The organism is Marinomonas sp. 5E14-1 (genome assembly GCF_039939215.1).
Lineage (GTDB): Bacteria > Pseudomonadota > Gammaproteobacteria > Pseudomonadales > Marinomonadaceae > Marinomonas.
Map to the genome: position 1 here is coordinate 1 of NZ_JBDXMW010000010.1, position 57,671 is coordinate 57,671.

Genomic DNA, 57,671 nt, shown 5'->3' on the forward strand with positions numbered 1-57,671 from the left:
GACAATACATTTAATAAGATGGAGCGGGAAACGAGGCTCGAACTCGCGACCCCAACCTTGGCAAGGTTGTGCTCTACCACTGAGCTATTCCCGCAACAATAATACTTCTTACACTAAACCTTCTCATTCAGAGAAAAGTAGGTAAACTAACAGCCAACCGTATGAAATGATGGCGTCCCATAGGGGGTTCGAACCCCTGTTACCGCCGTGAAAGGGCGGTGTCCTAGGCCTCTAGACGAATGGGACAACGTAACAATCTTGCTGTGTAAGCGGGTGCGTATATTACTGTTACTCATCATAAAATCAATAGTTTTTTTTATTAATTTAAGCAACTTAGAAGAAAAGTCGCTTTTAAAATCAATTGGATTGGAGCTTGTATGCTGAACAAACAACTTTTTTTAACCTTATCTCTTTCTGCTCTTTTATTGGCTGGGTGCTCCACAACACATTACATAAGCATTAACCCACAACCAGAAATAAATACAAACACCCTTTCTAATGACCGAGTGATCAACGTCTCCACCAGCACAAAATTAGCTACAACTGTTGGCTCTATAAAAACAGGTCTAAATGAACGTGCAGATATATATGCAAACAATGATGTTGCTGCAAGCGTAAAAGAAAGCATCCTTAAAGGCTTACGTGATTTAGGCTTTACTCCAGATCAAGGTGTAACACCTGCTGCTGATTTACAAATCGAAATTACCAAAATGAGCTACACAACAAAAGTGGAAGCGCTAAAAACCATTGCTACTTTAGATTTTGAGCTAAAAGCAACCCTAGCAGCCAAAGGTCAAACTTATAAAGCAAATTATGGCTCTCAAAAGGTCAGAGAATACGGCACCATGCCATATCAACAAGCAATAGAAGACGATATGAATGACCTTGCCAGCCAAACCGTTAGTCGTCTTCTAAGTGATCCGAACATCATTGCCTTACTAAAATAAGCTTCACACCTAAAATGCCTCTTCATGTATTGGACGTGAAGAGGCATTATTGTAACTTACACAGTCACTTCCAACAGACTTAGACTCAGTGAACACAACTTATTCTGCTTAAATTTAATAAGGATTAAATGGTGCAAATTCTTAAATCAAACAAACTTGCCAATATTTGTTACGAAATCCGAGGACCTGTTTTAAAAGAAGCCATGCGAATGGAAGATGAAGGTCAACGTATTTTAAAGCTCAACATTGGCAACCCAGCGCCATTTGGTTTTGAAGCTCCTGATGAAATACTTGTAGATGTCATTCGCAATCTACCAACATCACAAGGTTACTGCGATTCAAAAGGATTATTCTCAGCTAGAAAAGCAGTTATGCAAAAATACCAAGCACTGGGGGTCAAATCTGTCGATGTAAACAATGTCTGGATGGGGAATGGCGTCAGTGAACTTATTGTTATGGCGATGCAAGGTTTACTTAATGATGGCGACGAAATCCTTATCCCTGCTCCTGACTACCCTTTATGGACTGCTGCCGCAACTTTGTCTGGCGGCTATGTGAAACATTACCTGTGTGATGAAGGCGCAGGCTGGCAGCCAGATATCAATGACATTCGTGCAAAGATTTCCAATAAAACCAAAGCTATTGTCATTATCAACCCGAACAACCCTACTGGCGCGGTCTATGAAAAAGAAGTTTTAGAGTCCATTGTTAATTTGGCTGAAGAGCACAACCTACTGATCTTCTCCGATGAAATATATGACAAAATACTTTATGACGGCGCACAGCATATTCCAACAGCTACACTCACCGAAGGTCGAGCACCTTGTGTGACATTTGGTGGATTATCTAAAGTGTATAGGACGGCTGGCTTTCGTTCTGGTTGGATGGCCATCACGGGCGATCTAAGTGGTATCCAAGATTATATTGAGGGCTTAGATATTCTAAGCTCAATGCGACTTTGCGCGAACGTTCCGGCCCAGCATGCCGTGCAAACTGCTCTTGGTGGTTATCAAAGCATTAATGAACTTATCGTTCCTGGTGGCCGCTTCTATGAACAACGTAAAGTAGCATGGGAAGCTCTAGATGCTATTCCTGGTGTCCAGTGCCACAAACCAGAGGGCGCTCTCTACCTGTTTCCTCGGCTTGATCCAAAAGTCTATCAAATACAAAACGACATGGATCTGGTATTACAATTCCTACAGGAAGAAAAAGTACTTATTGTACAAGGCACAGGGTTTAACTGGCCGACACCTGATCACGTACGATTTGTCTTTCTTCCTCATACTGAAGAATTAGTTCCCGCCATGGAGCGCTTTGATGCATTTTTAGGCAGATTAAGGAAGCGTTAAACCTAGCGCTCTCACCTCTTGAAATAATCCAATAAAGCCCTACTATGCTCCTTAACAGTTTATTAAGGAGCATAGCTATGCGCATCATTCTGTTTTTACTGACAAACTTAGCCATCATGGTGGTGGCAGGCATTGTATTAAGTCTTTTAGGTATTAACGGCTATATGACCAGCAACGGTCTAGACTTCACGTCTTTATTGATTTTTTGCGGTGTATTTGGTTTTGCTGGGAGCTTTGTTTCTCTTCTTATTTCTAAGTTTATGGCAAAAAAAGGCTCTGGCGCTGTGGTTATCGAACAGCCACGAAACCATAAAGAGGTTTGGCTGCTTGATACGGTGAAAGAACTTTCAGACAAAGTAAACATTAAAATGCCTGAAGTCGCTATTTTTCCTTCCCATGACGCAAATGCTTTTGCGACAGGCTGGAATAAAAACGCAGCACTTGTGGCGGTTTCTAGCGGTATGATGGATCGTTTCTCACCAGATGAGATTAAAGCTGTTCTTGGTCACGAGATTGGTCACGTAGCAAACGGCGACATGATTACCTTGTCCTTAATCCAAGGTGTGGTAAACACTTTTGTTATGTTTTTTGCTCGTATAGCAGCTTATGCGGTAGATCAATTTCTACGTAAAGACGACAATGAAGGCTCTGTAGGCTGGGGGTATTATATTGCCACGTTTGTTTTCGAGATCGTCTTCGGCATTCTTGCCTCAATGATTGTCATGTGGTTTTCTCGTTACCGTGAATTTAGGGCAGATGAAGCCGGAGCAAGACTGGCAGGCAAAGGCGCAATGATTGCGGCCTTAGCGCGTCTACAACAAGAGCATGAACAAACACACATGCCAGACTCAATGCTAGCTTTTGGTATCCGTCGTGGCAAAGCACCAACATTAGGTGAGCTATTTTCTAGCCACCCACCAATTGAAGATAGAATCAAAGCTCTACAAGCTTTGTAATAGATTCACTATAAAAAAACAAAAAACGCCAATATTAGCAGTGATATTGGCGTTTTTTTGTTTAAAGGAGTTATAGGCGATTAGAGCTACTTGGTTTTGCTTCGGATGTTTTCCAAAATATATGCCGTTAAAGGAATACCAGCTTCTTTCCCTATATCTAAGAAACGAATGCCATACACATAAAAGTATTCCACTCCCATGCGTGCCAAGAAATCATTATCAACCATACTAGCTTGAACTTGTTCAAGCATCTGTATTTCTTGAGAACGTATTTCACACTCAACCTTCAAAATATGACTGTAAGGGCCAACCTTCATATTGCACGCCAAGCTCATAGTTTGGTTAACCGCACCAAAATCTTCTTTAGAAACTAATTTTGCCCCACCAAGACTTAAATCTACAAGAATGGCGGATGATGCTTCTTTTATGGAGGTTTTTGCTTTATTTGGTTCTACGTTGGAGATAAGGCGCGTTTCAACCCTTGCCGTCTGGCGAACTTCGGAAGTTTCAACATAACTTGGGTAAGCCACATGAATATGAGCAGCAGGCTCAAGATAACTTTTTGCGATTTTACTAGCAAAAGCACAAACATGGGTGCTTAGCATTAGCCTGATATTCACTATCTGACTCTCTCGGACGAGAATGTTTTTGCCATTTGTTCTAGGGCAAGACAATATCAATGAGCTTCCAGGGATGTTGCCAAGAACTTTTACCGTATAGCGCCCAGGTGGTGATATGAACTCTATTTGTACATTTGTCCCTATTGGTACCTCTAGCTCACCTAGATCAACCTGCATTACTCCAGCCATGCACCTACCTTAAATTCTTTATTAATTGTTAATTACAAAACCGGCCGAACCCAAAAGGCTGAGTACATCATTGCTGTCATGCTTAACAGAACAAGTATTGAACTCGTCTCTTTCTACATAACACTTTCGCAACCAATCAAATACGTCTTTTTCTTTCGCTTCTCTGTATTTAAAGCGCAATCTAGCATCGTCTCTCGCCACATCATATACAGCGTGCATGCTGCGAGCCAACACCTCTTCATCTATATAACCTGTAGCTATTTCAAGGGAAGCACACAAACCCGAACTAATAGCATCAATCTCATTGATATCAGTGACTACACCTAAATGCTCGCATAAAGCTTTATACACCATCCAAGAGCCTTTCTCACGGCCTTGTTTACTGTAGCCAGCAATATGTGGTGTCGCAATATCAACAAGAGACACAAGCTTTTGATTAATATTGGGCTCATCTTGCCATACATCTAGTATTAGATTTAAGTCGCCACCCAAACGCCCATGAAGCTTGAATAAAGCAGATTCGTCAATCACACCGCCTCGTCCCGCAGAAATAATGGTTACGCCTGCATTTAGAGAATTTAGCTCTGCTTCGCCCAACATGCCTTGAGTTGGATGGGAGCCACTTTTTGTAAGCGGCGCATGTAAAGAAACAACATCACAAGCTAATACACCTTTTAAAGAAGTAAAATTAATATCGCTATCTTTCTCTTCTTTAAATGGATCATAAACGCATACTTGGCAGCCCATGGCTGCGAATCGGCTATAAACTTTTTTGCCTACATTGCCATAACCAATGACACCGATTTTCTTACCCAACCAATTAAGCTTTTTCGACAAGTGCAAATAACCTAAACTACTAAAAACATAATCCGCAACCGCTTCCGCATTACACCCCGGAGCATTACTGAAGGCAATCCCTGCTTCTTGCAAGTAATCCAAGTCGATATGGTCAACACCAATGGTGGCACTCCCTACAAACCGCACTCGACTGCCTTCCAGCAGATTTTTAGTGACCTTGGTAACAGACCGTACTAACAATACATCAACATCTTTAACTTGCTCACGAGTTAATGTACGACCATTAACCAATTCAACATCACCTAAGCGCGAAAATAAAAGCGCAGCATTAGGCATGTTCTCATCTACAATAATATTCATATTGTTGTTTTAAAAACTCATCAAAAATCGCATCAGGATAACGCTGAGACAATAAATACATTGAAAATGAGCGAGCTCGCTGCGGTAAGCTAGAAGTCAAATAACGCTCAACCTGCGCCATAACAGCATACTCAAAATGCTGTGCGTCATAATCTGGCAAAGATAAGTTATCAACACTGACTCTAAAATGCAGCCCTAAAATCCAATGAAAAATACACTCAATGGCCTGAGGTTTCACTTCTACACTTTCAAACTCTTTTTGAGACAAAAGATCCCGAGTATCCGGATTGTACCAATATCCGTAATCCTCTAACAGCCTTCTCTCGTGGCCAGCAATGCACCAATGACTTATTTCATGCAAAGCACTGGAAACATAATCGTTACGAAAATAAATAACAGCGGGAACATTGGATTTTGCTGGAACATAAAGTGGCTCATCCGCCCCACCAACAAGACATGTATTAAAACTTGAAAGGAAATAGGCATCAAAGGCCTCTACAAGCTGTTTTGCACTTGCCAATGAAAGACTCCAAAAGGAGATGATTATCACATAAGAAATAAAAATACGCTATGTGAAGAAAGCTTACATAACGTATTTTTATGATTTAGATTTAAATGCAAGAAGAAGCAAACTTCCTACACTTAAAAACGGAAGAATGTTAACCGCGGAAGTATCTTGATGGAACAAAAGGCATAGGTACTTGCTTCAAAGGAATTCTTTTACCACGCACACTGGCAAACAAAGGTTTCTCATTGCTTAGACTTTCAGTAGACACTGAAGCCATTACGATTGGCTGGGATAAGGTTGGTGAAAAACCACCGCTTGTTACAACTCCCTGTACTTCGCCCTCTGAATCGATAATTTCGACACCTTCACGAACAGGCGCTCGACCTTCCACCAAATAACCGACACGCTTCTTCTTAGGCTTGTCAGTAAATTGCGGCAAAATAACATCGGCGCCAGGAAAACCACCTGCACGCTCACCACCTAAACGACGAACTTTTTGAATTGCCCAAGTAAGCGACGCTTCGATCGGCGTCGTATTGGTATCAATATCGTGGCCATACAAACACAAACCCGCTTCAAGTCTTAATGAGTCACGAGCACCAAGACCAATCCACTCAACTTCTTCAAAAGCGAGTAAAGCCTTAGCAAAATCATTTGCTTTATCATTAGGAACAGACACTTCATAACCGTCTTCACCTGTGTAGCCAGAACAGCTCACCCAAATTTCAACACCTTGCCAATCAAACTTAAGGCTTTGCATGAATATCATTGTGGCGGCATCAGGAATGAGGCGAGAAAAAGCATCGCGGGCTTTTGGCCCCTGAATTGCCAACAATGCTCTGTCTTCAATTACTTCAATATCGCATTCACCTAAAGACGATTTTAAATAGCTAATGTCTTGTTCTTTGCAAGCAGCGTTCACCACCATAAAAACATCATCACCCCAGTTAGCAAACATAAGGTCATCGGTTATGCCCCCCTCCGCAGTTGTGAACATACCGTAGCGTTGCATACCAACAGGCAAATCTAAAACATCAACGGGCAAAATCTGCTCAAGTGCAGTTTTAACGTTTTCACTCTTTAAAATTACTTGTCCCATGTGAGACACGTCAAATAGACCAGCATTTTCACGAACCCATAAATGTTCTTTCATTACGCCCAAAGGATACTGAACAGGCATTTCATAACCAGCGAATTCAACCATTCTTGCACCAGAATCAAGGTGCTGATCATACAAGGCAGTACGTTTCATAGAAAAAACCTTAAATTAAATATTGATAGTGTTTGTTTCCGATTGGAAACAGAGTATCTAAAAACAAACTAACATAACAAGTATCCGAGCCCAGTTTAATAAAGAAAACAATAAAAATACGGCAAAACGCAAGAAAAACTGATCGAATGGTTAAGTATTTTCATTGAAAAACTTAGCAATTCGATACGAAGCGCTGTTTCCAATTGGAAACTTTTTTATTATGATAACCACAAAATGACGCAAACCAGACAATGACTGACGCTCGTGGAAAGATGATCTTTTTTCATCGCCTTAGACTGCCATAGTGTTATTATATGCACGACTCATTGTCTTTTGGGCATACATGTTTATTTAAGAGGAATTTTCCATGGCCAACACCGAAGCCTTTTTCAGTCAAACCCTAGCTGAACGAGATCCAGAGCTTTTCGCGACAATTGTTGAAGAGCAAGAACGTCAAGAAACTGGTATTGAATTAATCGCATCTGAAAACATTACCTCTAAAGCGGTTTTAGAAGCGCAAGGTTCTGTACTTACTAATAAGTACGCTGAAGGCTACCCAAACCGTCGTTACTACGGTGGTTGTGAAGCAGTTGATGTAACTGAGCAGCTTGCTATCGATCGTGCTAAGCAGCTTTTTAACTGTGAATTTGCGAACGTTCAACCACACTCTGGCGCTCAAGCAAATGGTGCCGTTATGCTTGCATTGCTTCAGCCAGGTGACACTATCCTTGGTATGTCTTTAGATGCCGGTGGTCACTTAACTCACGGTGCGCCACCAGCACAATCGGGTAAATGGTTCAACGCAGTACAATACCAAGTAAACCCAGAAACACTATTGATCGATTACGATGCCATTGAGGCACAAGCACTAGAGTGCAAGCCAAAAATGATCATCGCTGGTGGTTCTGCTATTCCTCGTGTTATCGATTTCAAACGTTTCCGTGAAATCGCTGACAAAGTTGGTGCTTACCTTTTTGTTGATATGGCTCACATCGCCGGTCTTGTTGCCACTGGTGCGCATCCGTCTCCTTTACCATACGCACACATTGTTACAACAACGACACACAAAACATTGCGCGGCCCTCGTGGCGGTATGATTCTTTCCAACGATCTAGATCTTGGTAAGAAAATTAACTCTGCGGTTTTCCCAGGCTACCAAGGCGGCCCGTTGATGCACGTTATCGCTGGTAAAGCCGTGGCTTTCAGTGAAGCGCTTAAACCTGAGTTCAAAGTTTACATTGACCAAGTTGTTGCTAATGCAAAAGCTTTGGCTGCTGTTATGATCGAACGTGGCTGCGACATCGTTACTGGCGGAACAGACAACCATTTGATGTTGGTTGACCTACGTCCAAAAGGTTTGAAAGGTAACGTAGTGGATAAAGCACTAGAACGTGCTGGTATCACTTGTAACAAAAACGGCATCCCGTTTGATACTGAAAAACCAATGATCACATCTGGTATTCGCATCGGTACACCTGCTGCAACTTCTCGTGGCTTTGGTGTTGAAGAATTCGAGAAAGTAGGTCATCTAATCAGTGATGTTCTAGATGGTTTAGTTGCTATGCCAGACGGCAACCCTGAAGTTGAAGCTCGCGTACTTGCAGAAGTAAAAGAGCTTTGCGCACGCTTCCCACTTTACCGCTAAAATTGCATAGCCAAGAGTTTTCACTCTTGGCTATTTTTTATAAGAGGCAGGAATCTAATGAGCACTATCCCAGAAAACCTAAAATACGCTGACTCTCATGAATGGGTATTAGACAACGGTGACGGCACAGTAACAATTGGCATCACTGATCATGCACAAGACTTACTTGGCGACGTAGTTTATGTTGAGCTACCAGAAGTTGGTGCAGAAGTAACAGTAAAAGAACAATTTTCTCTTGTTGAATCCGTTAAAGCCGCTTCTGATATTTACGCACCAGTAAATGGTGAAATAATTGAAGTAAATGAAGCGCTTGATGATGCTCCTGAGCTAATCAACGAATCTCCTTTTGAAGGAGCATGGATTGCCAAAGTTAAGCTGAGCGATAGCGCTGATCTTGACAAATTGCTTGACGCAACAGGCTACACCGACTCAATCGAATAGTATCTCTGTATGCTCTTTTGACCTTTTCGTAAAAGAGCATACCTTCCCCGTTTTTTATATAGCTTCTTAAATAGGTAAAACTATGACTTCGTGCATTCGCGATTTGTTAAACAACGACGAATTTATGGCTCGACATATTGGCCCAGGCGCTGCAGAGCAAGAAAAAATGCTCGCCACCATAGGACGCAGTTCACTTTCTGAATTAATAGACAAAACTGTCCCTCAAGCCATTCGTCAAGCAAATCTAGATTTATCTGCAGAACCCGTTAGTGAAAGCGATGCTCTTATTCAGCTGAAAGCTATTGCTGAAAAAAACAAGGTTGCACGTTCATTTATCGGTATGGGCTATCACGATACGCACGTCCCTTCTCCTATTTTAAGAAACCTATTAGAAAACCCAGGTTGGTACACGGCTTACACTCCTTACCAACCAGAAATTTCTCAAGGCCGATTGGAAGCACTATTGAACTTCCAACAAGTTGTCATTGATCTCACTGGCATGGAAATCTCCAACGCATCTTTGTTGGACGAAGCTACTGCGGCAGCAGAAGCCATGACATTAATGAAACGCTCAAACCGTAAAAAGAATGATTCCCTGTTTGTTGCGGACCATTGCTTACCACAAACAATCGATGTCATTAAAACACGAGCAGAATTACTCAACCTTGAAGTGATTGTGGATGACATCGTCAACTTTGCTAACCACGATGTATTTGGTGCTATTTTCCAATATCCAGGTATCGACGGCGCAGTAACGGATTTATCCTCTGTGATTGCCGAGGCTCACGAACAAGGCGCATTAGTCAGTATCGCGGTTGACCTTTTGTCACTTGTTCTACTTAAGTCACCAGGCGACATGGGTGCAGACATCGTATTCGGTAGCGCACAACGCTTTGGTGTTCCAATGGGGTTTGGTGGCCCACACGCCGCTTTCCTAGCAACAAAAGATGCATTTAAACGTTCTATGCCAGGTCGAGTTATTGGTGTCTCTAAAGACAGCCACGGCAAACCAGCATTACGTATGGCGATGCAAACACGCGAACAACATATTCGTCGTGAAAAAGCCACATCGAACATTTGTACCGCTCAAGCCTTACTGGCCATGATGGCGGGTTTCTATGCGGTTTATCATGGTCCAGCTGGCCTGAAAAAAATTGCAAGTCGCGTTGCCGCTCTAACAGATTGTTTTGCTAAAGCCATTCAGAAACAAGGATTAACAACCAATGCTAGTTACTTCGATACGGTTATTGTTAACACAGGAAGCCAAACAGATAGCATTATCGCCAAAGGCGAAGCCAAGTTGATGAACTTCTATAAAGTGTCTGATGCGCAAATCTCTGTCTCTTTGAATGAAACAATTACGCCAAGTGATCTCATCGATTTAGTAGAATGTTTTGGCGCAACACTGACACTAGAAGACGTAATTGGCTCTGATGCTTCTTACGGCTTTGACACTTCTCTATTTCGCCAAGACGACATTTTGACGCACCCTGTGTTCAACAGCCATCACAGCGAAACAGAATTGATGCGTTACATGCATCAATTAGAAGTGAAAGACATCGCATTAAACCAGAGTATGATTCCACTTGGCTCTTGTACAATGAAGCTAAACGCAGCATCAGAAATGATTCCTGTCACTTGGGCAGAATTTGGCCGAATCCACCCTTTCGCACCAGACAACCAAGTTAATGGCTACCACTCTCTACTTGAAGAACTCATCGACATGCTGGCAAAAGCAACTGGCTATGACACTATTTCACTGCAGCCAAACTCAGGCGCACAAGGTGAATACGCAGGTCTAATAGCGATTGATAAATACCACAAATCTCGCGGCGACAATGAGCGAAATATCTGTTTGATCCCTAGCTCTGCTCACGGAACAAATCCAGCGTCCGCAGCACTAGCCGGTATGAAAGTCGTTATCGTGAAATGCGATGAAAATGGCAACATTGATTTAGTTGATTTGGCTGAAAAAGCAGAAAAGCACGCAGCACAACTTAGCTGCATCATGGCAACTTATCCTTCAACGCACGGGGTTTTTGAAGAGCACATTCGCGAAGTGTGTGACATCGTTCATAAATTTGGCGGACAAGTGTACATCGATGGCGCCAACCTAAATGCACTAGTAGGCGTTGCGCCTCCAGGCGCATTTGGTGGAGACGTTTCTCACCTTAACTTGCATAAAACATTCTGTATTCCTCATGGTGGCGGTGGTCCTGGCATGGGCCCAATTGGTGTTAAATCTCATCTTGCACCTTTCTTACCGGGTCATGCAGTTACACCTGTTATGGGAATGGAAGAACAACATGGCGCCGTTTCCGCTGCGCCTTACGGTAGCGCAAGCATTCTTGTGATCACTTGGATGTACATCAAAATGATGGGCGACAAAGGTTTGCGTGATGCAACCTACAACGCCATTTTGAACGCAAATTACATTGCTAAACGCCTTGGCGAACATTACCCAGTACTTTATACAGGTAAAAACGACACAGTGGCTCACGAATGTATTATCGACATTCGTCCACTAAAAGCAGAATCTGGCATCAGTGAAGAAGACATCGCTAAGCGCTTAATGGACTTTGGTTTCCATGCGCCTACAATGTCATTTCCGGTGGCAGGCACTTTGATGATAGAGCCAACAGAATCAGAGAATTTAGAAGAACTAGACAGATTCTGTGATGCCATGATTCAAATTCGCCAAGAGATCAGCAAAGTTCAAGCTGGCGAATGGACACTAGAAGACAACCCATTAGTGAATGCACCGCATACAGCTGATAGCTTACTTTCTGCTGAATGGGGTCATACCTACACACGCCAAGAAGCGGCCTATCCATTACCTTGGATAAAAGCTCGTAAATATTGGCCTCCTGTAGGACGCATTGACAACGTCTATGGCGATCGCAACTTATTCTGCGAATGCCCACCGATAGATAGCTACGAAGATTAATACATCGTAAGTTGACAAAAAAACGAGCCTAATGGCTCGTTTTTTTACTTTCCAGAGCAGAGTCAAATAAGAAACTACTCTAAATCTCAACTTTTAATATGCTTCACAAAGCTCTATTAAATAGCCTTATTTTTCACCTTCGTTAACAACAATTACTTTACGATGAGGGAATGGAATTTCGATATTATTTTCATCTAATGCTTTCTTAATCTGCTCTGGCACGGAATAAAGGATACTGAAGTAATGCTCACCTTGACAGAATGGGCGCACTAGAAAATCAACAGAGCTATCATTAAGTGTTTCGACTTCCACAAATGGCGCAGGGTCTTTAAGTATATGTGGGTGATTATTCAAAACATCCATAATAACTTTTCGAGCCGCATCTGTATTTTCTGCATAAGCCACACCAAAGTGCATATCCACACCACGAATAGGATGATGAGAATGATTGATTATTTGTGAGCCCCAAATTTGACTGTTTGGCACAATAATTTGCTGATTATCAAATGTTTGTAAAATCGTTGTGAATAGATCTATTTCCGTAACATTACCAAAGCGACCAGCAGCTTCAATAAAATCCCCTGCTTTATAAGGTCGGAAAATCAGTAGCATAACCCCTGCAGCCAAATTAGACATAGCACCCTGTAAAGCTAAGCCAATAGCTAAACTAGCCGCACCTAATAAAGCAACGATAGAAGCAGTTTGAACACCAAAACGATTCAACACCGCAATAATAACAAACGCCATTACGATATAACGGGCAACACTACCAAGGAAACGGAAAAGAGTATCGTCTAACTTATCGTACTTTTTACTGATCTTAATAATGGCCGATTTGACCTTATTAGAAATCCATAAACCAATTAACAAAATCAAAATAGCAAGTAAGATATTCGTAGCTAAAGCGATAACGTCTGGTAAATATTGATTGATATCTACTTGGTTGAAAATGTCCTGCATAATGCATCCTTATATATGAGTGAGTAGCCAATAAAGGCTATGATTTTTAAAAGGTAGGTAACCTTATAGTAAATCTATCATAAGGATTGTAATAAATTGATATTGAGCAGAAACATTAACAGTATTGAATAAAGCTTTTGTTACAAACTGAAAAAACATTAAACAGCCATGAAAGCTCTTTTGTATATTGTATTCACCTTGCTGAAATCTGCTTTTCAGAAAGAAAGCGTAAGTGAGAAAAGGATAAAGTTGAGCCATTACGCATGGAAAAGGTAATCAACTTATCTCACGAACCAATGCACCGCCGAGAGCGTAAAAGAAATCACGAAAAGCCTGATTGATTACAGCTCTCTGCTCCCCTTGTGGGTACAGGCCAGCTTTGGCCTCTTTGGAAGTCTTACTACCGTTCACAAGAAAACGGCTATTTGGACATTCATCCTCAACAAAGGCCTCGAAAGCTCGAGCGCAAAGTTCTTCTGGCTTGGCGTAATAAAGAATATTTAGATCCTCATCAGTTTGCTGTGAAGCACGAAACAGATCACTAGGCTCGTCACCATCAGGGGTTAGCACAATGGCTTTAAAGCACTCGGTTAATAACGCAGAAAGTGGGTGCAGTCTATTTATTGGTTGATCCAGTTGGTTGAGCCACAAATAGGAGGCAAAACCACTAGAAGGGATATGGGGGTAAATTTTATCGCCCATATAATGATCGAAGGCATGAAACCATTCGTGTGCCAAGCTCCCTGCTCCGGCATTTTTTGCCAAGGCAAGTTGTCGAGTCGCTGGCATATAATGAGCTGCTACACCTCTCTGACCACCTTTTCCAAACTGAAGCCCAAGTGTGCCTCGTAGAGAAATAAGATGTTCAGGGCCTTGCAAAGCATCCATTAAGTCGTGCAAAGCTTGGTGGAAATTGACCGCCGCACGATCCCTTTCTTTAGGTGTCACCCAACGGCCCATTTCTATGCCACGAAAATCAAACTGGCGACGAATAGCAACAAAATTAAATCGATCTTGCGTCATTGGGCGAAGCTTTATCTACATTGAAATGAAAACACAATGATATAACGAAACGCCCAGACACTCCTGCTTTTATTAAGAACCTCGTATATCAAGTGAACACAAATTCTTACCAATATCCCAAAACCTTCCACCACAATCCGCCGACAACACCCCAAACAAGTAAGTTAACGACACTCATGATAAACCCCATTGTCCACCAGTTTTCCATGGACACATAACCTGAACCAAATACGATCGGCGACGTTCCTGTGGCGTAATGAGTGAGAGACATCATTAAGGAAGAAGCACCGGCTAACAGCAACCCTAAATACAAAGGTGGCGTGCCAAGAGCCAAGCCAGCAGCATAAAAAGCAGCAAACATCGCGGTAATGTGAGCCGTTGTACTGGCAAAAAAGTAATGAGCGTAAAAATACACGGCCACTAAAATCACCACAGACACGCCCCAATCAAAACCTAACTCCGCAATATTGTTTTCCACAACAGACGAAAACCAACCAACTAATCCGAGTTTATTCAGAAAAGTTGCCATCATCACCAAAGCAGAGAACCAAACCACAGTATCCCAAGCGGATTTTTCCTTGAGAACATCATCCCAATTCAAAACGCCTGTTATAAGTAAAATTGACAACCCTAAAAATGCCACAGCAGTCGTGTTCACCGCGTAATCAGAACCAAACAGCATAGCGGGCACGCCAGCCCAAAGAATCAGTAACAATGAGAACACACCAATCATGACTTTTTCGCCGTAAGACATAGGCCCCATTTCGGCCAGTTTAGATGAGGCGTAATCTTTTGCATCTGGTGTACTTTTAATTTGCGGTGGGTAAATCACATATACGACCAAAGGCACTAAAGCGATACAAACCAAACCGGGTAATAAAGCGGCCAACGCCCATGTTCCCCAAGTGATGCTTATGTTTGCGCCTGTGGCATCGGCAATCAACTTTACCACCAAAGGATTTGGAGCTGTGGCCGTAATAAACATAGCGGAAGTAATTGGGTTGATGTGATAACTCACCAATGCGAGATAGTGCCCAATTTTTCGAGATGTTCCTTCCTCTGGAGAAGAACCAAAACTTGTGGCAATGGATTTCATAATGGGGTGAATAATACCGCCACCGCGTGCCGTATTGCTCGGTGTCACTGGCGCAATAACTAATTCAGATAAAGCCAGTGCATAGCCAATCCCTATGGTTTTCTTACCAAACAAGGTAATGAAGTAATAGCCGACTCGGTTTCCCAAGCCTGTTTTAACTAAACCTCTAGAGATAATGATGGCAACACCAATCAACCAAATAAGAGAATTGGAAAAACCACTTAAAGCATCTTTTATCGCTCCAGATGGGTTGTCATTGGTTACGCCAGTGAATGCAACAAGCGTTATGGCTAAAATGGCAATAGCACCAATCGGCATGGCCTTACCAATAATGGCGACGACCGTTCCGACAAACAGAGCCAATAAATGCCAAGCATTTATCGTCACACCATCAGGAACAGGCACAGCAAACCAAATGAATAAGGCTGTAACAATAGAAATGAGACCAGGAACGAGACGAATATCTGAGGTTTTCATAGCAAATCCTTCTAATACCTACTTTAAAGGCGCTCCAAATAAACTAGAAGCAATACTTATAGTACGTGATCCGGAAATAACAAAAGATGACCCACATCATAAAAAATCGTGGCATTTTGTTCACTGATACTTTAGAAACTACCCTCCTATAAAAAAGACCGGCAAAGCCGGTCTTTTAGGTCTTAAAGAATAACTTTAATTGTATTTAAGAAAAGGCGGAAACTAATTGATTATTCATTAAATCTTGCCACTCTTTATCGAGCGGTGCTTCGAATAACATACGCTCGCCATTTAGCATTATATCTAAGCGAGTCGCGTGCAAGCAAAGACGCTTGAAGCCAATGGCTTTGGTTTCCTTCAACGACTCCGTTGGTGAATATTTGTCATCACCCACGATTGGGTAACCCGCATGCAATGTATGAACTCGGATTTGATGCGTACGCCCTGTCACTGGCTCACACTCCACCAAACTGTAACCTTCAAACTGACGCACTAATTTAAATTGCGTCAAACTCTCTTTACCATCAGTGTGAACTTTCACAATACGCTCGCCAGATTTTAGCTCGTTCTTTAGTAGTGGCGCGTTCACCTGAAGTTTACGTTTGGGCCAGCAGCCATATACCAAAGCGAGATATGTTTTTTGTACGCCTTCTTTTTCTCGCAAAGCAGTATGCAGCTCTTTTAACACTGCGCGCTTTTTAGCAATCATAATAAGGCCAGATGTATCACGGTCTAACCGATGAACAAGCTCAATGAATTTTTCTAAAGGTCGCATCTGTCGGATAACTTCCACAAGTCCAAAGCTCAAACCGCTTCCACCATGGACCGCCAAACCAGAAGGCTTGTTCACAACAATCAACCCTTTGTCTTCGTAAACAATACGAGATTCAATATCGTTTTTTAGGCGGTCAGGTAAAGTTGGTTTTTCTGATTCTGGCGCTATAACAATCGGTGCGATACGAACGATATCTTCATTTTGAAGGCGGTAATCTGGCTTAGTTCGCTTTTTATTAACCCGAATTTCACCTTTTCTAAGCAAGTTATAGATTTTACCTTTCGGCACACCTCTCAAGAAAGTCACCAAAAAATTATCAATTCGTTGGCCCTCATTATTCTCGTCAATTGTGACGTAGCGAACTGCGGGACGCTCTGCTAAATTCTGTTCTGAGTCCGACATAATCAAAGATTGGTTTCCTTTATAATTGAAGCACTTAGTTTTTACTGCTATATTCACATTCGCAAAGGGTAAGAGGTAACAAAACACCTCGAAGATAAGATGCAAGAATTGAATGAACATTGCCAAAGCGACACTTTGGCCCCTATCTTACCTCTGTAACAGTTAATCTTAAATAATAAACCGCATGATTCGGAAAAATCCGCTTCAGTGGAAGGAATTCTCATTATATTGCTCGACCGCGCGTTCGCGTTGTTTCATAAAAGCAAAGAAACGAGACCGGTTAAAAGAGACTATTTAGTATTCATCAAGGCAGCGAACCGCACAAAGCGTTTAATCCAAAAAAATAAACGAATCGCGTACTACTCTTGCCAGAAACGACTGAATGACTTGCTCTAAAGCTGAGTCAGATTGATTAATGGTTACCTATCGCTGCAGTGACTCTTTTCGTATCAGCGCTAACAGAGCTCACACATACAATGATTAGAATGTTAATAAATGCAACTCAACAAGAAGAGTTGCGCGTCGCCCTTGTAGACGGTCAACGTCTATACGATCTAGATATCGAATCCGGTTCTCGCGAACAAAAGAAATCCAACATTTATAAAGGCCGAATTACTCGTATTGAACCGAGTCTTGAAGCCGCATTTGTTGATTTTGGTGCAGAACGTCATGGTTTCCTTCCTTTAAAAGAAATCTCCAAAACTTACTTCTCCAAAAAATCTAACCATGAAGGCCGAGTTAACATCAAAGATGTGTTAAGCGAAGGTCAAGAAGTCATCGTACAGGTAGATAAAGAAGAGCGTGGTAACAAAGGTGCAGCACTAACTACTTTCGTTAGCCTAGCAGGGCGCTACTTAGTTTTGATGCCAAATAATCCTCGTGCTGGTGGTATTTCTCGCCGCATCGATGGTGATGATAGATCTCATCTAAAAGAAGCAATGTCCGGCCTTAACACACCAGAAAATGGTGGTTTAATTGTACGTACCGCTGGCGTTGGCCGCTCTACTGAAGAGCTACAGTGGGATTTGGATTACCTTGATACGCTTTGGAATTCCATCACCAAAGCGGCTTCAGAAAAGCCTGCACCATTTTTGATTTATCAAGAAAGTAACATTGTTATCCGTGCGATCCGCGATTACTTGCGCGAAGACATTGGTGAAGTGTTGATTGATGAAAAAGACGCTTATCAAGATGCGATTAACTTTGTTATGCAGGTTATGCCGCATTTCAAATCTCGCATCAAGATGTACACAGACACCACACCTCTTTTCAATCGTTTCCAAATTGAAAGTCAAATTGAAACAGCATTCCAACGTGAAGTACGTTTGCCTTCAGGTGGCTCAATCGTTATTGACCCAACAGAAGCTTTAGTTTCCATCGACATCAACTCTGCCCGCGCCACCAAAGGCGGAGATATTGAAGAAACCGCATTACAAACAAACCTAGAAGCAGCAGACGAAATTGCTCGTCAACTACGCTTACGAGACATTGGTGGCTTGGTCGTCATTGATTTCATCGACATGACACCTGTGCGCAACCAAAAAGAAGTCGAAAATCGCATGAAAAATGCGCTTGAAGCCGACAGGGCTCGCGTTCAAATTGGTCGCATTTCTCGCTTTGGACTTCTTGAGATGTCACGACAACGCCTTCGTCCATCATTAGGAGAAACAAGCGGTATCGTTTGTCCTCGCTGTAATGGCCAAGGTTTCATCCGTGACGTTGAATCTCTAGCCTTGTCAGTACTTCGCTTAATTGAAGAAGAATGCTCGAAAGAGCGCACGTCTCAAATTCGTGCAGTCTTGCCTGTTTCCGTTGCCACTTTCTTGCTAAACGAGAAACGTACTAACATCGCAAAAATCGAAAAGCGTAACAGTGTTCATATTATTCTTGTGCCAAATCCACACATGGAAACACCGCACTTTGAAGTTGAACGTATTCGTGACGATAGCACGGTTATTTCTCAGAACGATAACAGCTATACTTTGGTTGAAACACCTGAACAACCACCGTATGAGCCTCGTCAAACAAGTGAAAACGTGCGCCCACAAGCAGCAGTAACAAGTATTGCACCGAAGTCACCAGCTCCGGCGCATACAGAAACATCTGCAGCGACGCAAAGTAGTGCCCCTAAAGCGAAAAAACCAGGTCTTGTCGCTCGTATCTTGACAGCTTTGTTCGGGGATTCTTCTAGCAAGCAATCACCTAAACAGAAGAGTAAAACAAGCTCTCCAAAATCAAATACGACAACATTCTCATCACAAAACGATCGCACATCAAGCAAAACGACTGGCAATCGCAGTAACCGCAACAAGCGCAATGTAAAGCATCAAAATTCTGATCGTGACAATACAACAGAAAAGAGCCAAAGCCGCTCTACTCGCCAATCTCGCAGAGAACAAGCAGAAGCTGCCACGAAAGGAAACAACCGTCGAAATAACCGTAACAACAAGCAAGACAACTTAGATTCTAAGGTTGAAAAGCAAGAGTCAGCGGTTAAGACTCCTCGCCAGCCGCCTAAGGCGAAAGAAGTTCCTGAAGTAAAAGAGCGAAAACGTGACCGTAATGATAACCGCCGTCGCAGTGGCAAGTTAAAAGATGAAGCTTTAGAAGCAGCAAAACTACAAGAGCAAGAAGATGCCGCTCTAGTGGAAGCCGCTACAAACACATTAACAGAAAACAATGAAAGTACTGATGAACCACAACGTCGCTCTCGTCGCTCTCGTCGCTCTCGTCGCCCACAAAAAGACGAAGCAAACACTCAAGAAACAACTGAGAATGTAATCGAGAAAGTTGAGAAAGAAGTGGAAAATGTAATGCCAGCATTAGAATCTACTCCGGTCGTAGAGGCTAAAGCAGCTGTTGCATCAGAAAAAACGGTTGAAGAATCAACACCTGAACCAGAAGCTAAGCCTCAAGCCAAAGCGACTAAACCTAAAATGTCGGTTAAAGCTCAAATGAGTAAAGTGGAAGCGACTCAAAAGGACAGCGAAGACGCAATAAAAACTGAAGCACCTGAAGAAGCAGCCGCTGTGGTTGAAATTCCAAAAGTAGAAGAACCAAAAGCAGAAACTATCAAGGAAGAAACATCAGCATCTGAATCTGAATCTGAATCTGAATCTTCAAAAGTGGAAAAGCCAAAGGTAGAGATTGCTAAAGAAGAAGCTTCAGTAATTGAAACTCCAAAAGCTGAAGAGCCTAAAGTAGAAACTATCAAGGAAGAAGCTCCTGTTGTCGAAACGGTAGAAACAGAATCTCCAAAAACTGAGACGCCTGTTGCTGAAGTAGCTTCAGCAGAAAATGCAGCAAACAAACCAGCTGAATCAGCAATAACGGACAGTACTCCTACTGAAAATACTGATATAGCTCCTGAAACTAAGAAGCCTGCGCGCGCACCTCGTCGTGGTCGTGGAAAACCAGCAATGACACCCGCTGCAGAAGTGAAAGCGCCTGTTGAGCTACCAGCAGCCATTCTTGCACAACAAGAAAAGCTGCGCTTAGAGCAAGAGGAAAAGCGCAAAGCAAACACCTCTCGTCGACGTGCTAATACTGGTCGAGTGAAGAACGACCCAAGATTAGCCCGCGAAGATAACGGTGCAGAAACTGCCTCAAACTCTAATGTAGAATAATTTTTCTTATCTATTTAGACTGAGTAAAGAGCCCGCCCATGCGGGCTCTTTAGCAACTAAAAATAGATACTTCAATGTATTCATATGAACATACAGAATGCACAGGTAAAACCTAATGGTCATTGATTTTTCTCGATTTAAAGATTGGAACCTAGTTGGTGATTTGTTTGGCGGAGCTACAACAGCCATCGTTTCTCTCCCGCTTGCTCTCGCTTTTGGTGTAGCGTCAGGAGCAGGTGCAGAAGCCGGATTATGGGGGGCTATTCTGGTTGGTTTCTTTGCTGCTGTTTTTGGTGGCTCAACTAGCTTGATCTCTGAACCAACCGGCCCTATGACGGTTATTATGACAGCCGTATTAACCAGTATGATCGCCAACAGTCCCGAAGGCGGGTTGGCTATGGCCTTTACTGTTGTCATGATTGCAGGCTTGTTTCAAATAACACTTGGTTACTTGAAACTCGGAAAATACATTACTTTAATGCCCTACAGCGTTATTTCAGGCTTCATGTCTGGTATTGGCATTATACTCATCGTATTACAGTTAGCGCCTTTCTTAGGCCACCCTTCTCCAGCAGGTGGCGTAATGGGAACAATAAGCGAACTACCAAGCTTAATTTTAAACCTACACTTTTCAGAGTTATTCCTAGGCTTATTAACTCTGGGCGTATTGTTTTATCTACCTAAAAAGTGGCGTCGTTATATTCCCCCACAACTGGTTGCCTTGGTAGCTATTACTCTTGTTTCGATTATTTTATTTGATAACGATGATGTTCGACGAATTGGTTTGATCCCATCCGGCCTACCTTCTATTCAATGGCCACATTTCGAGACTTCTGTTTTTGTTGAAATGATTATTGATGGCTTAGTTCTAGGAACATTAGGTTGTATCGATACTTTATTAACTGCCGTCATAGCGGACAGCCTTACTCGTAAGGAGCACGACTCTAATCGTGAATTGATTGGCCAAGGGATAGCAAACTTAACGTCTGGCTTTTTAGGTGGTCTACCTGGAGCCGGAGCAACAATGGGTACGGTTGTAAATATCCAAACAGGAGGAAAGTCTCCTCTTGCCGCTATCACACGTGCGTTTATTTTATTGCTCGTCGTACTTGGAGCTTCTCAATTAATAAGCCCAATTCCAATGGCTGTTTTAGCTGGTATTGCACTTTATGTTGGTCTTAATATTCTTGACTGGAGCTTCTTAAAGCGCGCTCACAAGGTGGCACTCTCTCCTACTATCATTATGTATGGCGTGATGGCGTTAACTGTATTTGTTGATCTTATGGTTGCTGTTGGTATTGGTGTCTTTATTGCCAACATCATGACTATTGAGAAATTAAGTCGCCTTCAATCTGGTAACGTAAAAGCCATTAGCGATGCTGATGATGACATTCTATTAACAGAAAAAGAAAAAGAATTACTGGATCAAGCCGATGGCCGTGTTTTGCTATTTTATCTCTCTGGCCCAATGATCTTTGGGGCAAGTAAAGCAATCGCCAAACATCATAATAGAATCCATAACTATAAGGCTGTGGTATTAGATTTGAGCGCGGTTCCTATGATGGATCTTACGATCAGTCTCGCATTGGAAAATGCCATTAAAGATGCTGTAGAAGCCGACTGCGCCGTTTATATCTTTAGCCCTAATGGACAAACCACTGAACGATTAGAAAAACTAGGGGTTTCAAAGCGACTACCACACAATGCATTTTGCGATTCAAGACACTCTGCTTTATTGCTTGCTGTGAATAATCTTTCTTAGCTCAAAACGAAAAAGACAAACTTATACTCATAAAAAAGCCTCGCTATGCGAGGCTTATCTTAAATACTTAAATTGATTAAATTACTTCGCGCTCTACTAGCTCATCAAATTCTGCTTGCTGTTGACGCTCCAAAGGGCTTTCAACATCATTGGCATTAAGATGATGCTGGCGACCGGAATGCTTCGCTTTGTGTTTAATCAGTTGCTTCTCCAATTTACCAACTAAAAGGTCAAGTGCAGGTTTAAGCTGCTTATCCGTCTTAACCGTTGCAAAAAGATCATGACCAGGAATATGCACACTGGCTTCGACTATTAATTCATGAATTTCATGCTTTTCTGTATTAAGAATCACTTTGATGCTCGTAATTTGATTGTTGATACGAGATAAATGATCCATTTTTTCTTTAACGACTTCTTGAACTTCTTCACCAGATTGGACGTGATGACCGCTAATATTCAATGTATACATAAAGAATTTCCTTCTGTTTAAGTCAGGTGTTTTGATTATTTAAGTCTTACTCCTCCTCTTTTCTTCTACTGTTAACTATAATCTATGGACGAACTGATTGAATTTCAATCCCCATAATGTAAATACTTGTTCAAGATCAAGAATGTATTAATTTCTTCCCGATTTTTCATGATCGAATACATTTTACGCTTTATTTATCAATAGCATACGGATTGAGGTCTAGCAAACGATTACTGAAACAAAGCCAGTTATCACAACTTAACCGCATCCGATAAATCCTGTACAAAATAGCAAGGAAGACAAATAAGGCAACAGGAGTAAATAACTGCTTAACCAAGTATGCCCCCCAATGTGTCTCCCAATATGAAACCTACAACAATAACGACAAACAATGATGCTTTACGTTTATCAAAGCTTTCTCCTCTTAACACACCATCTATCATGATGCCCAAATCAGTAAAAATACCTGTTAGATGAGTAGTCCGGAGAACTGCACCGCTATATGTAGTTGCTAATGCATTCTGGAGTCCGCAAGCTGCTTATGCAAAATAATGACCTGTCGCATGATCATTTAATAAAGAAAACATAGCCATTAATAGCAAAATAGCTTCAACAATAAGCAGTAAATCATAAAACCGACCGAGCTTTAATAATGCTCCAGTTAATATGAAATCGAAGAAAACAGAACCTGCGACAAAACTAAGCAACCTCCCTATTCACTATAGAAGACGATTCAAGAAAGCGAAAAGAACAATTGAAATTAACTTTAATATAAAAAAAAGAAGCAAAAAAAAAGCGCTTGCCATAACAGCAAACGCTTTTTATTAATCTAGGTCAAACGACATATCAATCGTTCAACAAGATTCTCAACATACGACGCAAAGGTTCTGCGGCTCCCCACAATAATTGGTCACCAACAGAAAAGGCACTAATATACTCAGGCCCCATATTCAATTTGCGAATACGACCTACTGGAATATCCAGTGTGCCTGTCGCAGCAGTTGGCGTTAAACGCGTCATAGTTGCTTCTTTATCATTAGGAACAACACTCACCCAGTCATTGTGCTGAGCAAGAATTCCTTCGATATCCGCAACTGGAATGTCTTTATTTAATTTGATCGTGAATGCTTGGCTATGACAACGCATCGCGCCAATGCGCACACAAAGACCATCAACAGGAATAATAGACGAAGTGTTACCAAGAATTTTGTTGGTTTCCGCTTGCGCTTTCCACTCTTCACGACTTTGACCATTATCCAATTGAGAATCAATATATGGAATCAAACTACCAGCTAAAGGCACACCAAACTGATCAACAGGCATAGTATTAGAGCGCATTTGCTCAGCGACTTTACGATCAATATCTAGAATAGCACTGGCAGGATCAGCAAGTTCAGAAGCTACTGAGCTTTGCAACATACCCATTTGGTTGATGAGCTCACGCATATGGCGTGCCCCACCACCAGAAGCGGCTTGATAGGTCATAGATGTCATCCACTCAATATGACCTTTTTCAAATAAGCCACCCAGAGCCAACATCATCAAACTAACGGTACAGTTACCACCAGCAAAGGTTTTTACGCCATCTTTCAAACCTTGTTTGATGACGTTTTGGTTGACAGGATCAAGTACAATAATAGCCTCTTTCTCCATACGTAATGAAGAAGCGGCATCAATCCAGTAACCATTCCAACCAGCAGAACGCAACTGAGAGTAAATCGCTTTGGTATAATCCCCACCTTGGCAGGTAATAATAATATCCATCTTCTTCAATGCTTCAATATCTGTCGCATCTTGGAGCAATGGAATATCTTTACCAATCTCTGGCCCTTTTTGCCCCGTTTGAGAAGTAGTAAAAAATACTGGATCAATATGATCGAAGTCTTTTTCTTCTCGCATACGTTGCATTAACACGGAACCAACCATTCCGCGCCAGCCGACTAAACCTACAGTTTGTTTTGACATGGTTATCTCTACCTTTTTTGTGGGGTCGCTCATACCAAGAGCAATATCCCGAGTGAAAACACTTAATACCTTTTTGTATTAAGCTTTTAATGCAGCCAGTACCGCATCGCCCATAGCTTGCGTACTCACTGTTTCGCATCCTTCTGATGCAATATCTGCCGTTCTTAAACCCTGATCTAGAACCTTACTTACGGCTGTTTCAATAGCATCAGCCGCTTCTTTAGCATCTAAAGAATAACGTAACATCATAGCAACAGATAAAATTGTCGCCAATGGGTTAGCAATGCCTTTTCCAGCAATATCTGGAGCAGAACCATGGCATGGTTCATACATACCACGACCCTCAGCATTCAAAGAAGCAGAAGGAAGCATACCGATGGAACCTGTTAGCATCGCTGCGGCGTCGGATAGAATATCACCAAACATGTTGCCAGTAACCATTACATCAAACTGTTTTGGTGCTCGAACAAGCTGCATTGCAGCATTATCCACTAGCATATGAGTCAATTCGACATCAGGATACTCTTTCGCTACTTCTTCCATCACTTCTTTCCAAAGTACCGTCACTTCCAAGACGTTGGATTTGTCGATTGAACACAAACGCTTACCTCGTTGACGAGCCGCTTCAAAAGCAGAACGAGCAATACGACGAATTTCCGATTCGTTATAAACGTATGTGTTAAAACCTTCGCGTTCGCCATTTTCTAAAGTACGAATACCGCGAGGCTGTCCGAAGTAAATACCGCCAGTTAATTCACGAACAATTAGAATATCTAATCCAGCAACAATTTCTGGTTTCAGACTAGACGCTTCCGCCAATTGTGGATACAAAATAGCAGGTCGTAGATTCGAAAATAACTCAAGATTAGAGCGTAATCCTAATAAGCCTTTTTCTGGGCGTACCGCCATATCCAAGCCATCCCACTTAGGTCCACCAACGGCACCCAGTAAAATAGCATCGGCCGCTTTGGCTTTGCTTAATGTATCTTCTGGCAGAGGTGCGCCTGTCTCGTCGTAAGCCGATCCTCCGACTAAAGCGCTTTCATGCTTGATATTCAAAGAATATTGTTCATTTACAACATCCAACACACGTACAGCTTGTGTGACGATCTCTGGACCAATACCATCACCTGGCAACACCAATACATTTTTACTCATATCAAATCCTTAAAGCGATTGTCTTAATTATTATTTCTCACGTGACAAGAAAAGCCACGGTGCTTCATTCATGCGTTTTTCTTCGTAACGGTGAATGGCGCTGTCTTGTTGTAGCGTTAAGCCGATATCATCTAAACCATTCAATAAACAATGCTTACGGAAGTTATCAACTAAGAAACTAAATTCGGTACCAGAAGGCGATGTCACGGTTTGCTTTTCTAGATCAATGACAATCTGAGCACCCTCTTTTGCTGTTACTTCAGCAAATAATTGGTCTATTTCTTGATCTTCTAAAACGATGGGCAACAAACCATTTTTAAAACAGTTATTGTAAAAAATATCAGCGAAGCTTGGTGCTATAACTGAACGAAAGCCATAATCATCCAAAGCCCAAGGCGCATGTTCACGACTCGAACCACAACCGAAATTCTGACGAGCAAGTAATACACTCGAACCTGCATAACGAGGTTGATTCAATACAAATTCTTCACGCAAAGGCCTGCCTTCACAAGATTGGTCTGGCTGGCCTTCGTCTTCATAACGAAGTTCATCAAATAAGTTTTTACCAAAGCCTGTACGCTTGATGGATTTCAAGAATTGCTTTGGAATAATCATGTCTGTATCGACGTTTGCCAAATCCAAAGGAGCGGCTAAACCTGTGTGCTGAGTAAAGGGACGCATACTTTCTCCTTTTTAGTGTTTAACAAAATCATTAACATCAACGAAATGACCAGCAATTGCAGCAGCGGCAGCCATCGCAGGACTCACCAAATGCGTACGACCACCAAAGCCTTGGCGACCTTCAAAGTTACGGTTAGAGGTTGAAGCACAATGTTCACCCGCCCCTAATTTATCCGCGTTCATCGCCAAACACATAGAACAACCAGGTTCGCGCCATTCTAATCCAGCGTCTTCAAATATCTGATGCAGACCTTCTTTCTCGGCTTGCTCTTTAACCAAGCCAGAACCAGGAACCACAATCGCTTGCTTCAAGCTAGACGCCACTTTGCGACCTTTTACAACTTCTGCGGCAATACGTAGATCTTCAATACGAGAGTTAGTGCAAGAGCCAATAAATACACGATCAAGTGTCACATCAGCCAATGTGGTTTTGCCCTCTAAGCCCATGTACTTCCATGCTCGTGCATAACCTTCTTTTTTCACTGGATCGGTTTGATCTTCAGGGCGAGGAATAGCCTCATCAATCGCGATGACCATTTCTGGAGAGGTTCCCCACGTTACTTGGGGCTTAATATCTTCTGCTTTTAAAATAACCACTTCGTCAAACTGTGCCTCTTTATCCGAGACCAAATCTTTCCAAGCTTCAACAGCCATATCCCACTGCTCACCTTTTGGTGCATAAGGACGATCTTTAACATACTCGATTGTAGTTTCGTCTACAGCAATCAAACCTACGCGAGCACCCGCTTCAATCGCCATATTACAGACAGTCATACGACCTTCCATAGATAGGGACTGAATACCTGTGCCACCAAACTCAATCGCATAACCTGTACCTCCAGCGGTACCTATGGCGCCAATAATGGCTAATACCACGTCTTTTGCGGATACCATAGGTGACAATTCACCGTCTACACGCACCAGCATATTGCGACTTTTCTTTTGAACTAAACATTGAGTCGCTAATACATGCTCAACTTCTGATGTGCCAATACCATGAGCCAAAGCGCCAAAAGCACCGTGAGTCGATGTATGAGAGTCACCACAAACCACTGTCATTCCAGGAAGCGTCGCACCTTGTTCTGGCCCAACAACGTGTACGATTCCTTGGCGAATGTCTTTCATATCAAATTCAGTAATGCCGAATTCGTTGCAGTTATCATCTAATGTCGTCACCTGAATTTTAGAAACAGGGTCTTCAATACCCTCAACACCAGAGATTCGCTCTGTTTTAGTTGTTGGTACATTGTGATCTGGCGTCGCCAAGCTTGAAGATATTCTCCAAGGCTTACGTCCCGCTAATCTTAAGCCTTCAAATGCTTGAGGTGATGTCACTTCATGAAGCAATTGTAAATCGATATAAATTAATGCACTGCCATCATCTCGTTGCTGAACAAGATGACTCTCCCACAGCTTGTCATAAAGTGTTTTAGCGGACATAACTTCTCTCCTCAGAATAGTATTGCGCTATCCTAAAACTTTCGTTTAAATAACTCAAATTCATATTTTTCATGTTTTGGATAACCTTTAGGAATGCAATCGTTATGCTTGAAATTGGCGAATTACTCACTTTTATTAAAGTCGCTGAAACAGGATCTTTTTCAGAAGCCGCTGCACAGCTTTTTGTCACTCAACCCGCCATTAGTAAGCGTATAGCTGCCTTAGAGTCTGGTCTTGGTGTGACACTTTTTGATCGTATAGGCCGACAAGTAAAACTCACTGAAGCAGGTACTCGTCTTCTTCCCAAAGCTCAAAAAATGGCGGAAGACTTGCAAGACATCAAACGCAGCATGACGTTGCAAATAGAAGGTGTAAAAGGTGAATTAAGAATATCTACAAGCCATCACATAGGTTTACGACGACTGCCTAAATCATTGAAACACTTTCAAAAGAATTACCCTGAAGCGCAATTAGATATAGAGTTCACTCAATCAGAAGAAGCCTATCAAAGTGTTTTAAAAGGCAATGCGGAACTTGGCATCATTACACTCTCCAATAAAGAGCACCCTCTCATAGAAGCTCAACCGATTTGGTCTGATCCATTAACTTGTGTGGTCAGCCAAGATCACCCTTTAGCCACAACGAAAGATGTGGATTTAATAAAGTTAGCCAAACACACTTGTGTGCTACCTAATAAAAACACCTTTACTCGCCAAATAGCCGAACAAGTATTTGGCAAACAAGGCTTGAAGCCAGAAGTAAGGATGAATACAAACAACTTAGAAACACTCGCTATGCTGGTGAATATTGGCTGGGGATGGTCTTTATTACCCTCCACCTTGGTTGATGAAAAGTTATGTGTATTAAACTTGCCAGATCTCAATATAGAAAGGAAACTCGGGATAATCTATCACAAACAAAAAACACTTAGCCGCGCCGCCATAGCCTTTATTGAATTACTACAAAGTGAAAGCTCTTAGAGGTTTTATCGTTTTTGATTAACTAACAGAATAATCAATGCCAGAGCACTGGTACAAGATGATGCTGTAAAAGCCCATTCACCGCCAGCCCACTCCCACAAATAACCAGTCAACACCATACCTAAACCACCACCTAATCCTATGGCAAAAGCGCTGTACATAGCTTGCCCTTGCCCTGCATAACGCTCAGGAAAAAGACGTCGCACTTGTTCAATTGAAACCATGTGAAATAACGCAAATGTGATGCAATGCAATAACTGAGTAAATGCCAACACCCAAATGCTAGAAACAAACCACCCTACTAGAAACCAGCGAATAATTCCCACAACAAAACACAGAGCCACTAAATGCACGACATGGTAATGCTTAATCAAATTACCAAAAAACAAAAACAAAAGAATTTCAACAATGACCCCAAGAGCCATTAACAAACCGATTTGATCACCACTGTAATTAGCATTCGATAAGTGCACAGCAAAAAATACATTAAACGGTGCATGGGACATAAAAGCTAAAAACGCCAAGCCAAAAAACAGCAATGACTCAGGCTCTTTAAGTAGGGAAATAAAAGAAGTTGTATGCTTGGTTTTATGTTTTTCGTACTCTTGCTCTTTAACAAAAAGTGTCGTGATAACGGTGAGAGAAAGAAAAGCACACATCGATGGGATAACAATCCAAGCACCAAAGTGTTCTATCAAAAAACCAGCACCTACCACAGCGACAACATACCCAATAGAACCGCCAACGCGAATTCGAGTATAAGGCACATTTAAATAGCGAATACTCCTAACCACTAACGCATCTGTCATAGGCAATAGTGCAGAATAGAACAATGCCATGACGCAAGTTAGTAGCCAGAAAGTTTCAAATTGATTTGTCCAATTAAAGGGCAATAAAGCAATAAAACACCCTATCACGGCAAGTTGTAAAATGCGTCTGGGTAAGCCTATTTTCGTCGTCAGCCATCCCCAGAAATGAGGAATAATAATACCGGACAAAGTGAAAGTGGACATGAGCCTTCCAATCTCTGAAGCCGTCAAGCCAATCGATTTATAATAAACAGAGATATATGGCATCATGACGCCTATCATGGCGCAAAAGAAAAAATAAAAGAAAAACAATGGCCAAGCTATTGGGCGTGCATTCTTAGCAAACATGAGTGGCTCCGAGAAAGTGCATACGATGAGTACAAAAACTGATAATAGAGATTACAGGAAAACAAGAACATTTCAGTATGCTAGATAACAAAACTAAATGCCTGCTATTTCATTCTTTATTTCAAGCAGGCATATTCAACCAACATTTTGATCTAGACGAGTGCTTCTTGATCCGGCCAAGCATTAATAATGGCTTTCACCAGCGTAGCTAAAGGAATCGCGAAGAAAATCCCCCAGAACCCCCATACACCACCGAAAAACAAAACCGCAACAATAATCGCCAATGGATGAAGATTAACCGCTTCAGAAAATAGCAAAGGCACTAATACATTACCATCTAATGCTTGAACGACTAGATATGCAGCAACAACGTAAAGGAATTCATTGCCTGTTCCATATTGATAAAATGCTACTAATACCACAGGAACCGTCACAGCAGCAGCACCAATATAAGGGATTAATACTGAAAGGCCGACCAATAATGCTAATAACTCAGCGTATCTAAGTCCAAACACCAAAAAGACAATGTAGGTTACAATTCCTACCACTAGCATTTCGATGAACTTACCACGAATGTAATTAGCAATTTGCTCATTCATTTCGTGGGCGATATTACGCATCATTCTTCTTTCTTTAGGCAACCATGAGGTCAAGTAACTCAGTATTTTTTCCTGATCTTTTAATAGGAAAAACATAACTAAAGGCACCAAGACTAAATAAATCATCAAGGAAAACAAAGACGGTATGCTCGACAAGGAGAACGACACTAACCATTGCCCGAGATTTGCGGATTCATTTGCTAAAGAATTCACAATTTCATTAATAGAAGCTTGGCTAACATACTCGCTGTGCCCTTCGGCGAACTGTAGAATTTCATCACGAATACCAGTAAACATGCGTGGTGCATCTTGAACAAAGCGCACAGCTTGATGCCAAATAATAGGTGCCATTATACCAATAAAGACACCGCAAGCACTCAGAAATGAAAAGAACACTAAAAATACTGAGGTTTTATGCCCAACACCTAATCGTTTTAATCTATCCACCACACCTTGGAGCAAGAACGCTAAAACAATAGCAACCAATACTGGTGCTAAAATCCCACCCCAAAACGCTAAAGCAACTAATGTAGTAATTAATAATAGGAGAAAAACAACGACTTCTTCATTCGAGAAATATCGCTTTAGTAGGGTATCAACAATTCTAAACATATAAATCCATCTTAGTTTTTCTGAATCAAAAAGGTATACACATCGTCTTCTTCGCTTACAGACAACAAAGAAAAATCAACTAACTCTACGTAATGAGGAATATCTCTCATAGAACCGGGATCACTCGCTTGAACAAGTAAGCGCCCTCCTTTTTCCATTTTACTCAAAGACAATTTGGTTTTAAGTAACGGCATTGGACAGCTATCTTCTCTTGCATCCAAGATTACGTCATACTGACTACTATGATCGATTGTCATTCTTCATTTCACTCAAATGTATTTGTTCTTATCTAACCAATTGGTTCGTCATATTATGAGACTATTTTCAAACCTTACAACTTTATTCGCTTATTTCATCTTCGTATCTTCATTCTCTGTTTCCACGCCTGCGTTCTCTGTTATTCCTGATTTAGAAGCAAATCAAGATGAGCGCTCTCTTTCAAATCCGTCTTATGTATTAGGCCAACACTGGTTTCGTCAATTAAATGGCAGTCGCGCCTTAATCGACTTTCCTCCTGCTTATAACTACCTAAAGGAAACTTTGTCTCACATTCTTCCGCAGACAAACCTTTACAATAAGCAAGTTGAGCTGACCTTACTGAACAGCTCCCAAAGTAACGCTTTTGTGATTCCGGGTAGCCACATGTTCATTTACTCAGACATCATGGAAACCATTTCTAACGAAGATATGCTTTATGGTTTATTGGCTCATGAAGTAGCACATTTAGACTTGAGACACTATGAGCGTCAAAGTGAAAAAACATCACAAGAACTTTACAAAACCTTGGCACTCATTGGAGCAGGTATCGCTGTCGCATTGGCTGGAGCCGATGCAGATACCACAAACGCACTGTGGCTTGGCGGCATTGCGAATCAAGCCGAGAACCGACTAAGCTACAGCCGTAATCAAGAACAAGAGGCAGACAGGAAAGGACAAGAATATATAATTAACGCTGGATTACCAGCTGACAGCATGTCCAAACTCTTCCAAGCCTTCTTTAAAAAGGCACTCGGCAGACCAAAGCTTGAGTTTTTATCCACCCATCCTTCTCCAGACACAAGACTGTCAGATTCGTTCCATGCAGACACCAAAGAAACAATTTTAAACTATCGAAAGCCAACGGATTTTGAATATTTTAGAGCCAGTTTGTTGTCGTATCGAGCAGGATTAGAAGAGCAACCTTACGCTTATTTAGATCAGCATATTCAAAATGATGATGCACGCCTCTTCGCCAAAGCGCTCTTCTCTTATCTGACGCATTCCCCCGAACGTTCATTGTCTTTCTTATCAAAATCCACACAAGACAATGCATTCACAGACTACTTAAAAACATTAAGCTTTATCTCAATAGATAAAAAAACAGACGCTCAAATCGTGGTTCAAAAGCAGCTAGAGATCGCCCCAAATGATATCATTTTCTCAATGCTAGATGCCCAATTAAATCACACCAAACCACCTCAATTGCCCCTTGAGTATCTGTATGAAAAACGCTTATTCTGGCGCGGCAATATTCAATACTTCCAATCAGTGAACAACCTATCTATGGCGTTACACTTCCAAGCACAATTAAACTTTCACCAAGGCGACAGCAAAACCGCGTTATTTATCCTCGAAAGAGCACAAAGAGATGCCAACACGTCAGATAAAGAAACCATTAGAAATACGAAGGCATCATTTGAAAAAATAATACAAACAGAAAAACTAGAAGATATTGACCATGAAGATTAAACCCTCTTCATTTAGAATGAAGTTAAATTGACGTATTTTCAGCCAACGCATCCAAACTTTCAATGCTATTTGGGTAAGGTTTTATACAATCAATTGGACTCACATTTACACAGGTAGGCTGATCATAATGACCGATGCACGCAGTACATCAGCTCGAATCAATTTAAAAAAATTCCTTATCCATATACATAGCCTCATTTGAGCATGCGGGTTGGCACATATCGCAGTTAATACATTTTCCATTAATAAGTAATGCTATCACTGTGACGCCACGCGTTTCTTAAACGGATTATGCGTATCTTGGTTCTCCTCTAGGTTTCGCATCAAAATAGAAAACTCAAGATTGACAGAGCCTGAAACAGGAATCATAGTTCTATGATCTTGATGAGCGCGTCGTTTCAAGAAACTTCAGGTATCTCCTCAGTGGGCTAGGTATTTTTAATACTTTAAATAGATCTGTGTGATGCGAGACACATAATAAAAAGGCTTAGTAAGCCCTTTTATCTTTAAACTGTGATCCCTTATTTATGTTAATCTCTCAACGTATTGAATTACCCTGAGACCTTTTGAGTTCATAATGTAAGTGCCGTATTCATCTACAAACGCTGGCATAATTCACAGTATTTGCCTGAACGGATAAATGTCATCGGAATAACAGGCTCTATGTCTTTAAAATAGGAATTACTTCGTTGTGTGGTGCGCGATGTTGATACTACATAAAACTTCTTATTCAAAGCATGAGCTTCATTAATAGCGACTTCAAACATTTCTAAATCAAATTCGTTATTACGAACTCTTCAATTGAATCTTGGTGATCTGCATAGACTGCGCCAGCACAATAAGTAAATGCGTAGCGCATATTTTTTAGACTATCTGACGGAGAGAGTTGCTCGGGTGTGATTAACGAAGGCGAAATCGTCTGTGGCATGTGCGCTCCATACATCGAGCTGAGGTCAAGCCAGTTGTACGAGTTAGTAAAGCACCGGAGTATAAACTCACAAAAAATCTTATATTTTGACTAAAGTCATACAATTATGAATTAGTGTGTTTAGCTTATTTGTATTAGAATGAGCCAATGAAGATATACTTTATATTAGATGCAACGATGGCGCTCTGAGTTCACACTTAGTAAAGACTTTTCATTTAAACATTTTTATGTCAGAACATAGTTAAGGTCTGAACAGATATGCCAAAAGAATATGTTTTAATTCAATACCCTATGACTTTCAAATATATAAATAGAAAACGCTCTATACTGCCTATTTGTGTGCTTAGATATCTCACTTACGCCTTATTCTCTTTCTTATGTTTACATGTTCATTCGTCGGAAGTAACGCCAGACACACCTATTTCCGAAAAAGAAATACTACAACAAGCATTATCACTCTTCAGTGATAAGGATTATGAGAAGAGTGCCGAACTTGCAAATCAAGCCCTTCTGTTAGCTCAAGATAATGTCAATTTAAAGACCAAAGCCCGAACTCATGTATTGCTCGCGGAACTGGCTAAAAAGCAAAAAAATACCGTTCAAAGTGCCACACACTATCGTCAAGCTGCTTTAACTTATGAAAGTATGCAAGAATTTGACAAACAAATTAGATACGCGAGTGAATATATTAATTTACTTTTAAAAACAAAGAATTATGAACTAGCTCATTCAGTTGTTGACAGTCTTATTAGTAAAGTTGATCCTCACAAATCTGATTTTTTTAATGCGGTAGCACTGTCTGCAAAAGGTAATGTTTATTTCGCTGAAAAAAGCTTCCATAAAGCTGAAATAAAGTACAGCAGAGCCATTCCGCTTCTTACAGCTCCTGATAAAACCACACAAAAAAAACGTGGCGAAGTGTTCAAAAAAATGGCTGAAACCCATAAACGCTTAAAAAATAGAGAAGAGACAGCATTTTTTTATAAAGAAGCTCTTACTGTTTTCACCTCTCTAAATAGTATGAAGAATATGGCCAGAACGCTTAACACACTAGCAGAGGCAGAACGTTACTTAGAAAACTACGAGGAAGCTCTAGACTACTCTATTCGTTCTTTAGCTATACATGAGAAAATTAACGATAAAGATGGGCAAGCAAAAGCATTAATGGGTGCCGGTATCATTTATCGACATATTGGTCGCTATGAAAAGTCCCTCAATAGCATTCATCAAGCTCATTTACTCTATAAAAAAATGAATGATAGAGGCGGTATTGCTAAAACCTCAAATGAAATGGGTTTGCTGTATTCTAGGCTCAAAGAGTTTGACCAAGCGAGATCATTTTATCAGCTGACTGTAGATCAACCAGAGAATCAAGTTCAACCGAAAACACTTGCTGCAGCATTGCGAGAAATAGCTGTTATTGACCTAAATTCGGATCAGTACGAATCTGCCAGAATAATGGCCAACAAAGCCTATGACATTTATAAAAAAGAAAAGGATGCAGACAAAGGTGCACTTACTGCAAGGATCATTGCAAATACTTACCGCGATCAAAAGGACGATACAAGCGCCATTATTTATTATAAAGAGTCTTTGGAATTAGCCAAGCAAGCTGGCAGCAAAATATACCAAATGAAAGCACAAACCCCACTCGCAGCCATATTGCGAGATACAGATACAGATGAGTCAATTCGTCTTCTGCAAAGCGCACTGCAATTGTCTATTGAAACGGACTCTATCTCACATCAACTTTATACTTACCGAGAACTTCGTAAAGCTGAGAAATTACGCAAGAACTTCGAAAGCTCCTTGAGTTATGCAGAAAAAGAAATCTCACTCTCTCTAGAGATACAAAAAGAAAATGAAAAAAATAAACTCGCTCTCGAAAGAGCCAAGCTTCACTCTCATAAAATAGAGATGGAATTAGAGTCTCTCAAAGAAAAAGCGCAATTGGATAAGCTTGCTCTTGAGAAACAAACTTCTGAAACAGCAATGGCAGAACAAGCTAGAAGAATTTCCGAGCTTAATTTAACCAAAAACAAATACGCGAGTATCGCTTTAGCCTCACTATTGGCAGTATGCTTACTGGTTGCATTTTATATTTATAGTCGTTTTATTGATTCAAACAAACGCAATAAAGAGCTCGACTATTTAGCGGCTCGCGACCCTCTCACGAATTGTTACAATCGACGTATCTTATTCAAATTTATGAACCGCGACTTTGCAGATTCGGAACAAATAAAAGAATATTGCATTATTCTTGCGGACATAGATCATTTCAAATCCATCAATGATAATTATGGTCATAGTACAGGCGACTCAGTACTTTGTGCGGCGGCCCATATACTACAAAAAAATGTTCGTAAGAATGATATTGTCGCACGCTTCGGTGGTGAAGAGTTTTGTATCATCTTGCCTCATACAACCAGTGAAAAAGCTACGCAAATTGCAGAAAGTTTACGACACAAAATTGAATTGCATGATTTTGACCAAGTTTCATTAACATGCAGCTTTGGTATTAGCTCAACGCAATTTGATGCTAAAACACCAAGAGAGCTAATTGATCAAGCAGATGAAGCACTTTTTAAATCCAAAGCAAATGGTCGTAACTTAGTCACTCTGTGGCAAGCTGAACCTAATAAACCAGAATAAAAATGAAAAGCGTGTTTTTATATTTATTCATTGTATGCAGATTGATATATTCAAACTGGTAGGGGAAACAAGCAATATTTGCTAATCTGCTGTTTCAATCTGGATACGATGCTTATGACACCTTTTGCTTTAATTGATAATTTAGAACATTTACCTAACCCGTTTACCCAGTTCGATAGTATTGCTTCGCATTTACAGGACTACACTCCACTTTTAAACAGTTCAGAATATCGTCGAGACCTACAACTCGCTTTGTGTTTCATTTACAGTTATAACGGCTCTCAAGCGACATTTAATTCTTACCGTCGTGAAGTTGAGCGTTTATTGCTCTGGTCTTGGCATATCAATCAGTGCCCTTCTACACAGTTACGCAGAGACCAAATAGAAGAGTTCATCCACTTTTGCATGGCACCACCTGAAACTTGGATTGGCATAAAAAACGTCGCTCGCTTCAAATTGCACATGGGAGAAAGAGCGCCCAACACAACATGGCGACCTTTTGTGGCGCATGTAAGTAAATTAGACTTTAAAGACGGCGATAAGCCAAAAGCCAAGCAACACTCTCTGTCTCAAGCAGCGATTCGCGCCACCTTCTCTATTTTATCGTCTTATTATGGCTTTCTGATGCAGGAAGACGCCGTACAACAAAACCCTGTTGCCTTGATCCGACAAAAAAGCAAATTTGTAAAAAAAGAAGTCACGCGTAAGCAAGTACGACGAATCTCAAACTTACAATGGGATTATGTCATTGAGACGGCGGAGCTTTTGGCCGAAGAAAATCCAATGGTTCATGAACGCACCTTGTTTATTATGAATGCATTGCTTGGTATGTATTTACGAATTTCCGAATTGGTGGCTGACGAACGCTCAGCACCGGTTATGGGAGACTTTATAAAAGACACAGATGGTCATTGGTGGTTTAAAGTGCTCTCAAAAGGCAACAAAGAGCGCCTTGTTGCGGTTTCTGACGACATGTTGTCGTCTTTGATACGTTACCGCCGCTCTAGAGACCTTCCAAGCCTACCAACCATTGCAGAAAATACCCCGCTGGTTCCAAAAACGCGTGGCCAAGGAGCAATGAGCAGCTCGCGACAAGTAAGAAATATTGTTCAAGCCTGTTTTGATAAGGCTTACGAAAGAATGTGCGAAGACGGCATGCAAGCTGACGCAGAAGATTTGCGGGTCGCTACGGTTCATTGGTTAAGACACACAGGGATTTCAGAAGACGTCAAAACTCGACCAAAAGAACATGTTCGAGAAGACGCAGGTCACGCCAGTATGGCAACCACAGACAAATACATAGACACAGAGTATCGAGAACGCCATGCAAGTAGTCGCAAAAAGACGTTGCGGCCTAATTAGTTAAGAGTCATCTAATTTTAGGTTATTTCGCCCAACGACCTAAGCTTTGCTCATCTTTTGCATTAGCAGAAACCCATTGTTCCTCATCTCCTTGGGTTTCTTTCTTCCAAAAAGCCGCTCGGCTTTTTAAGTAATCCATTATGAAATCACAAGCCGCAAACGCTTCCGCACGATGAGCTGCACTTACACCAACAAACACAATTTGATCATCTACGGATAATCTCCCAACTCGATGAACCACAGCAACATCTAATAAAGACCAACGAGTATTAGCCTCATCAACAATGGCTTGTAGGTTATTTTCAGTCATTCCCGGATAATGCTCTAACTCGAACGAACACGCTTCTTTCGGTAAATCTGAAAACTGCCTAACCAAGCCGACAAACATAGCTACCGCACCTGTTTTATTGGCTTGCAACAAGTTTTTGTATAAGAGATCGACCTGAAAATCTTCTTCTTGGACTTTAATCATCTAACCTCCCGTCACAGGTGGAAAGAATGCAACTTCTTTCACATCTATTGGGATCAAGTCCTCATCGCGCGCAAATTCAAAATCCACAGAAGACTGAATTCCCATTTCAAATATCGCATCGCCTTTGTCTAACTCATTTGATAACTGCTGTTTCAGTTGTCCAATGGTTATCGGTAAATCAAGCTCTGCAAGGTGTGAATTTTGGCCTATTTTTTCTTTTAAAGAAGCAAAAAATACAATATTAACTTTCACCGCTATCTTTACTCCAATCACCACTCTTTCCGCCTTTTTTCTCAAGCAGGGAAACACGCTTGATTACGATACCTTTATCAACAGCTTTACACATATCGTAAAGTGTTAATGCTGCGACACTGGCTCCTGTCAATGCTTCCATCTCAACACCGGTTTTTCCAGATAAAGCACAGGTACATAAAATTTCCAACTCATAATTGCTAATTGTGTTTATCTCTACACTCACTTTAGTCAGCATTAATGAATGACACAAAGGTATGAGATCCGACGTTTTTTTGGCGGCTTGTATTCCAGCAATACGCGCAGTCGCTAAAACATCACCTTTTGGCAAACCACCTTCAATCACTTTTGTTAATGTAGAAGGCTGCATGGTCAAAATCGCTTGTGCAGTGGCAGTACGTTTAGTGACACTCTTGTCTGAAACATCCACCATATGCGCATGGCCTTGATGATCTAGGTGGGTCAATTTATTGCTCATAAAACTCCTAAACAGAGTACGTTAATTCAAAATATCGCCTATATTTTAAGAAAGCATAGATGATTGCAAGCAAAGACTACTACGAGCAGTTAATATCTCAGTTTTCACAAGCCATTTTAGGCTAAATTTCACAAAAGTAGACAGAGATGACAATTTAAAATGTGATTATTTAATTTTGTTCATGCCGCAATTGTGGAGTCTAACTGTACTCGCAAGCGATTATGTTCAGCAAAGCTGACAATACATTCCCAACCTTCAAAGAAACTCAACCTATATCCGTCAAAGACTTACTATTAACCCAATTTGATGAAGAATTTCACATTGAATCTCAAAACTTCTCCGGCGCCACTCATACCACCAACCTTATAAAGAAATACAGTTTGAACGCGCAGCAATTCACGATAGAAGTAATAGAAACCAGTATTTTCCAAAACAACGACACTGTACTGAATAATGTTTCACAGCGATATCAAGCAGGTTTTAAATTATCCATCGACCTATGTTACCGGAACAATATCTTGATCTTCTCAAAGAAGTCGATGCATCTTTGTCGTCGCCAATAAATGATGCATAATGAGTGAACTCACTCACCTTCTCATTAAACATGGTTAGTATCTAAAACACATGAGCCTCATTGACGACTTTCGATTACTGGATATTCCAACCAATGCTGATGAGCAAGAAGCTAAAGCTGCTTTTAGACGTTTAGCTCGTCGCTACCATCCTGATAAGAATCCAGACACAGATACAACCGAAATGTTTCAGCGCTTACAAGCGGCTTATGAGAATGTCAGCAACGCCATTCGTCAAGGAACGAAAGTGGATGACTGGAAACCTTTTAGTTTTAGCGAAGGCACATCTTCGAACACCAGAAATCGATACAGTGCTCACTCTACTGCAACCGACAAAGAGCAAGAAGCCTTCATAAAAGAACGACAGCGTGCATATGAAGAAATGAAGCGCAACAACGCACATCAAGACAAAGTACGTGATGAGGCAATAAAAACAGCACGCAACACTCTGAATGAAAAAAGGCTAAAAGCTCTCTATGAAGAAGCATTTAAAGCATCCAAAGGCTTCTCTCCTGACGGTTTCACGAATAAAGTACATACTCAAACCGACATTCCACCTTATCAGTCCTTTGTTGATGACGAAGAAGACACATTCCAACCAAATTATAGTAAGCAAGAAAAAGAACCCATCAGCCAGCCAATACGATTAGATGCAGCCAAGGCAGCATTTCGTTCTGCGACCTATATAGCCTGCTTTGCGGCTGGTATTTATGCCACAATTTATTGGCAATCTTTTCAAGATAACGAAGTATTAGAAGAACGAGAAGCTACTTATATTAGTGGTTTATATCCGCAGTTCAGAGTAGGAATTAATCACACTTTCAGCAACATCAATTTGTATTCAGAGCCTGATTTATCAAGCTCAGCACTATTAAATGTCCCGAAAGACTCTAATTTACAAAGCATCAAAATGCAGGGGGATTGGCTAACTGTTCGTTTTCAAGACGTAAGTGGCTGGGTGGAAGCAAAGAACATAGGTTATGGAAGTATAGAAAACGCAAAAAACACGGGATGTATAGGTCAACCAGGCGCTTCACCATCTCACGGAGAAAAGATTGGCCAAGCAGAAGGAAAAAGCCGCCTTCGGATTTTAAACCAGCTCCCCCAACACAGTATGCTTACCTTCCAGTCCCATGATGGACAAAAGCCATTTTCCATCTACCTTTATGGCAAACAATCTTATGCAGCCAATTATATTCCGAGAGGCCGTTATCGATTGGTGTTAGAAACTGGTTCCCTGTATCATCACGGCTGTAACCAATTCCTCCTTAATAATACAACCAAAGTTATCTTAGACAATGTCGATTTCGCTAGCACCGAGCAATCATTAACTCTAAAACCCTAATCCGTTTAAGAAACCATTAACCTTGAGTACTTCACAAACCATGCTAAGTAATATCCGAATCGTATTAATCAACACTTTTCACCCTGGAAATGTCGGCGCCATAGCCCGTGCCATGAAAAACATGGGGCTCACCAATTTGTATCTTGTTGATCCAAATGACTACCCATCAGAAGAAGCCACCAGCCGTGCAGCAGGTGCAGTCGATCTACTGGAAAACGCGACAATAGTTTCAACACTACAAGAAGCCATTGAAGATTGTAGCTTGGTAATTGGCACAAGCGCCCGTCATAGAACCTTTCAGTTACCCATCATGAATGCTAGAGAATGTGCTGAAAGTGTGATTCCTGAAGCAGCGGAGCACAATGTCGCCATTCTTTTTGGGAGAGAAACCACAGGACTTCTAAATGAAGAAATCGCTCAATGCCATCGCCAAGTCTACATTGATGCGAATGATGAATACCCAGTTCTAAATATTTCACAAGCCGTACAAATCATCGCTTATGAGATATGGATGGCAAGTCAGAACAAAGATTTCAAAAATACAGAAACACCAGAATACCCAAGAAAGAAAGACATGGATCTTTTTTATGAGCACTTAGAAGATACGCTTTATGGAATAAACTTTGTTGTGCGTAATCACCCAGGTAAAGTATTAGATAAACTACATAGATTCTTCAACCGATCGCGTCCAGAAAAACAAGAGTTAGGCATTTTACGTGGTGTATTAGCTGCGGTTCAAAGAGAAGCTGGATTAACAGAAGCCAATAACCATCCAGAAAAAAGAGCAAAAGACGATCAAGATCAATCTTGATTAAACTGGTCACTAACAAAAAATGCGGCTCAAAATGCCGCATTTTTTATTTCTATATCGGATCTATTCTGATTTCATTTCATTCTGAACAAACAACTTTGCCTGAATAAACTCTGAATGAGGCATGAAAAGCAACTCACTGATTCTTCTGATTCGATGATCTTCATAAGCGTCAATATCATCGTCGGCTAAAGCGACACGCCACAAGGCTTTCAATAACTGCATTTTTTGCTCTAAAGTTGCAGTGTCATTAATGACCTTTGTGAATTGATATAAGTCATTCGCCTCTTCAACACCAGAACGCGCTTCTTCGTATAACAGTTCCACGTCATCACCAAGCTCACTGACCTCTCGAAGAAACTGTTTAACTTGTGCCTCTTCTTGCTCGTTTACCTCATGATCCGCCAGCATAACTTCCATTAGCAAAGCTGCAACTGCTTTTTGATAGGTTATTTGCTCACCCTGCTCTACAGGCATACTAAAAAGACTTTTTAACGCTTTAAACATCACTTCTCCAAAATGGTTTCACGTATTGCTTCAATTAAGATGTTAGGGAATTGGCGATAATCCAAATAAGGGCACCAAACACAGTTAAGAGTAAAAGCGGCAACATGCTTGTCTCCTACCTCTTGCGCCGAATCAAGAATAGGCAGTGCCTCTCGAAATGTATTCCCAACAATAAAAAATACACCTTTAACGTTCGTTAGCTGATCTATTGAAAAAGCGATCCCCACTTTTTTTAGCAAATCTTTATCTCGAAACTCACGCCATTCGCCGTAATTAGGCGAGGTTAATTTTGCCATTATAGTCAGAATTTTACGCCAATGGTTACCATTTAGTTCGATCAAATGATCCACATCGACCTGATGGGATAAAACAACATCGCTTTCGTTGGAAAGAATGGGCTTATTCGGTAAAAGAAAAACATACTCTGCTTCCTCTTTCGAAGCACCTATCCATAAATCACTCATTCAATCTCCTTGATGTTCTAAGATTACAGGGTACTTCCAATATTATCAGCCATTTAATAGGTAAATAGTGTGGAACTAAGCGCAATCAGAAATTATTTTCAAAATACATTAGCATTCTCTTATTTATACATTAGAATATACTCATATTATTTTTAGGAACTCAAAATGGACTCCATATTTAACCCTTTAGTTGGCGGATTACTGATTGGCTTAACCGCAACGCTATACCTTCTCACCATGGGAAAAGTGATCGGCATCAGCGGCATACTGTCACAATTCCTCTTTAGCAAAGAGCGTTTATTACCCTTCTTATTTATAGCGGGTCTTATCATTGGCGGTAGCGCGTACGGCTTATTAACTGAGCAAACGGTTGCTTTTCCTGAAACGAGAAGCCCAGCCCTACTGATAATTTCTGGATTACTCGTTGGTTATGGAACCCGACTTGGCGGAGGCTGCACCAGTGGTCACGGCGTTTGCGGTATATCACGATTATCCCCTCGCTCTATTGTCGCCACTCTTATATTTATGGTGACGGCCATTCTCACAGTCGCCATCGCGCATTAAGAAAAAACAAGGAAAACATCATGAATGCAATCATTACGCTCCTCGCAGGTTTGATATTTGGTTTAGGTTTGGCCTTTTCAGAAATGACGAACCCTGCTGTTGTTATTGGCTTTTTGGATATTTTTGGCGATTGGAACCCTTCTCTTATTATTGTAATGGCTAGTGCAATTTCTGTGGGTATGTTTGGTTATTTTCTCAAGAACAAACAACTACGACCTTTGATAGCCAGCAAATGGCAAGTTCCAGCCTTGCGCCAAATCGATTCAAAGTTAATTATTGGGTCAGCTCTTTTTGGTATTGGCTGGGGGTTGAGCGGCTACTGCCCAGGTCCTGGTTTAACGGCATTGGTAAATAATTTCAATGAAGACATATATTTTGTTAGCGCACTGATTATTGGCAGTGGTGCGCATTTTTTACAGACTAAAACGTTTCAAAAATAAAGCCCAAAAAAACACGCGAAAAAAGATACTTTAAACAATTTATTTTTTTGCAAAAAAATAAAAAATTCGCTTGACGTGAACTCCTCTTGACCTTAAATTGCGCCCGCGTCATTGCTGAACATAATCCGCACCGCTTCAACTGCTGCGCTAGTCGCTTAAGGCCATCACAAAGCCGGATAAGTAACAGCCATAAGTAGGACGGGAGAAGGTAAAGACGTTTACTTAAATTCGGTTTATGTTTATACAATGAGGAGTTACCTATGACTATCGATGTCAATGCTTTCTATACACCTGAACGCTTCGCTCGCTTCAAAGAATTTGCTTCAACGAAAGAAACACCTTTCGTTGTTATCGATACAGAAATCATCGATGAAGCTTATACAGAGGTCACAAAAGGCTTTCCTATTGCTGATATTTTCTATGCAATCAAAGCCAATCCAGCGGCAGAAGTTCTAACGCTACTGCGCGATCGTGGTTCTAACTTCGATGTTGCTTCTCGTTACGAACTGGATAAATTGTTCGCCATTGGCGGCGTGTCTCCAGATCGCGTTAGTTATGGCAACACGATTAAGAAGGCAAATGACGTACGTTATTTCTATGAGAAAGGCGTTCGCATGTTTGCAACAGACTCTGAAGCTGACTTGCGCAATATTGCGAAAGCAGCACCGGGATCTCGTGTGTATGTACGCATTTTAACGGAAGGTACGGTAACGGCTGACTGGCCGCTTTCTCGTAAATTTGGCTGCCGTCCAGACATGGCGATGGACCTTTTGATATTAGCAAAAGAACTGGGGTTGATTCCTTACGGTATCTCATTCCATGTAGGTTCACAGCAACGTGATATTGGCGCATGGGATGCTGCTATTGCTAGCGTAAAAGTGATTTTCGAGCGCTTAAAAGAAGAAGACGGTATTGAACTTCAAATGATCAATATGGGCGGCGGTTTCCCTGCTAACTATATTACTCGTACCAATGAGCTTTCTACTTACGCAGAAGAAATCACTCGTTTTTTGGAAGAAGATTTCGGCACACAATTACCACGCATCATTCTAGAGCCTGGTCGTTCTCTGATTTCTAACGCTGGAGTATTAGTAAGTGAAGTCGTATTGATTTCTCGTAAGTCTCATACAGCCTTGAACCGTTGGGTATTTACAGATGTGGGTAAATTCTCCGGCTTGATCGAAACATTAGACGAGTCAATTAAATACCCAATCCACGTAGAAAAAGGTGGAGAGCTAGAAGAAGTGATTATTGCAGGTCCAACTTGTGATAGTGCTGACATCATGTACGAAAACTATAAGTACGGATTGCCTCTTAATCTAGCCATTGGTGACCGCATGTATTGGTTATCAACAGGCGCCTACACTACGACATACAGTGCTGTAGAGTTTAACGGCTTCCCTCCCTTGGCATCTTATTACTTATAAACAGAGTAAAGTTCTTACAGTCAGCCTCAGAAGGAATTTCTGGGGCTTTTTTATTGGAAAAGAGCATCGCCTAAGCAATAATATAGGCTCACTAAAAAGGAGCTTTCATGACCTACTCCCTCAGCCAGTTGGTTATTTATCCAATCAAATCTATTCATGGGATTGCACTGCAAACCAGTCAAGTAGACAAAACAGGCCTTCAGGGCGATCGTCGCTATATGCTGGTAACACCTGATGGGGATTTCATCACAGGGCGAGAATATCCAACGCTCACGCTAATAAAAGCCAAACAACTTGATGATAATAGCTGGGTATTATCACACCCAAGCACTGATACTGAGCTGACACTCAACCAAGCCAATCTCTCAGACGACCATAAAGGTGTCGTAATCTGGGAAGAACATCTACAAGGTCAATTGGCGAAATCAGAAGTGAACACTTGGTTTAGCTCAATAATAGAAAAACCAGTAGAGCTCGTATTCTTTGGCAATAATTCGGAACGTTTTACCAGTCGAAAACCAGACTCTCCTGTTGCCTTTGCTGATGGCTACCCTTTTCTATTAACGACACAAGCCTCTCTTGACGAATTGAATGAAACTTGTCCCGAAGACATTAAGATGGCGCAATTTCGACCAAATCTTGTGATTGACGGAAACAAAGCTTTTGAAGAAGACAGTTGGAAGCGAATTAAAATTGGTGAAGTCGAATTTGAAAACGTCAAACCATGCGAACGCTGTATTTTCATAACATTCAATCCAGAAACAGCAGAACAATTGAAAAAAGGTGAGCCTTTAAAGGCTTTAGGGAAGTTCCGCACACGAAAAGGACAAGGGATTCATTTTGGTATTAACTTGGTGGCGCTGAACTCTGGTGTCATCAACCTTAATGATAAAGTTGAGATATTAGAATACCAAGAATTTGAGCCTTACAGAGACAGGCGCTAATCTCTTAACGTCTCCATACAGCAGTAATAAATATAAAAAAGGAAGACATACTGTCTTCCTTTTTTTGTCATTAACGACACATAAAATAAACCAATTATTTACTGTGCATCTAACTTTGCAAGGTACTCATCATAAGTACCGTGGAAGTCCACAATACCTTCACTTGTTACCTCAACAATGCGTGTCGCAAGAGAAGATACAAATTCACGGTCATGACTGACGAAAACCAGAGTGCCAGGATAATGTTCAAGCGCCAAGTTCAAAGCTTCGATCGATTCCATATCCATATGGTTTGTTGGCTCATCCATGACAAGTACGTTTGGCTTTTGTAGCATCAACTTACCGAACAACATGCGACCTTGCTCACCACCAGACAAAACTTTAACAGACTTTTTAATGTCATTTTGAGAGAACAATAAGCGACCAAGCGTTCCACGAATCACCTGTTCATCGTCTTCCTCTTTGCCCCACTGCCCCATCCATTCAATTAGATCGACATCTTTTTCAAATTCATGCGCGTGATCCTGAGCGTAGTAACCAATGTTGGCATTTTCAGACCACTTCACTTCACCTTTGGTTAATTCTGTATCGCCAACCAAACATTTAAGCAAAGTCGTTTTACCGATACCATTTGGCCCGATAACCGCAATGCGCTCGCCCACTTCCACCATCATATTCAAATTACTGAACAATTGCTCATCATAGGATTTCGCAACATTATCAACTTGTACTGCCAAACGGTGCAGCTTTTTCTCTTGTTCAAAGCGAATAAAAGGACTTTGACGACTCGAAGGTTTCACATCTTCAAGCTGGATTTTATCAATTTGTTTCGCACGAGAAGTGGCTTGCTTAGATTTTGAAGCGTTAGCAGAGAAACGGCTTACGAATGCTTTCAGTTCATTAATTTGCGCTTTCTTCTTAGCGTTATCCGCCAATAACCGTTCACGAGATTGAGTGGCCGCTGTCATGTACTCATCATAGTTACCAGAGAACAAACGCAACTCACCGTAGTCCAAATCGGCCATGTTCGTACAAACAGAGTTCAAAAAGTGACGGTCATGGGAAATGATGATCATGGTGCAGTTACGCTCAACCAAAACCCCCTCCAACCAACGAATTGTGTTGATATCCAAGTTGTTGGTTGGCTCGTCAAGAAGCAATATATCAGGATCAGAGAACAATGCTTGTGCTAACAATACACGTAGTTTAAGGCCTGGAGCGACTTCGCTCATCAGACCGTAATGCTGTTCAGTTGGGATACCAACACCTAGCAATAACTCTCCTGCACGAGAGTCTGCTGTATAGCCGTCCATCTCAGCGAATTCGGCTTCCAAATCCCCTGCGCGCAAGCCATCTTCTTCCGTCATTTCAAGGTTAGCGTAAATCGCATCCTTCTCTGACTTAATTGCCCAAAGTTCAGTGTGTCCCATGATAACGGTATCAATAACAGAATATTCTTCGTAAGCGAATTGATCCTGTTTCAATTTACCAAGGCGCTCATTTGGGTCTTTTGACACATTCCCTGAACTTGGTTCTAAATCACCACCAAGAATTTTCATGAAAGTGGATTTACCACATCCATTGGCACCGATAAGACCGTATCGCTTACCTTCACCAAATTTAACAGAGACATTTTCAAAAAGAGGTTTTGCACCAAATTGCATGGTGATGTTAGCGGTCGTTAACAAAGTATTCTTCCAATGATCATTAAGTAAATGTTTGCACTCCCAAGTGCCTAAATCAGAAACCTAAACAAACCAGTATGGGAGCAGCGTTTATGTGGTGCATTATCGCACAGTTTGACCCCATTCTTTAAGGGAGCAATGAACTTATTCCATAAAAAACTAACAAAGAAAGAAGGATTAACACAAGTGACTACCTTCTTGAATATCAAAAGAAAGCAGTTTCAATGGTTTAGAAATACGAATAATCGCCGATGACTTAATTAATATGTCACGAAATCGGTCTAAGCCGAAAATCCATTTTGGTGGAGAGCATAACAATGAAAACTGTTTTAGTAGAAGAAGCCCAGTTCGATTTATCCATTTCTCGATTAAAAGAAGGTTCTATCTTTGGTGCTTTATCAGAGCCTTCTGTCCAATATTTACTTGATGAAGGCATTTTAAAACACGCATACAAAGACGACGAAGTCTTTAGCTACGGTAGCAAAGGTGGAAATTTTAATATTGTTCTGCATGGCAGTTTGGCTTTTTATAAACACCACAACAATCAAAATACTCTGACGCGTACCATTCATTTTGGCGAAGTCATTGGCTTTGTTTCAATGATCGCATTACATGACCATGTTGGCAGTCTTTATGCCCAAGAAGAAAGTCTGCTATTAGAAATATCCAGTAATCTATTTAGCGACTTCCATGATAACTTCCCATTTGATTTCGGTATTTTATTGATGAACCTGTCCAGAGACATGGCTCGAACCATTCGAACCTTAAGTAATGCACTGGTAGAAAATAATGCCATTATTGAGAAGTAAGCTCAGGCAAAAAAAATGAGCAAGGACCAATAAAAGCGCTTACTCATTTTACTATTCTCATTCGAGCTGCTTTCATAGATGAAAGCTACTTTTCTGCAGCAACAACAGACACTTCAACAAGCAATTCAGGTCTTGCCATACGAGCTTCAACACAAGCGCGAGCTGGAGCAAAACCTTCAGGAACCCAAGTATCCCAAACGGCATTCATTGCAGCAAAGTCTTTCATATCACGAATATAAACCGTCGCAGATAAAATGTGCTCTTTACTAGAGCCCGCTTGTTCCAATAAAGCTTCTACTTTAGCCAACATAGTTTGAGTTTGTTCAGCAATGCCAGTATTAGCATCTGCACCTACTTGGCCACACAGATACACTGTACCGTTATGCTTCACAATACGACTCATCCGTTGACCAACTTCCATACGCTCAATAGTTGCCATAAAAACCTCTGTTCAATCGATTAAAAACAAAGTCAAATAATATCAGCACAAGAGAAAACTATTCCACTATAAAAAAAGATAGCCAGAATATAAAACCAGTAAAGCCTAAAACTCCAAACCTTGCTGAGCCTTAATCCCTCGCTTGAAGGCATGTTTCACTTCTTTGATTTCACTCACTGTATCTGCAAGCTCGACCAAAGCATCCGACGCGCCACGACCAGTTACAACCAAATGCTGATTTTCAGGTCGGTTCATCAATGCTTGTAAAACAGGGTCTTCATCAAGATATTCATAATGCAATAAGTAAGTCAGCTCATCTAACACAACTAGATCAATGCTAGGATCTAAGAGCATAGCGGCTGCTTTTTCCCAGGCTTGCTGCGAAGACGCTATATCAGACTCCCTGTTCTGCGTTTCCCACGTAAAGCCAGCCGGCATAATTTCCCATTGAATACCGTCTTGCTTCTTAAAGAAATCAATCTCGCCAGTATTCCATTCACCCTTTAGAAACTGTACAACACCAATTTTCATGCCATGCCCTAAAGCACGAGCAACCATACCCAACGCAGAACTAGATTTACCTTTTCCATTGCCGGTTAAAAGGACAAACGTGCCTTTGTCTTCTTGAGCTTTTGCAATGCGCTTATCTACATGAGACTTTATTTTCTGCATCCGTTCTTTATGGCGCTCTGGATCTTTAATCGCTTTTGACATAATAAATTCTTCTTAATGAAACGTGCCGTTAAATTCGATCATCTTCTGGATCGTAACCTAGGTTTGGCGCTAACCAACGTTCTGCATCGTCTTTGCTCATGCCTTTACGTTCAGCGTAATCATCAACTTGATCAGGTCCAATTTTGCCAACACCAAAGTAAGTTGCTTGAGGGTTAGCAAAATACCAACCACTCACAGCGGCCGTTGGTAACATGGCGTAGCTTTCCGTGATGTCCATATCGATATTCTTTTTCACATCAAGAAGCGTCCAGAGCTTGGCTTTCTCAGTATGATCAGGACAAGCTGGATACCCCGGAGCAGGACGAATACCTTGGTATTTTTCTTTGATTAGCTGCTCGTTGGTTAAATCTTCATCCTTAGCATATCCCCAAGTTTCCTTACGAACTTTCTCGTGCAAATATTCGGCCGTCGCTTCAGCAAGTCGGTCTGCTACCGCCTTGATCATAATAGAGTTGTAATCATCATGATCGGCTTCGTATTTAGCGACCAATGGGTCAATACCAAAGCCTGCAGCACAAGCAAATGCGCCCATATAATCTGGTACGCCACTGTCTTTCGGAGCAACAAAATCCGCTAAACTATGATTGTATTTACCCGGTGCAGTCAGCTCATTCTGAATACGAAGGAAAGACAACCGTTCGATCACTTCTGTACGAGATTCATCCGCATACAGCTCAATATCATCATGATTTACTTGGTTCGCAGGGAAAATCCCAACAACCGCTCGAGCTTGTAAGCATTTCGTCGCAATTACTTCATCTAGCATTGCCAATGCATCATTAAACACACGAGTCGCTTCAACACCAACAACGTCATCCGTCAAAATTCTTGGATAAGCACCCGCCAACTCCCAAGTTTGGAAGAAAGGCGTCCAGTCGATGTAGTTTTTAACCACTTCAAAATCAATGTCTTTTTCAGTAAAAACAGTCACGCCAGTTTTTTTCGGAGTGGTTATACCCGTAGTAAAATCGATAGGAGCTTTATTCAATCTTGCTTTATCTAAAGAAACACGACGACCAGCTTTTGCTCTGTCTTTGTGGCGAATACGAGTTTTTTCATAGTCCGCTTTGATCTCATCCACGAACTTTTGACGACGCTCAGAATCTTTGCTTAATAAAGCGCTTGCCACACCCACACTTCGAGATGCGTTAGTCACATGAACCACTTGGTTACGCTTATAGTTTTGCTCAACTTTCACAGCTGTGTGTGCCTTCGATGTTGTCGCACCACCAATCATGACAGGAATATCAAAGCCTTGGCGTTCCATCTCTTTGGCAACATGAACCATTTCATCCAAAGAAGGCGTGATCAAACCAGATAAACCAATGATATCTGCCCCTTCTTCCTTCGCGGTACGAAGGATTTTTTCTGCCGGAACCATGACACCTAAATCAATTACTTCAAAGTTATTACATTGCAAAACAACACCTACAATGTTTTTACCAATGTCATGCACATCGCCTTTCACTGTTGCCATGATGATCTTGCCATTGCTTGAAGAAGCCGTATCCAAATTACGGGCTTTTTCTTCTTCGATAAAAGGCATCAAATAGGCAACGGCTTTTTTCATCACACGGGCAGACTTCACCACTTGAGGAAGGAACATTTTACCTGAGCCGAACAAATCACCCACGATTCCCATCCCATCCATCAAAGGGCCTTCAATAACCTCTAGTGGACGATCATAAGCAAGTCGAGCTTCTTCCGTATCTTCATCAATAAACTCTGTGATGCCTTTCACCAAAGCATGGCTTAATCGTTCTGATACAGGAAGATTACGCCACTCTTGCGTTTCTTTTTCCGCCACTTCGCCAGTGCCCGCGAATTCAGCAGCCATACCCAGCAAGTTGTCGGTTGCGTCTGGCGTACGGTTTAACACAGCATCTTCAACTGCGTTTCTAAGTTTCGTAGGAATGTCTTCATACAAAGCCAACTGCCCTGCATTCACAATCCCCATTGTCATGCCTTGCTTAATCGCGTGATACAAAAACACAGCATGAATCGCTTCACGAACAGGGTTATTACCACGAAATGAGAAAGATACATTTGACACACCACCAGACACTTTTGCGTAAGGCAACTCACGAGTGATATCACCTGTTGCTTCAATGAAGTCCAACGCATAACGGTTGTGCTCTTCAATACCTGTGGCGATAGCGAAAATATTTGGGTCAAAAATAATGTCTTCTGGTGGGAAGCCAACTTCATCAACCAAGATATGGTAAGAACGGCGACAAATTTCAATTTTACGTTCACGAGTATCCGCCTGACCAACTTCGTCAAACGCCATCACGATCACAGCAGCGCCGTATTTCATAAGCGTACGAGCTTGCTCTCTGAACTTGTCTTCACCCTCTTTCATACTGATCGAGTTGACAACGCCTTTACCTTGAACCCACTTCAAACCCGCTTCAAGGATTTCCCATTTAGACGAATCCAACATGATTGGCACACGGGAAATATCAGGCTCCGAAGCAATCAGTTTTAAGAAACGCTCCATCGCTGCTTGGGAGTCCAACATGCCTTCGTCCATGTTGATATCGATAATCTGCGCACCGTTTTCAACTTGCTGACGAGCCACATCAAGCGCTGTATCAAAATCGCCCTCTTTAATGAGGCGTTTAAACATGGCTGAACCTGTCACGTTTGTACGTTCACCTACGTTCACAAACAAACTGTTTCCATCAATGTTAAATGGCTCAAGACCAGACAAACGACAGGCTTTTTCTATTTCAGGAATGACACGAGGTGCAGAGTCTTCAAAGGCGTTGGCAAAAGTTTGAATGTGTTCTGGTGTCGTACCACAGCAACCACCAACAATATTTAAAAAACCAGAGCTGACCCAGCCCTGAATTTCTTCAAGCATTTCTTCAGGTGACTCGTCATATTCACCAAACGCATTAGGTAAACCCGCATTTGGGTGAGCAGAAACGTGAACATCAGCAATGCGTGAAATTTCTTCAACATACTGACGCAATTCTTTTGGCCCTAACGCACAGTTTAAGCCAACAGATAAAGGTTTAGCGTGAGCAATAGAATTCCAGAAAGCTTCCGTCGTTTGACCTGATAAAGTACGACCAGAAGCGTCGGTAATGGTACCGGAAATCATGATTGGGTAACGCACACCGCTCTTTTCGAAATAATCCAATACTGCATAAATCGCCGCCTTGGCATTCAAGGTATCGAAGATAGTCTCAATTAAAATAAGATCAACACCGCCTTTGATCAAACCATCGACAGCGGTTGTGTAAGCTTCAACAAGCTCATCAAAATGAATGTTACGAAAGCCAGGGTCATTTACATCTGGCGATATAGTACAAGTACGGCTGGTTGGTCCAACGGCTCCGGCAACAAAGCGAGGCTTGCTTGGGTTCTGTTTCGTAAATTCGTCTGCCGCTTCACGAGCCAAACGAGCAGATTCAAAGTTCAACTCGTAACTCAACTCTTCCATGTGGTAATCCAGCATGGAGATATAATTGGCATTAAAGGTGTTTGTTTCAATAATGTCTGCGCCAGCGTCAAGGTAGCTAGCATGAATACTTTTGATAATTTGAGGCTGAGTCAGAGACAACAAATCGTTGTTGCCTTTTAAATCACTTTCCCAATCCGTAAAACGCTCGCCACGGTAATCTTGCTCTTCTAATTTGTACGCTTGAATCATGGTGCCCATAGCACCATCAAGGATCAATACATTTTCAGCTAAGCGTTTTTCAATAATAGAATACGAACCAGACTTCACCACAACCACTACCTCAAAAAAGAATATGCGAGTGTACTATACCGAAAAGCAATCAATTTGACGTTGAAAAAAAGTAATGTGGAATTGAATGATCCGAGAGATCAAGAAAACCCGCCATAACAACAGTTAAAGGCGCTATAACAAAGTTTACTTGTTGAAAAAGAATGGAACAAAACAGATTCTAAATTAAGTCGAAAAGCCTTAAAGCCTGTTTTTCTTTCTGTTATTCAAACGCCCTACAACAAAGCCGCCCAATAAACCGAGTAAAATCGCACCAGCCCAATAGCCGTATTTTTCAAACAAATTGGTGTTGATCAAGGATAAGGTCTCACTGCCTCGATACACTTGTCTCATAACGATTTGGTTTTGAAAGTTAATTTGTTGATTCACAATAAGGTTTAGTTGTGCGCTGGGTTTCTCATTTAACCCTGAAACGCGCCAGCGCCATTGCAATACGCCAGACTGAATAGCCGCACTGGTCACTGGCTCACTAATCATTTGAATCGCGCTATCGGTAACCAATTCCGCGAGATAGGTTTGCCCAGATAACGAAGGTTGCACCCGTGCTGTCACGATAATTTCAAAGGTATCATACAATGCAATTTCATTCGGAAGCTGCCAACCTACATCCAGCAAGCGAGTGCTCATTTGCTCTTGTAATCCGTCCATGGCAGCGGCCATTAAAATGCCGCTGTTTTCTTGGGCATTTAAGGCTTCTCTCAAACCATTCAACCTTTCAAGCAGCGGATTTGGCGCAGACTGGCTTGCTGACAAAGCATTTTCAGCGGCATTAATTTGATCCGTCAAAAGCGCGTTTCTTTGTTGGGCCTCAGCTAGCTTTTCATCCAAGTCTTGCCAACGAGATTCATAGTCTTGGCTCTCATTCAAAGCCGATTTTAACAATGAAATCTCGCTTTGATATTCTGCGATGGCAGTTTTTTGCTCTTCTATTTGAGCTTGCAGCTTGGCAATTTCAAGATCTTTATCGGCCGTATCTAGGATGACAGGTTGCTCTACTTCTTCAACAGTAGAAATTGAGTCATTCAATGACTGATATTGGCTTAGCATACGTTGGTGCTGTGTACGCAACTCTATTAGCGACTCACCTAATGCTTGGTTTTCTTGCTTCAACTCTCCCAACTGCACTCGGACACTTTTATTTTCGTGTTCTAATTGAGTGCTTTTTTCCTCAAGAGCACGGTTTTCGTTTTCCAATTCATTAATGCGATATTTCAATAAATCGTTGTCTAGGTTCAAGGCAGAAAACTGTATTTCCAATTCTTCTCTGGATTGCTTCTGCGCTTCTAACTCCTGCAAGGTATCTGCGTTAGAAGACGACATTTGTAAAGCTGCAATGGTGGCGTCTTTTTCGTCTAAAGATTGATTCAGGCTTGCAAGTTGAGTGTCGTTATCAGCGATCCGTTGTTGTAGAGATTCGATCAAAGCGTCATTCTGGTTTTGTAACGCAATAGAAGACTCAGGAGACTCCCCTACCATTTCGATATTTTGCTGAGACGAGGTACTGCACGCTGACACCAACAGGCTCAATGCAAATGGAACTAAACTCTTTATATTTATTTTCATTTCTCGCTCCTGAAACAACTCAAGGTCGACGATAAGCTACCTTCTCTTATGCCAGACTTGCCTTTCAATTGCAAAGAAACAGTAAAGATTATTACGCAAGAAAGCACCGCCAAGACATAAAAAAAAGCCCTTAAGAAAACACTTGAAGGCTTTAGTATGTACTCAAGATTGATTGACCATAAGCATCTGGTTGGTGATTTTTTATGGTGTTTGCAAGGGGAATAGTACATAAGGACAGTAAAACACTAAATTCAGGACACACTGAACTAAGTCACGATCATCGCAAGTGAATTTTTATATAGGTTCTTAGGGTGCCTGTGCCAGTAAGCTCCCCATAGGTAGATATATAACAAAGGCAACAATGAAGAACATTATAAGTCCAATTATTCCGGCTAACAGAGCTCGCCAATTTGAATAGAAACTCAACTCTTCACTATCGGTAATATCTTGTTTATTAAACTGAAAATTTTTAATAATATATCTCGCAGAAATAGCAGGAAATATAGAAATAAAAAAATTAAAAACATTACTTTTCAATAGAGGAGACAATAAAACCATCATAAAAATAAAAATGATACCAAATATAACTGCCTTTCTAGCTAAACTTGTTTCTTCTAATACTTTGAAATTTTTATATATAAAATAAATTAAAGTCAATGGCCCTGAGAAGAACCCTATAACAAGAGCTTGATTTGATGAGTACAATTTCTTTTTTGTCATAATAGGAAAGATTCTTTCAATTAAAATATATAAAAAAACGACTTAATGAAATTAAAAAACTACTTAAATATAGATAATACCATTTCATTTAATATAGACTTCACATACATTACATTAAAAGACACAGAAAGTAAAATATATATAACTATAAGAAAACTGATAATAAATACATAAAAACGAAAAAATGGTCTTTCCAGTGAAATAGAAAATCCACGTAATCTCATCTCTTCTTTAAATATATATTTATACACATTTATCCCAAAATTATGATAAAGTATAAAAACAAATATACTTTGCAATAAAGTTATATCACCCTGCTTTGATATAAACAGTAATAAGTAAGCGAAAAAAAACAAACATTTTCTTAGCGAAATTCATTTCCATTTTTGATTCCTCTGAATCTAAGTCCAACACTTTCCACTTCAAAAAACCAAGCATATTTATTGGTTATTAGGGTGCCTGTCTTATTAAATTTTGCCTGTCCCAGTAAGATTGTATGTTCCTAAGCTTGCGAGATCATTAACATATGATTTTCTTAATTTTTTTTCAGCATATTTTATGTTTTCTGAAAACCTCTGCTCTACATATGATAGATCAATATCTTCAATGTTCACTTCTTTCTCATCTGTTTTTAAAGTTTCTCTCGCTAATTCATGAAAACCATTAAAAATCGCACTTACCATTCTATCATGTAAGTCCGTCAGTTGAGTTAAGCAAGCGCATCTTTCAGCAGCCAAATCACCCTCAGAAATTAACTGCCGAAAGATACCGCTACCAAATCGACCATCTTCAATATTAATCTTAGAAGGTAATACGGGATTTATTTCTTTTAACAAATCACTAAATTTTATTTTAATAATCATTAAGAATCTCCTTTAAACTTAAATTAATAAAAAACCATAAAACCTACACCATTTTTAAAATCTGAGATCCTCTAAAGTTATTATATCTTTATATTTAATCATTTTATTTCGAATTAATTTTAAATCATGCCCCCCATCTTCAATAATAAAACCCAAACCACCGCCATCATGTGGATATATAATAACCCCTTTATCTCTATCAATGAAAAATAAATGACCAATACTCATAGTGATATATGTTCTGTAAAGTATCATGTTTAGAGCTGCATATTCATCTACACTTTTACTAAAATGAAATGCATATTTTGATTATCTTCTTTTTTACGAACAATCACATCATGTCCAAATAAAAAATTCCGACACTTTTTCTCAACTTTGTTCAACCTATACATTCTTGCGTGCTTTCTTAAATCTGTGCATATATGTACAGAAGAGACCACTTGTAGTTTATCTACGAATAAAAAAATTATATCTAAAAGAGATCTTACATACTCTTCATTATTGCAATTAATTTTATTATCAAAAAAGCCTTTGAAATTTTTTGATGAGCTATATGACGTTAAAATCACATTAGATTTCACATACTCTATATTATCCATATTAACATTTCACTTTATATACTCTGCAATCACTTATTGTCACTGTAATTCCTCTCTTTTCTGTGGGGATTTCATTTCGCTTAATACCCACTTTCCATTCACCATCAGGATCACCAGAATGATTAGAGCCACTCTTCTTCCAATCCTCTTTTGTTTTAGAATTGAAATAATTGGATGTGGTCAAGAAAACGCTAGAGCCCTTGTAAATACTGGGTTCTTAACATGCCTGTCCCAGTAAGCTTAGGAAACGCCTAAAAACAGCATGAAAATTCTTGCTTAAAACGCCATTATTCAGAGAGAACTAATTACTGTTAATTCACCAATTATGGAAATCTATAACTTCAATACAACCAGATAA

The 57,671-nt window shown here is 40.9% G+C and carries 50 protein-coding genes and 2 tRNA genes; 20 read left to right on the forward strand and 32 right to left on the reverse strand.

The window, feature by feature from the left end:
• Positions 1 to 19: 19 nt before the first annotated feature.
• Both ABFY09_RS10310 and ABFY09_RS10315 read right to left on the reverse strand, forming a co-directional pair.
• Positions 20 to 94 (reverse strand) — tRNA-Gly (locus tag ABFY09_RS10310).
• A gap of 76 nt (positions 95 to 170) precedes the next feature.
• A tRNA-Glu gene (locus tag ABFY09_RS10315) sits at positions 171 to 246 on the reverse strand.
• 131 nt (positions 247 to 377) lie between these two features.
• Here ABFY09_RS10315 and ABFY09_RS10320 point away from each other — a divergent pair.
• The 3 genes from ABFY09_RS10320 (at position 378) to htpX (ending at position 3,252) form a co-directional block, all read left to right on the forward strand.
• Positions 378 to 947, forward strand: a complete 570-nt coding sequence (locus tag ABFY09_RS10320; protein WP_347984237.1) for a YajG family lipoprotein — start codon at positions 378 to 380, stop codon at positions 945 to 947.
• Positions 948 to 1,075: 128 nt separating this feature from the next.
• Complete coding sequence (locus ABFY09_RS10325; RefSeq protein ID WP_347984238.1) at positions 1,076 to 2,296, forward strand: pyridoxal phosphate-dependent aminotransferase; 1,221 nt, start codon at positions 1,076 to 1,078, stop codon at positions 2,294 to 2,296.
• Positions 2,297 to 2,373: 77 nt separating this feature from the next.
• Entirely contained in the window at positions 2,374 to 3,252 is an 879-nt protein-coding gene (gene htpX, locus ABFY09_RS10330) for a protease HtpX (protein ID WP_347984239.1), read from the forward strand.
• Between the two features lie 86 nt (positions 3,253 to 3,338).
• Here htpX and ABFY09_RS10335 read toward each other — a convergent pair whose 3' ends face one another.
• From ABFY09_RS10335 to gcvT, 4 genes are all read right to left on the reverse strand, one after another.
• Positions 3,339 to 4,061 carry a flagellar brake protein gene (locus ABFY09_RS10335; protein ID WP_347984240.1) on the reverse strand — a complete coding sequence of 241 codons (723 nt, stop codon included), beginning with the start codon at positions 4,059 to 4,061 and terminating at the stop codon, positions 3,339 to 3,341.
• A 21-nt stretch (positions 4,062 to 4,082) separates the two neighbouring features.
• Positions 4,083 to 5,219: a 4-phosphoerythronate dehydrogenase gene (locus tag ABFY09_RS10340; protein WP_347984241.1), complete on the reverse strand. Its 1,137-nt coding sequence runs from the start codon at positions 5,217 to 5,219 to the stop codon at positions 4,083 to 4,085.
• Positions 5,200 to 5,739: an elongation factor P hydroxylase gene (locus tag ABFY09_RS10345; RefSeq protein WP_347984242.1), complete on the reverse strand. Its 540-nt coding sequence runs from the start codon at positions 5,737 to 5,739 to the stop codon at positions 5,200 to 5,202. Before ABFY09_RS10345 ends, ABFY09_RS10340 begins: the two co-directional genes overlap by 20 nt.
• 139 nt (positions 5,740 to 5,878) lie before the next feature.
• Positions 5,879 to 6,979 (reverse strand): glycine cleavage system aminomethyltransferase GcvT, encoded by a 1,101-nt coding sequence (gene gcvT, locus ABFY09_RS10350; protein WP_347984243.1) that lies wholly within the window; start codon positions 6,977 to 6,979, stop codon positions 5,879 to 5,881.
• A gap of 367 nt (positions 6,980 to 7,346) precedes the next feature.
• On the opposite strand from gcvT, the gene glyA reads away from it, so the two are divergent.
• The 3 genes from glyA to gcvP all read left to right on the forward strand — a co-directional run bounded on the left by glyA (position 7,347) and on the right by gcvP (position 12,012).
• Positions 7,347 to 8,624, forward strand: a complete 1,278-nt coding sequence (gene glyA, locus ABFY09_RS10355) for a serine hydroxymethyltransferase (protein WP_347984244.1) — start codon at positions 7,347 to 7,349, stop codon at positions 8,622 to 8,624.
• Between the two features lie 57 nt (positions 8,625 to 8,681).
• Entirely contained in the window at positions 8,682 to 9,065 is a 384-nt protein-coding gene (gene gcvH / locus ABFY09_RS10360; RefSeq protein WP_347984245.1) for a glycine cleavage system protein GcvH, read from the forward strand.
• 82 nt (positions 9,066 to 9,147) lie between these two features.
• On the forward strand, positions 9,148 to 12,012 hold the full coding sequence (gene gcvP, locus ABFY09_RS10365; RefSeq protein ID WP_347984246.1) for an aminomethyl-transferring glycine dehydrogenase: 2,865 nt from the start codon (positions 9,148 to 9,150) through the stop codon (positions 12,010 to 12,012).
• 126 nt (positions 12,013 to 12,138) lie between these two features.
• On the opposite strand, the gene ABFY09_RS10370 is transcribed toward gcvP, so the two are convergent.
• The 4 genes from ABFY09_RS10370 to ABFY09_RS10385 all read right to left on the reverse strand — a co-directional run bounded on the left by ABFY09_RS10370 (position 12,139) and on the right by ABFY09_RS10385 (position 16,745).
• Positions 12,139 to 12,972, reverse strand: a complete 834-nt coding sequence (locus ABFY09_RS10370; protein WP_347984247.1) for a mechanosensitive ion channel domain-containing protein — start codon at positions 12,970 to 12,972, stop codon at positions 12,139 to 12,141.
• 276 nt (positions 12,973 to 13,248) lie between these two features.
• Complete coding sequence (locus ABFY09_RS10375; protein ID WP_347984248.1) at positions 13,249 to 13,995, reverse strand: CLCA_X family protein; 747 nt, start codon at positions 13,993 to 13,995, stop codon at positions 13,249 to 13,251.
• A gap of 106 nt (positions 13,996 to 14,101) precedes the next feature.
• Positions 14,102 to 15,568 carry an anion permease gene (locus ABFY09_RS10380; protein ID WP_347984249.1) on the reverse strand — a complete coding sequence of 489 codons (1,467 nt, stop codon included), beginning with the start codon at positions 15,566 to 15,568 and terminating at the stop codon, positions 14,102 to 14,104.
• A 205-nt stretch (positions 15,569 to 15,773) separates the two neighbouring features.
• Positions 15,774 to 16,745: an RluA family pseudouridine synthase gene (locus ABFY09_RS10385; RefSeq protein ID WP_347984250.1), complete on the reverse strand. Its 972-nt coding sequence runs from the start codon at positions 16,743 to 16,745 to the stop codon at positions 15,774 to 15,776.
• Between the two features lie 485 nt (positions 16,746 to 17,230).
• Here ABFY09_RS10385 and rne point away from each other — a divergent pair, with 485 nt between their 5' ends.
• On the forward strand, positions 17,231 to 20,371 hold the full coding sequence (gene rne / locus ABFY09_RS10390; protein ID WP_347984251.1) for a ribonuclease E: 3,141 nt from the start codon (positions 17,231 to 17,233) through the stop codon (positions 20,369 to 20,371).
• 115 nt (positions 20,372 to 20,486) lie between these two features.
• The gene (locus ABFY09_RS10395) at positions 20,487 to 22,133 is read left to right on the forward strand and encodes a SulP family inorganic anion transporter (protein ID WP_347984252.1); all 1,647 of its coding nucleotides are present in this window, start codon (positions 20,487 to 20,489) and stop codon (positions 22,131 to 22,133) included.
• Positions 22,134 to 22,209: 76 nt separating this feature from the next.
• Here ABFY09_RS10395 and raiA read toward each other — a convergent pair whose 3' ends face one another.
• The 5 genes from raiA to leuC all read right to left on the reverse strand — a co-directional run bounded on the left by raiA (position 22,210) and on the right by leuC (position 27,846).
• Positions 22,210 to 22,602 carry a ribosome-associated translation inhibitor RaiA gene (gene raiA, locus ABFY09_RS10400; RefSeq protein ID WP_317004073.1) on the reverse strand — a complete coding sequence of 131 codons (393 nt, stop codon included), beginning with the start codon at positions 22,600 to 22,602 and terminating at the stop codon, positions 22,210 to 22,212.
• Positions 22,603 to 23,448: 846 nt separating this feature from the next.
• A complete protein-coding gene (asd, locus tag ABFY09_RS10405) occupies positions 23,449 to 24,567 on the reverse strand; it encodes an aspartate-semialdehyde dehydrogenase (protein WP_347984253.1) in 1,119 nt (372 codons plus the stop codon).
• A gap of 78 nt (positions 24,568 to 24,645) precedes the next feature.
• A complete protein-coding gene (leuB, locus tag ABFY09_RS10410) occupies positions 24,646 to 25,725 on the reverse strand; it encodes a 3-isopropylmalate dehydrogenase (RefSeq protein ID WP_347984254.1) in 1,080 nt (359 codons plus the stop codon).
• Between the two features lie 30 nt (positions 25,726 to 25,755).
• On the reverse strand, positions 25,756 to 26,406 hold the full coding sequence (gene leuD, locus ABFY09_RS10415) for a 3-isopropylmalate dehydratase small subunit (RefSeq protein ID WP_347984255.1): 651 nt from the start codon (positions 26,404 to 26,406) through the stop codon (positions 25,756 to 25,758).
• 12 nt (positions 26,407 to 26,418) lie between these two features.
• The gene (gene leuC, locus ABFY09_RS10420; RefSeq protein ID WP_347984256.1) at positions 26,419 to 27,846 is read right to left on the reverse strand and encodes a 3-isopropylmalate dehydratase large subunit; all 1,428 of its coding nucleotides are present in this window, start codon (positions 27,844 to 27,846) and stop codon (positions 26,419 to 26,421) included.
• 104 nt (positions 27,847 to 27,950) lie between these two features.
• On the opposite strand from leuC, the gene ABFY09_RS10425 reads away from it, so the two are divergent.
• On the forward strand, positions 27,951 to 28,826 hold the full coding sequence (locus ABFY09_RS10425) for a LysR family transcriptional regulator (RefSeq protein ID WP_347984257.1): 876 nt from the start codon (positions 27,951 to 27,953) through the stop codon (positions 28,824 to 28,826).
• Between the two features lie 5 nt (positions 28,827 to 28,831).
• On the opposite strand, the gene ABFY09_RS10430 is transcribed toward ABFY09_RS10425, so the two are convergent.
• The 3 genes from ABFY09_RS10430 to ABFY09_RS10440 all read right to left on the reverse strand — a co-directional run bounded on the left by ABFY09_RS10430 (position 28,832) and on the right by ABFY09_RS10440 (position 31,451).
• Positions 28,832 to 29,983 carry an MFS transporter gene (locus ABFY09_RS10430; protein ID WP_347984258.1) on the reverse strand — a complete coding sequence of 384 codons (1,152 nt, stop codon included), beginning with the start codon at positions 29,981 to 29,983 and terminating at the stop codon, positions 28,832 to 28,834.
• A 152-nt stretch (positions 29,984 to 30,135) separates the two neighbouring features.
• Positions 30,136 to 31,194: an AI-2E family transporter gene (locus tag ABFY09_RS10435; RefSeq protein WP_347984259.1), complete on the reverse strand. Its 1,059-nt coding sequence runs from the start codon at positions 31,192 to 31,194 to the stop codon at positions 30,136 to 30,138.
• Positions 31,195 to 31,205: 11 nt separating this feature from the next.
• The gene (locus ABFY09_RS10440; protein ID WP_347984260.1) at positions 31,206 to 31,451 is read right to left on the reverse strand and encodes a sulfurtransferase TusA family protein; all 246 of its coding nucleotides are present in this window, start codon (positions 31,449 to 31,451) and stop codon (positions 31,206 to 31,208) included.
• A 55-nt stretch (positions 31,452 to 31,506) separates the two neighbouring features.
• Here ABFY09_RS10440 and ABFY09_RS10445 point away from each other — a divergent pair, with 55 nt between their 5' ends.
• On the forward strand, positions 31,507 to 32,922 hold the full coding sequence (locus tag ABFY09_RS10445) for a M48 family metalloprotease (protein ID WP_347984261.1): 1,416 nt from the start codon (positions 31,507 to 31,509) through the stop codon (positions 32,920 to 32,922).
• A gap of 769 nt (positions 32,923 to 33,691) precedes the next feature.
• Here ABFY09_RS10445 and ABFY09_RS10450 read toward each other — a convergent pair.
• The gene (locus ABFY09_RS10450; RefSeq protein WP_347984262.1) at positions 33,692 to 33,850 is read right to left on the reverse strand and encodes a hypothetical protein; all 159 of its coding nucleotides are present in this window, start codon (positions 33,848 to 33,850) and stop codon (positions 33,692 to 33,694) included.
• A 258-nt stretch (positions 33,851 to 34,108) separates the two neighbouring features.
• Here ABFY09_RS10450 and ABFY09_RS10455 point away from each other — a divergent pair, with 258 nt between their 5' ends.
• Positions 34,109 to 36,502, forward strand: a complete 2,394-nt coding sequence (locus ABFY09_RS10455) for a diguanylate cyclase (RefSeq protein ID WP_347984263.1) — start codon at positions 34,109 to 34,111, stop codon at positions 36,500 to 36,502.
• A gap of 114 nt (positions 36,503 to 36,616) precedes the next feature.
• Complete coding sequence (locus ABFY09_RS10460) at positions 36,617 to 37,864, forward strand: site-specific integrase (protein ID WP_347984264.1); 1,248 nt, start codon at positions 36,617 to 36,619, stop codon at positions 37,862 to 37,864.
• Between the two features lie 22 nt (positions 37,865 to 37,886).
• Here ABFY09_RS10460 and ABFY09_RS10465 read toward each other — a convergent pair whose 3' ends face one another.
• The 3 genes from ABFY09_RS10465 to moaC are packed head-to-tail and all read right to left on the reverse strand — an operon-like array spanning position 37,887 to position 39,066.
• Positions 37,887 to 38,336 (reverse strand): molybdenum cofactor biosynthesis protein MoaE, encoded by a 450-nt coding sequence (locus tag ABFY09_RS10465; protein ID WP_347984265.1) that lies wholly within the window; start codon positions 38,334 to 38,336, stop codon positions 37,887 to 37,889.
• On the reverse strand, positions 38,337 to 38,588 hold the full coding sequence (locus tag ABFY09_RS10470; RefSeq protein ID WP_347984266.1) for a MoaD/ThiS family protein: 252 nt from the start codon (positions 38,586 to 38,588) through the stop codon (positions 38,337 to 38,339).
• A complete protein-coding gene (moaC, locus tag ABFY09_RS10475; protein ID WP_347984267.1) occupies positions 38,578 to 39,066 on the reverse strand; it encodes a cyclic pyranopterin monophosphate synthase MoaC in 489 nt (162 codons plus the stop codon). Before moaC ends, ABFY09_RS10470 begins: the two co-directional genes overlap by 11 nt.
• A gap of 221 nt (positions 39,067 to 39,287) precedes the next feature.
• Here moaC and ABFY09_RS10480 point away from each other — a divergent pair, with 221 nt between their 5' ends.
• From ABFY09_RS10480 to trmJ, 3 genes are all read left to right on the forward strand, one after another.
• Positions 39,288 to 39,629, forward strand: a complete 342-nt coding sequence (locus ABFY09_RS10480; RefSeq protein WP_347984268.1) for a hypothetical protein — start codon at positions 39,288 to 39,290, stop codon at positions 39,627 to 39,629.
• A gap of 61 nt (positions 39,630 to 39,690) precedes the next feature.
• Positions 39,691 to 40,983 carry a J domain-containing protein gene (locus ABFY09_RS10485; protein WP_347984269.1) on the forward strand — a complete coding sequence of 431 codons (1,293 nt, stop codon included), beginning with the start codon at positions 39,691 to 39,693 and terminating at the stop codon, positions 40,981 to 40,983.
• 40 nt (positions 40,984 to 41,023) lie between these two features.
• Positions 41,024 to 41,794: a tRNA (cytosine(32)/uridine(32)-2'-O)-methyltransferase TrmJ gene (gene trmJ / locus ABFY09_RS10490; protein WP_347984352.1), complete on the forward strand. Its 771-nt coding sequence runs from the start codon at positions 41,024 to 41,026 to the stop codon at positions 41,792 to 41,794.
• Between the two features lie 63 nt (positions 41,795 to 41,857).
• Here trmJ and ABFY09_RS10495 read toward each other — a convergent pair whose 3' ends face one another.
• Entirely contained in the window at positions 41,858 to 42,301 is a 444-nt protein-coding gene (locus tag ABFY09_RS10495; RefSeq protein ID WP_347984270.1) for a TerB family tellurite resistance protein, read from the reverse strand.
• The gene (locus ABFY09_RS10500; protein WP_347984271.1) at positions 42,301 to 42,765 is read right to left on the reverse strand and encodes a hypothetical protein; all 465 of its coding nucleotides are present in this window, start codon (positions 42,763 to 42,765) and stop codon (positions 42,301 to 42,303) included. The genes ABFY09_RS10495 and ABFY09_RS10500 overlap by 1 nt, the downstream gene beginning before the upstream one ends.
• Positions 42,766 to 42,930: 165 nt before the next feature.
• On the opposite strand from ABFY09_RS10500, the gene ABFY09_RS10505 reads away from it, so the two are divergent.
• The 4 genes from ABFY09_RS10505 (at position 42,931) to ABFY09_RS10520 (ending at position 46,140) form a co-directional block, all read left to right on the forward strand.
• Positions 42,931 to 43,329 (forward strand): YeeE/YedE family protein, encoded by a 399-nt coding sequence (locus ABFY09_RS10505; RefSeq protein ID WP_347984272.1) that lies wholly within the window; start codon positions 42,931 to 42,933, stop codon positions 43,327 to 43,329.
• Between the two features lie 20 nt (positions 43,330 to 43,349).
• Positions 43,350 to 43,769, forward strand: coding sequence for a DUF6691 family protein (locus ABFY09_RS10510; protein ID WP_347984273.1), 420 nt, complete (start codon positions 43,350 to 43,352; stop codon positions 43,767 to 43,769).
• Between the two features lie 260 nt (positions 43,770 to 44,029).
• Complete coding sequence (locus ABFY09_RS10515) at positions 44,030 to 45,196, forward strand: type III PLP-dependent enzyme (RefSeq protein ID WP_347984274.1); 1,167 nt, start codon at positions 44,030 to 44,032, stop codon at positions 45,194 to 45,196.
• Positions 45,197 to 45,303: 107 nt separating this feature from the next.
• Positions 45,304 to 46,140 (forward strand): MOSC domain-containing protein, encoded by an 837-nt coding sequence (locus tag ABFY09_RS10520; RefSeq protein WP_347984275.1) that lies wholly within the window; start codon positions 45,304 to 45,306, stop codon positions 46,138 to 46,140.
• A 98-nt stretch (positions 46,141 to 46,238) separates the two neighbouring features.
• On the opposite strand, the gene ABFY09_RS10525 is transcribed toward ABFY09_RS10520, so the two are convergent.
• A complete protein-coding gene (locus tag ABFY09_RS10525; protein ID WP_347984276.1) occupies positions 46,239 to 47,828 on the reverse strand; it encodes an ABC-F family ATPase in 1,590 nt (529 codons plus the stop codon).
• Between the two features lie 314 nt (positions 47,829 to 48,142).
• Here ABFY09_RS10525 and ABFY09_RS10530 point away from each other — a divergent pair, with 314 nt between their 5' ends.
• Positions 48,143 to 48,634 carry a cyclic nucleotide-binding domain-containing protein gene (locus ABFY09_RS10530; RefSeq protein WP_347984277.1) on the forward strand — a complete coding sequence of 164 codons (492 nt, stop codon included), beginning with the start codon at positions 48,143 to 48,145 and terminating at the stop codon, positions 48,632 to 48,634.
• Positions 48,635 to 48,719: 85 nt separating this feature from the next.
• Here the strand turns inward: ABFY09_RS10530 and ABFY09_RS10535 are convergent, their stop codons facing one another.
• The 7 genes from ABFY09_RS10535 to ABFY09_RS10565 form a co-directional block, all read right to left on the reverse strand.
• The gene (locus ABFY09_RS10535; RefSeq protein ID WP_347984278.1) at positions 48,720 to 49,073 is read right to left on the reverse strand and encodes a RidA family protein; all 354 of its coding nucleotides are present in this window, start codon (positions 49,071 to 49,073) and stop codon (positions 48,720 to 48,722) included.
• A gap of 105 nt (positions 49,074 to 49,178) precedes the next feature.
• Positions 49,179 to 49,787, reverse strand: a complete 609-nt coding sequence (cobO, locus tag ABFY09_RS10540; RefSeq protein ID WP_347984279.1) for a cob(I)yrinic acid a,c-diamide adenosyltransferase — start codon at positions 49,785 to 49,787, stop codon at positions 49,179 to 49,181.
• A gap of 28 nt (positions 49,788 to 49,815) precedes the next feature.
• A complete protein-coding gene (gene metH / locus ABFY09_RS10545) occupies positions 49,816 to 53,550 on the reverse strand; it encodes a methionine synthase (RefSeq protein WP_347984280.1) in 3,735 nt (1,244 codons plus the stop codon).
• A 198-nt stretch (positions 53,551 to 53,748) separates the two neighbouring features.
• Entirely contained in the window at positions 53,749 to 55,131 is a 1,383-nt protein-coding gene (locus ABFY09_RS10550) for a hypothetical protein (protein WP_347984281.1), read from the reverse strand.
• Between the two features lie 306 nt (positions 55,132 to 55,437).
• Complete coding sequence (locus tag ABFY09_RS10555) at positions 55,438 to 55,851, reverse strand: hypothetical protein (protein ID WP_347984282.1); 414 nt, start codon at positions 55,849 to 55,851, stop codon at positions 55,438 to 55,440.
• Between the two features lie 467 nt (positions 55,852 to 56,318).
• Positions 56,319 to 56,714 carry a hypothetical protein gene (locus ABFY09_RS10560; protein ID WP_347984283.1) on the reverse strand — a complete coding sequence of 132 codons (396 nt, stop codon included), beginning with the start codon at positions 56,712 to 56,714 and terminating at the stop codon, positions 56,319 to 56,321.
• A 54-nt stretch (positions 56,715 to 56,768) separates the two neighbouring features.
• Positions 56,769 to 56,942, reverse strand: a complete 174-nt coding sequence (locus tag ABFY09_RS10565) for a hypothetical protein (protein ID WP_347984284.1) — start codon at positions 56,940 to 56,942, stop codon at positions 56,769 to 56,771.
• Between the last annotated feature and the right edge of the window lie 729 nt (positions 56,943 to 57,671).

What these genes read in the sequence shown, in the direction of transcription:
- ABFY09_RS10320 (WP_347984237.1), top strand. Translation starts at nt 378, where the DNA reads ATGCTGAACAAACAACTTTTTTTAACCTTATCTCTTTCTGCTCTTTTA.
- ABFY09_RS10325 (WP_347984238.1), top strand. Translation starts at nt 1,076, where the DNA reads ATGGTGCAAATTCTTAAATCAAACAAACTTGCCAATATTTGTTACGAA.
- htpX (WP_347984239.1), top strand. Translation starts at nt 2,374, where the DNA reads ATGCGCATCATTCTGTTTTTACTGACAAACTTAGCCATCATGGTGGTG.
- ABFY09_RS10335 (WP_347984240.1), bottom strand. Translation starts at nt 4,061, where the DNA reads ATGGCTGGAGTAATGCAGGTTGATCTAGGTGAGCTAGAGGTACCAATA.
- ABFY09_RS10340 (WP_347984241.1), bottom strand. Translation starts at nt 5,219, where the DNA reads ATGAATATTATTGTAGATGAGAACATGCCTAATGCTGCGCTTTTATTT.
- gcvT (WP_347984243.1), bottom strand. Translation starts at nt 6,979, where the DNA reads ATGAAACGTACTGCCTTGTATGATCAGCACCTTGATTCTGGTGCAAGA.
- glyA (WP_347984244.1), top strand. Translation starts at nt 7,347, where the DNA reads ATGGCCAACACCGAAGCCTTTTTCAGTCAAACCCTAGCTGAACGAGAT.
- gcvH (WP_347984245.1), top strand. Translation starts at nt 8,682, where the DNA reads ATGAGCACTATCCCAGAAAACCTAAAATACGCTGACTCTCATGAATGG.
- gcvP (WP_347984246.1), top strand. Translation starts at nt 9,148, where the DNA reads ATGACTTCGTGCATTCGCGATTTGTTAAACAACGACGAATTTATGGCT.
- ABFY09_RS10370 (WP_347984247.1), bottom strand. Translation starts at nt 12,972, where the DNA reads ATGCAGGACATTTTCAACCAAGTAGATATCAATCAATATTTACCAGAC.
- ABFY09_RS10375 (WP_347984248.1), bottom strand. Translation starts at nt 13,995, where the DNA reads ATGACGCAAGATCGATTTAATTTTGTTGCTATTCGTCGCCAGTTTGAT.
- ABFY09_RS10380 (WP_347984249.1), bottom strand. Translation starts at nt 15,568, where the DNA reads ATGAAAACCTCAGATATTCGTCTCGTTCCTGGTCTCATTTCTATTGTT.
- ABFY09_RS10385 (WP_347984250.1), bottom strand. Translation starts at nt 16,745, where the DNA reads ATGTCGGACTCAGAACAGAATTTAGCAGAGCGTCCCGCAGTTCGCTAC.
- rne (WP_347984251.1), top strand. Translation starts at nt 17,231, where the DNA reads ATGTTAATAAATGCAACTCAACAAGAAGAGTTGCGCGTCGCCCTTGTA.
- ABFY09_RS10395 (WP_347984252.1), top strand. Translation starts at nt 20,487, where the DNA reads ATGGTCATTGATTTTTCTCGATTTAAAGATTGGAACCTAGTTGGTGAT.
- raiA (WP_317004073.1), bottom strand. Translation starts at nt 22,602, where the DNA reads ATGTATACATTGAATATTAGCGGTCATCACGTCCAATCTGGTGAAGAA.
- asd (WP_347984253.1), bottom strand. Translation starts at nt 24,567, where the DNA reads ATGTCAAAACAAACTGTAGGTTTAGTCGGCTGGCGCGGAATGGTTGGT.
- leuB (WP_347984254.1), bottom strand. Translation starts at nt 25,725, where the DNA reads ATGAGTAAAAATGTATTGGTGTTGCCAGGTGATGGTATTGGTCCAGAG.
- leuD (WP_347984255.1), bottom strand. Translation starts at nt 26,406, where the DNA reads ATGCGTCCCTTTACTCAGCACACAGGTTTAGCCGCTCCTTTGGATTTG.
- leuC (WP_347984256.1), bottom strand. Translation starts at nt 27,846, where the DNA reads ATGTCCGCTAAAACACTTTATGACAAGCTGTGGGAGAGTCATCTTGTT.
- ABFY09_RS10425 (WP_347984257.1), top strand. Translation starts at nt 27,951, where the DNA reads ATGCTTGAAATTGGCGAATTACTCACTTTTATTAAAGTCGCTGAAACA.
- ABFY09_RS10430 (WP_347984258.1), bottom strand. Translation starts at nt 29,983, where the DNA reads ATGTTTGCTAAGAATGCACGCCCAATAGCTTGGCCATTGTTTTTCTTT.
- ABFY09_RS10435 (WP_347984259.1), bottom strand. Translation starts at nt 31,194, where the DNA reads ATGTTTAGAATTGTTGATACCCTACTAAAGCGATATTTCTCGAATGAA.
- ABFY09_RS10440 (WP_347984260.1), bottom strand. Translation starts at nt 31,451, where the DNA reads ATGACAATCGATCATAGTAGTCAGTATGACGTAATCTTGGATGCAAGA.
- ABFY09_RS10445 (WP_347984261.1), top strand. Translation starts at nt 31,507, where the DNA reads ATGAGACTATTTTCAAACCTTACAACTTTATTCGCTTATTTCATCTTC.
- ABFY09_RS10450 (WP_347984262.1), bottom strand. Translation starts at nt 33,850, where the DNA reads ATGCCACAGACGATTTCGCCTTCGTTAATCACACCCGAGCAACTCTCT.
- ABFY09_RS10455 (WP_347984263.1), top strand. Translation starts at nt 34,109, where the DNA reads ATGCCAAAAGAATATGTTTTAATTCAATACCCTATGACTTTCAAATAT.
- ABFY09_RS10460 (WP_347984264.1), top strand. Translation starts at nt 36,617, where the DNA reads ATGACACCTTTTGCTTTAATTGATAATTTAGAACATTTACCTAACCCG.
- ABFY09_RS10465 (WP_347984265.1), bottom strand. Translation starts at nt 38,336, where the DNA reads ATGATTAAAGTCCAAGAAGAAGATTTTCAGGTCGATCTCTTATACAAA.
- moaC (WP_347984267.1), bottom strand. Translation starts at nt 39,066, where the DNA reads ATGAGCAATAAATTGACCCACCTAGATCATCAAGGCCATGCGCATATG.
- ABFY09_RS10480 (WP_347984268.1), top strand. Translation starts at nt 39,288, where the DNA reads ATGTTCAGCAAAGCTGACAATACATTCCCAACCTTCAAAGAAACTCAA.
- ABFY09_RS10485 (WP_347984269.1), top strand. Translation starts at nt 39,691, where the DNA reads ATGAGCCTCATTGACGACTTTCGATTACTGGATATTCCAACCAATGCT.
- trmJ (WP_347984352.1), top strand. Translation starts at nt 41,024, where the DNA reads ATGCTAAGTAATATCCGAATCGTATTAATCAACACTTTTCACCCTGGA.
- ABFY09_RS10495 (WP_347984270.1), bottom strand. Translation starts at nt 42,301, where the DNA reads ATGTTTAAAGCGTTAAAAAGTCTTTTTAGTATGCCTGTAGAGCAGGGT.
- ABFY09_RS10500 (WP_347984271.1), bottom strand. Translation starts at nt 42,765, where the DNA reads ATGAGTGATTTATGGATAGGTGCTTCGAAAGAGGAAGCAGAGTATGTT.
- ABFY09_RS10505 (WP_347984272.1), top strand. Translation starts at nt 42,931, where the DNA reads ATGGACTCCATATTTAACCCTTTAGTTGGCGGATTACTGATTGGCTTA.
- ABFY09_RS10510 (WP_347984273.1), top strand. Translation starts at nt 43,350, where the DNA reads ATGAATGCAATCATTACGCTCCTCGCAGGTTTGATATTTGGTTTAGGT.
- ABFY09_RS10515 (WP_347984274.1), top strand. Translation starts at nt 44,030, where the DNA reads ATGACTATCGATGTCAATGCTTTCTATACACCTGAACGCTTCGCTCGC.
- ABFY09_RS10520 (WP_347984275.1), top strand. Translation starts at nt 45,304, where the DNA reads ATGACCTACTCCCTCAGCCAGTTGGTTATTTATCCAATCAAATCTATT.
- ABFY09_RS10530 (WP_347984277.1), top strand. Translation starts at nt 48,143, where the DNA reads ATGAAAACTGTTTTAGTAGAAGAAGCCCAGTTCGATTTATCCATTTCT.
- ABFY09_RS10535 (WP_347984278.1), bottom strand. Translation starts at nt 49,073, where the DNA reads ATGGCAACTATTGAGCGTATGGAAGTTGGTCAACGGATGAGTCGTATT.
- cobO (WP_347984279.1), bottom strand. Translation starts at nt 49,787, where the DNA reads ATGTCAAAAGCGATTAAAGATCCAGAGCGCCATAAAGAACGGATGCAG.
- ABFY09_RS10550 (WP_347984281.1), bottom strand. Translation starts at nt 55,131, where the DNA reads ATGAAAATAAATATAAAGAGTTTAGTTCCATTTGCATTGAGCCTGTTG.
- ABFY09_RS10555 (WP_347984282.1), bottom strand. Translation starts at nt 55,851, where the DNA reads ATGACAAAAAAGAAATTGTACTCATCAAATCAAGCTCTTGTTATAGGG.
- ABFY09_RS10560 (WP_347984283.1), bottom strand. Translation starts at nt 56,714, where the DNA reads ATGATTATTAAAATAAAATTTAGTGATTTGTTAAAAGAAATAAATCCC.
- ABFY09_RS10565 (WP_347984284.1), bottom strand. Translation starts at nt 56,942, where the DNA reads ATGAGTATTGGTCATTTATTTTTCATTGATAGAGATAAAGGGGTTATT.